Here is a 54,551-nt window from a genome sequence, read left to right on the forward strand (position 1 = left end):
CGAAGTTGAGGTTGTCGGTCGCGGCCAGCGGCTCGGCACCAGTGGCTGTGATGTTGCGCCAGCATTCTGCAACTGCCTGCTTGCCGCCTTCGAAAGGATCGGCCTCGACATAACGCGGGGTCACGTCGGAAGAAAATGCAAGCGCCTTGGTGGCATGGCCTTCGACACGCACGACGCCGGCATCGCCACCCGGATGCTGCAGCGAATTGCCCTGGATGAACGTGTCATATTGTTCGTAGACCCAGCGGCGGCTGGACTGATTGGGCGAGCCGACCAGCTTCAGCAGTGCATCATTGTAGTCGCTGGGTGCCTGGACCTCGGACGCGGGCAGGGCGGCGCGCTTGACCGATTCTACCCACGGACGATCGTATTCCGGAGCCTCGTCCCCGAGTTCCTTGATCGGCAGGTTCGCTACTTCCTCGCCCTGGTGAATGACGCGGAAACGGAGGTCGTCGGTGGTCTTGCCGACGATGGCAAAATCCAGACCCCATTTGACGAAGATCGCCTTGGCAACCTCTTCCTTGGACGGTTCGAGAACCATGAGCATGCGCTCCTGGCTTTCCGACAGCATCATTTCATAGGCCGTCATGCGGTCTTCGCGCACCGGCACGGTGTCGAGCTGAAGCTCAATGCCGAGGTCACCCTTGGCGCCCATCTCGACGGCCGAGCAGGTGAGACCGGCAGCACCCATGTCCTGGATGGCAATGACGGCGCCGGTCTGCATCAGTTCAAGGCAGGCTTCCAGCAGGCATTTTTCGGTAAAGGGGTCGCCGACCTGAACGGTGGGACGCTTTTCCTCGATCGATTCGTCGAATTCGGCCGATGCCATCGTGGCGCCGCCGACGCCGTCGCGACCGGTCTTGGCGCCAAGATAGACAACCGGCAGGCCAACCCCCTTGGCTTCGGAGAGGAAGATGCCGTCAGCCTTGGCAAGGCCCGCTGCAAAGGCGTTGACGAGGATGTTGCCGTTATAGCGTTCATCGAACTCGACTTCGCCGCCGACCGTGGGAACGCCGAAGGAGTTGCCGTAACCGCCGACACCGGCGACGACGCCGGAGACGAGATGCTTGGTCTTCGGATGATCGGGTGCACCAAAACGAAGCGCGTTCATGGCCGCGATCGGGCGGGCGCCCATGGTAAAGACGTCGCGCAGAATGCCGCCGACGCCCGTTGCCGCCCCTTGATAGGGCTCGATATAGGACGGGTGGTTGTGGCTCTCCATCTTGAAGACGACAACATCGCCGTCATCGATATCTACGACACCGGCATTTTCGCCCGGGCCCTGAACGACGCGCGGGCCCTTGGTCGGCAGCGTCCGCAGCCATTTCTTCGAGGATTTGTAGGAGCAGTGCTCGTTCCACATGGCGGAAAAGATGCCGAGCTCGGTGAAAGTAGGCTCGCGACCGATAAGGTCGAGGATCCGCTGGTATTCGTCGGCCTTAAGGCCATGGGATGCAATGAGTTCGGGCGTGATCGGGCGGCTGTTCGAAATCGTCATGGTCTTCCCTGATGGCGAGGGCTCTGAATTTGGGGTCTCTTTAGCGTAGATACGAAAAGGGCGCGACAGGAAAATACCTGTCGCGCCCGTGTATCCCATTGCCTGACGCCGTATCGGCGCGTGGCTTTAAGCGGTCAGAACTTGTAGCCGACCATAACGCCGGCGCGGGTGAGACCATTGTTCGGTTCGCCGCAGAGATTGGCATGGCTGGAATGCTCGATCTGGCCGACAATGCGCCATTTCGGATCGAGGTTCACGCCGACCGCGGCATATTCGTGAAACAACGTGTGGCAGCCAAGCTTGGGACCGCGCGTACCGTCATAGTCCAGATCGCCATTGTTGAGCGAGCCACCGAAACCGGCTTCGAGGAAGAGGAAGTCCGTTACGTTGGCAGTCCAGGAGAAGCCCGCATAGATCTGCGAGGCTTCTCCGGCCGTGGCGACGTCGGCGCCGACGTGGACACGCGGACGAACGAGCTTTTCAAAGCCCTGCGCTTCGTCATGGTTCCATGGGTCGAAGAAGACCATGCCTGTGACGAAGGCGCCTCGCTCGTCATTGTTCGTCGTCTTGTCCGAGGCAACCAACGCACCGAAACGAACTTCATCGAAGATGGGCTTCGGCGCTGCCGTTTCCATGTCTGCCGCGACCGTGGCGGATGCGGAAATCATCAGAGCGCTGGCTGCGATGAAAGAAAGAAGGGATGTCGACATCGCAGTTGTTTTCATTGTCCGCTTTGCACCTTTTGGAAGCCGACCGCCGCGGTCATGCTTTATCAGTGCGCAGACCATAGGCCGCTGAATTGCGATGACGCAACCGAAAAAATGGCAGGATTGTGCAGGCCGTGAAAATGGTGTGGCAGGTGTTGCAGGATGAGGACGCTTGAGACGCTATCAGCCGACAGAAGCAGGTAAATGCCGGAAACCTATGCGCTGCGCCAGGGCATCTGACGGACGCCGGACACGTGCCGGCTCAGCAACCCGTGCCGCCACCCGCCCACCGCAACACGTCGGATTTGATTCGCGGCGCTGCCGGTCCCTGCATCAGCGGACCGAAGGCATCGAGCCGTGCGGGATTGCCCTCCGCCTGAACGACCAGAAGCGGGCGCGATTCGGGACTGTGACGGGGTACGGCAAGAATGCGCGGACGACCGGAGAAAGAGTTCAGTTCCGGTGCCAGGCGATAGTCTCGGAAAGCCGGGTCGTTGGATTTGAACCAGCAGGTATTGGCCGCCACCGCAACCCGTTCCATCATGGGCAGCGCGGCGCGATGCGGCGAGGCGGCCGGCTGTTTGGTCGATTGGCATCCCGCAAGGGCGGCCGTCACAACGAGAAGAATGCCGCAACCGGCATGGGGGCGAAAGCGGCGCATTCTGGTTCTCCCGCCAGGATTTTCGATCAGGCTGCGATAACGTCGAGGGCGGATGCGAAAATGCCACGACCATCCTTGCCGCCGTGAGCCTGTTCGATCAGGTTTTCGGGGTGAGGCATCATGCCAAGAACATTGCCGCGGGCGTTGATGATACCAGCAATGTCGCTCAGCGAGCCGTTCGGGTTGCTGCCTTGGGCATATTTGAACACGATCTGGCCGTTGCCCTCGAGCGAGGCCAGCGTCTCGGCATCGGCGAAATAGTTGCCATCATGATGGGCGACCGGGCAGCGGATGATCTGGCCCTTCTCGTAGGTACGGGTGAAATCCGTCTCCGCATTGACGACTTCGAGCTTCACTTCCTTGGACACGAAGAGAAGCGACGAGTTGCGCATGAGCGCACCCGGCAGAAGCTGGGCTTCTACCAGGATCTGGAACCCGTTGCAGACGCCGAGAACCTTGACGCCCTTTTCGGCCTTCTCGCGGATCGCCTGCATGACCGGCATGCGGGCAGCGATTGCGCCGCAACGCAGGTAGTCGCCGTATGAAAAACCGCCCGGAATGACGATCAGGTCGATGTCATCGGCGATTTCAGTTTCCGTCTGCCAGATGGTGACAGGCTCATGACCGGAAATCTTGGTGAGTGCGGCGATCATGTCGCGGTCGCGATTGAGGCCGGGAAGCTGGACGACAGCGGACTTCATGAGTGTGGTTCAAACCTTGCCTGGGCCTCGGAGAGCTCGCGCAGCTCGAGGCGGGTTTCGATACGGTCGAGGCGATTTTCGATGTGGCCAACCGTCACGCGAAGATTATTTATGTCTCCTTGCATGACGTGGATTTGTCCGCGCAGCGTCATATGGTCCGCGCGCAATTCACTGATAGCCACATCGACCTTGTCGAAGCGCTGATGAAGCTTCTTCAGCAATTCATACATAAGCTCACTGCTGATTTCGGCCATCACCGCCTCCGCAACCGTCAGTCGATTGCGATAGTATAGTTCTCGATCACCGTGTTTGCCAGAAGCTTGTCGCACATGGCTTTGAGGTCAGCTTCAGCCTTGGCCTTGTCGCCTTCCAGTTCCAGATCAAAAACCTTGCCCTGACGGACTTGGCCGACGCCGGAAAAGCCGAGACTGCCGAGCGCGCCTTCGATGGCCTTGCCCTGCGGATCGAGAACACCGTTCTTCAATGTGACGGTTACCCGTGCCTTGATCACTTGATCGCTCCTGATTACTGGACGAGAACCGGACCCGTGCCACGGATCGGTTCGTTTTCATTGATGATGCCGAGGCGGCGGGCCACTTCGGAATAGGCTTCGACCAGACCGCCGAGATCCTGACGGAAACGGTCCTTGTCCATCTTTTCGCGGGTCTCGATATCCCACAGACGGCAGCTGTCCGGCGAGATCTCGTCGGCGAGAATGATGCGCATCATGTCGCCCTCGAACAGCCGGCCGCATTCGATCTTGAAGTCGACAAGCTGGATGCCGACGCCCAGAAAAAGACCGGAGAGGAAATCGTTGACGCGAATGGCGAGCGCCATCACGTCGTCCAGTTCGGCCGGATTTGCCCAGCCGAAAGCCGTGATGTGTTCTTCCGAGACCATCGGGTCGTTGAGCTGGTCCGACTTGTAATAGAACTCGATGATCGAGCGCGGCAGCACGGTGCCTTCCTCAATGCCGAGACGCGTCGACAGCGACCCGGCCGCCACGTTGCGTACGACGATCTCGAGCGGGATCATCTCGACTTCCTTGATCAACTGCTCGCGCATGTTGAGGCGGCGGATGAAATGGGTCGGAATGCCGATCTTGTTGAGATGCGTGAACAAGTATTCGGAAATACGGTTGTTCAGCACGCCCTTGCCGTCGATGACATCATGCTTCTTCTTGTTGAAGGCGGTGGCATCATCCTTGAAGAACTGGATCAGCGTGCCCGGTTCGGGGCCTTCATACAGGATCTTGGCCTTGCCTTCGTAAATACGGCGGCGACGGTTCATTCGATTTGTCTCGTTGTTGGCGCGCTCACGTGGGCGCGATGGAAACTCTTGAAGCGGTCCCTTAACGGAAAAGTACGGCTTTCACAATGCGGGCGGCAAACTTCTCAACCGTCGTGGAGCGCTGGCACGAATGGACGAATGCATTTGGCTTTCCCGCCGCTGATGACGCTGTCGTCCGGCTTGTCGTCAGGGCAGTTGTCTTATGTGGCGCCCGCCGCGTTGCATCGAGCGCTAGAACCGCAAATGCGACGGTCATCCGGCGGGGCGCAGGTTCACGTGTTTGGAGCTGCAGATCGCCTTGGTACAGCTCAGGCGTCCGGCGCTTTCAACTTCGCCAGAAACTGCGCAAACACCATCGTGCCTTCAGGCCATGGACCATGGCCCGACTCGGCATTGATATGACCGGATTCACCGGCATCGATCAGCAGCGACCCCCAGGCACTGGCGATGTCGTCGGCATGCTCGTAGGATCCGAAAGGGTCGTTGCGGCTGGCGATGGTCAGCGCCGGAAACGGCAGCGGGTCGCGCGGATAGGGGCCGAAGGTCATCAAGTGCTTTGGGCGGATCGTCGGATTGGCGACATCCGGGGGCGCCACGAAAAAGCCACCGACCACGGGCTTCTTGAAATGCGGGATGGCATGGATGGCGGTGGCGACACCCAGCGAATGGGCAACCAGAACGACCGGCTTGGTCGAAGCGTCGACTTCTTCAACCAGCCGCTGGACCCAATCTTCCTTTACCGGTTTTGCCCATTCCGCCTGTTCGACACGGCGCGCGGTGCCGAGCTTCTGCTCCCAGCGGCTCTGCCAGTGGGTCGGGCCGGAATTGGTGTAGCCGGGAACGATGAGAATTTCTGCGTCTGAAGCTTTCATGGCGCTTATCTGTGTTCGATCATCAGCGAGATCAACCCTCGGCCTGGCGAGGGTCGATCAGTGTTCCGGGCTCGATCACGCCTTGCCGAAGACGCGGCGGAAGATCGTGTCGACATGCTTGGTGTGGTAGCCAAGGTCGAATTTTTCGCGGATGTCACTTTCCGAAAGCGCGGCGCGCACTTCCTCATCGGCCAGCAGTTCCTCGAGAAAGTCCTTGCCCTGTTCCCAGACCTTCATCGCGTTACGCTGCACCAGACGGTAAGCGTCTTCACGCGACACGCCTGCCTGCGTCAGCGCCAGCAGCACGCGCTGCGAATGCACGAGACCGCGGAACTTGTTCATGTTCTTCATCATGTTGTCGGGATAGACGACAAGCTTCTCGATGACGCCGGCCAGGCGGTTCAGGGCGAAATCAAGCGTCACTGTCGTATCCGGGCCGATGGCACGCTCGACGCTGGAATGGCTGATGTCACGCTCGTGCCAGAGAGCAACGTTCTCCATGGCCGGCACGACCGACATGCGCACGAGGCGGGCGAGACCGGTGAGGTTTTCGGTCAGAACCGGGTTGCGCTTGTGCGGCATGGCCGACGAACCCTTCTGGCCCGGAGAGAAGAACTCTTCGGCTTCCAGAACCTCGGTGCGCTGCATGTGGCGGATTTCGATCGCGGCGTTTTCGATCGACGAGGCGATGACGCCGAGCGTTGCGAAAAACATCGCGTGACGGTCGCGCGGGATGACCTGCGTGGAAACCGGCTCGGCGATGAGGCCAAGCTGCTCGCAGACATATTCCTCTACGCGCGGATCGATATTGGCAAAAGTGCCGACGGCGCCTGAGATCGCGCCGGTTGCGATTTCAGCGCGAGCGGCGACGAGGCGGGCGCGGTTACGATCCATCTCCGCATAGAAACGGGCAAGCGTCAGGCCCATCGTGGTGGGCTCGGCATGGATGCCGTGGCTGCGGCCGATGCGGACCGTGTCCTTGTGTTCGAAGGCGCGCGCCTTCAGCGCCGCCAGAACGCGGTCGACGCCCGCGAGCAGGATGTCCGTTGCGCGCACCAGCTGGATGTTGAGCGTGGTGTCGAGAACGTCCGAAGAGGTCATGCCCTGGTGGACGAAACGGCTGTCGGGACCGATGAATTCCGCAAGATGCGTCAGGAAGGCGATGACGTCATGCTTGGTGACGGCTTCGATCTCGTCGATGCGCGCGACGTTAAAGACGGCGGCATTCCCCTTTTCCCAGATCGTCTCGGCCGCCGATTTCGGAATGACGCCAAGATCGGCCAATGCCGTGCAGGCATGCGCCTCGATTTCGAACCAGATGCGAAACTTTGTTTCGGGCGACCAGATGGCGACCATTTCGGGGCGCGAATAGCGAGGGATCATGGGCGGAGGCCTTCCTGATTTTGGAGAGTTGCGCCCCTGTAGCAAAGTGTTTCCAAAATCACAACGCGCCCGTCACCGCATGCGTCGGAGCATGATCCAGGTGCCGGCGACGAGAAAGAACGGTCCGAGCGGCAAATAGAGGCGAAGCGCCATGACCGCGAACTGGTAATAGGCGGAGGCGGAAGTGAAGGCGAACTGCAGCAGCCAGACGCGGCTGAGCGTTTCGGCATGCCACCGCGCGTAGAAGGACCTGTATTCCAATGCGAAGAGAGCGGCAGTCACGAAAAGGGTGGCCGCGGCCAAGCCGGTGCCGGCCAGGACGGCCCGCGGCCATTGTCGGCGCGATCGCCGCCGCGCGAGAGAAATTACGGACCAGCCTACCAATTCGGTCAGCAGCCATGCCAGGAAGCCTCCGGCGAAAAAGATCGTGAGGATGGTCGGGAGATGAAAGGTTTCGAGCCGTCCGCGCAGCAGAAGGCTGGCTGCCGCCGAAATCGTCATCGCCATGCCCCAGAGCAAGGCCGTCGCGGTTGAGCGAGCGATCGTCTTGGCAAGGGGCAGGGCGGCACCCATCAGGTCCGCGCGGTTTCGGCGTTGCGGCGCAGCGTGGCGATCTCGGTGCGATAAGCCGTCCTGTCGCCCATGCCAAAGATGGCCGAGCCCGCCACGAAGACATTGGCCCCCACCTTTGCCGCCGCCCCGATCGTGTCGGCCGTGATGCCGCCATCGACCTCGATCTCGATCGGGCGGTGACCGATCATCGCCTTTGTCGCTGCGATCTTGTCGAGCATGGCGGGAATGAATTTCTGTCCGCCGAAACCGGGATTGACGCTCATGATGAGGATAAGATCGATATCGTCGAGCACGTTCTCCAGGACCGAGAGCGGCGTCGCCGGATTGAGCGTGACGCCGACCTTTTTCCCGAGCGCGCGAATGGTTTGCAGCGAGCGGTGCAGGTGGGGGCCGGCCTCGGCATGCACGGTAATGCTGTCGCAACCGGCCTTGGCGAAGGCTTCGAGATAGGGATCGACCGGCGCAATCATGAGATGGCAGTCGAAAATCGCCTTGGTGTGTGGACGCAGCGCCTTGATGACGTCTGGACCGAACGAAATGTTCGGCACGAAATGGCCATCCATGATGTCGAGATGGACCCAGTCTGCGCCGGCTTCTACGACATCGCGCACTTCTTCGCCGAGGCGGGAAAAATCAGCGGCAAGAACGGAAGGAGCGATGCGGATCGGCAGCGTCATGAAGGATCTCCGGCAGGAACTGAATGTCAGCGGGCTTACCACCGCGCCGCGGATGAGACAATGATAGGACGTCAGGCTCAGTCGGTCTGCGGTCGCGGCTCGCGGAATGTGTTGTCGCGCCATTGCAGCAGCCGCAGCGGATTGGCCTGCAGTTCATGATTGCTGCCGAAGCCGATCGGCCCGACGACCGTAGAAAACAAGCGGCCGGGCAACTGGTCGATGATGTCCGCGCCTGCGGCGGCCTGATGAACGATCTCGATGGCGGCATGCGCGGGCAGGGCGTAGCCATCCGGCTCCACGCCGTTTTCGCGCATGTCAGTGACGACACTCTGGGCCTCGGGCAGGGTCGTGTAGTCCGGCAGGGTGACTGCCAGCACGCCGTCTCGCAGCGGGATGGGTCGGTTTGCGGATTTCAGGGCGTCGCCGCCGATCACCGTCAGGCCGATCTTGTCGGCTGCCGCATCCCGGGCAATGGTGGCGGTATCGTTGCGATCGCCGCCGACAAACACATGCGTTGCGCCGGCCTTGGCGAGCCGCCGTACCAGCGCCAATTGCTGCTCCTGGCCGGGACGGTAGGTATCGGTGAAAACCGGCTTGATGCCGCCAGCCTCAAGCCGCTGGCGGATGGCGCTGGCGAGATCGCGGCCATAGATCGTACCATCTTCCACCAGAGCGATCGGTCTGTTCTGCCACTGACTGAGGATGACTTCCGACAGCTTTGCCGTCTCGTCACGATCGGCCGGCGCCATGCGGAAGAACGGCCAACCGTAGCGCCGCGCATCCTCCATGAGGATTTTCGACCGCACTGACAACGTGATTGCGGCTATACGTGCCTCTTTAAGCGCCGGCAACGCTTCGGAAAGCGTTTCCACGCAGAGAAAGCCGATCGCCGCCACGGCTTCCTCCGCGCGCAAATGTTCGGCAATGGATTGCCCGGCACCCTGATCGCAGGTCTCGTTGATCTCCACGAGGCGGTCGCCATTTCTAGCCGCGGCGGCGCGCGCCCCTTCGAATACCTGTGCGCCCAGATTGGCGTAGGGGCCGCTCATGGGCGCCACCACCCCGATGGTTGCCGCCACGACCGGTCCGGTGCCTGCGAGAAGCAGGACGGCAACGGCAAGTAACGGAGCTTTCAGCATCGCGCTCATGTGGGCCTATTGTTTCATTCGGCCAGTCTGGGTCGACCGGTCGGTTGCGTCAAAGAGTTTCGCCTATAACACGAAGATGTTTGCCATGGACAACGGCCGTCATGAAATCCTATCGATAGGCGCGGTCACAGGGGTAGATCATGGATAATGTCGCGCTGGAGGAAATTTTCGAGGGGCTCGGCGCCGTGACGGTCAGACGCATGTTCGGCGGAAAGGGTATCTATCATCGCGGCCTCATCTTCGCGCTCGACCTGCGCGACACGCTGATGCTCAAAGCCGATGCCCTGAGCGCGCCGCAATTCGCTGCAGCCGGGGCAAAGCAATGGAGTTACGAGGGGCGGAAGGGCAGGCCGGTTCTGATGCCCTACTGGAGCGTGCCGGAAGAGGCGCTCGACGACCCTGACGAAATGACGAGGTGGGCGCGGCTTGCCTATGAGGCGGCCGTGCGGTCGCAGTCACAATGACGGGAGATGGACCCATGGTCGAGGTGAAGGTGAAAGCGCGCGCTGTGGGAGCGACCGCAAGGGTCGGGCGTCACGGACATCCGCGCATAGTCAGCGAAACCGGAGGCCAGCTGGATGTGGTTACCGGCGCGTCGGCGCCGGGTTTCAACCCGCTCGACCTGCTCTACTCGTCGCTGGCCGCATGTCTCGTGCTGAGTGCCCGTATCGCCGCCAGCAGGCTGGGTATTCTGGACAAGCTCGAAGATGTCTGCGTCCATGTCACAGGTCACAAGAGTTCCGGCGAGCCAGCCCGGGTCGAGGTGTTCGAAGCGACATTCGAACTCCTCGGGGACTTCGACGCGCAGGAGCGCGCCGAAATCACTCACATGGCGGAAGAGATCTGCACGGTCAGCAACACGCTTTTGACAAAACCCGTCATCCGCATCCTCTAGCTCTTACTCGTCGTCATCCGGGATATGGCTGTCGACACCTCCGGCAGTGATCCGGTTGACGACCTTACCGACGCCCTGCACACGCTGCACAGTTGCGACGATGCGGCGAATGAGCGCCTCGTCATCGACCATGCCTTCCAGCACGACGGTCGTGTCTTCCACATGCAGATCGATCATCTCCATCTGCAGATCTTCGAGATTTTCCAACGCGTCGCTGATTCGTTCCTCAAGGTCGTCGTCATTCTCGCGGCCCACGGTTTCCGGCAGGCCACGGTCCCGCAGACGGTTTTCCTGTCCGTCGGCATCGATGCCGTCGATGCGGAAGCCGCCATTGCGTTCGCGATCGAAATTGGCGGAGGTCCCGTATTCCGCGTTGCCGGCAGGCTTCGCGCCGGCGCCCGGCTTGTCGGCATAGGGCCAGCCATCCTCGATGTCGCGCTCTTCGTAATCGCGGAAATCCTCTTCGCGCGACAGTTCGTTCTCGCCTTTTTTCAATGCCATGACAGCCTCCTGATTTGCATCTCGGGAGGGATAACGTGCATGTCGGCGGATAGTTCTGCCCGGTTTCAGCGCCGAGCCGCTTTTTCCCATTTCTTGATCAGCCGCTCGCGTTTAAGTCGCGACAGCCGTTGCAGCCAGAACATTCCGTCGAGCTGGTCGATCCGCATCGTTTCGAGAAGGTCCTCGCTGAGGCGGTGCAGATCCTCATCGAAAGCCGTGACTGGTTGGCATACCTCACTCAGCCGCGGATCGGGGTAGGAGAGAATTTTCAGGCGTGTCACGCGGCACCTCGGCGACGAAGGATCGGCTCTCGCATGGGTCAAAACGTCTCTGGACCCTGCTTTGGAATTGTTCTAGCAGATATCCAGGCGGCGCGGGAACCAATCCTGGCGGGCTGCACTATCCAGTTGTTGACAATCGGTTTTTCGCTGCATCTTCGTTGCCGGTGACGGAGGGCGGCGGAAATCCCCCGATGTGAGGGCGGCCATATGACGAATATCGACGAAGATCGCCTTCGCCTTACATCGGAGGAACTTTCCGACGACATCTATTCCGAGGAAGGCGCGATCCGCGCCGACGTGCTCGCTCTGGTCGGTGCGGCGATCGCCGACCGTGATGTGCTGTTCCTGCGCCAGAATGTCGCGCGCTTGCACGAATCCGAACTGGGTGACCTTCTCGAAGCCATCCAGCCCGACCAGCGCCTCGCGCTCGTCAAATTGCTCGGAGACGATTTCGACCTGACGGCGCTGACCGAGGTTGATGAGACGATCCGCATGGAGATCGTCGATCAGATGCCGAACGCGCAGATCGCTGCGGCCATCGGTGATCTCGATTCGGACGATGCCGTCTACATTCTGGAAGACCTCGACAAGGAGGACCGCGAGGAAATCCTGGCGCAACTGCCATTCACCGAGCGTGTTCGCCTCAGCCGCGCGCTGGACTACCCGGAAAGCTCGGCCGGCCGCCGCATGCAGACCGAGTTCGTGGCCGTGCCGCCGTTCTGGACTATCGGACAGACCATCGACTACATGCGCGAAGAGGAGGATCTGCCGGAAAGCTTCACGCAGATCTTCGTCATCGATCCGACCTTCAAACTGCTCGGCGTCATCGATCTCGACCGCATCCTGCGCACCAAGCGGCAGGTCAAGATCGAGACCATCATGCGCGACACGAATTATCCTATCCATGCCGACATGGACCAGGAAGAGGCGGCGCAGCTCTTCGAACAATACGACCTTCTCTCCGCGGCCGTGGTTGACGACAACGGGCGGTTGGTCGGCGTGCTCACCATCGACGACATCGTCGACGTCATGCAGGAAGAGGCGGAAGAGGACATCATGCGCCTGGGGGGCGTCGGTGATGAAGAACTCTCCGATACCATCAAGGATACGTCGCGTTCGCGTGTGCCCTGGCTGCTGGTCAATCTGGTCACCGCCTTTATGGCGGCGTCAGTCATCGGGCTTTTCGATGCAACGATCCAGCAGATCGTGGCGCTGGCGGTGCTGATGCCGATCGTTGCCGGCATGGGCGGGAATGCCGCGTCGCAGACCATGACGGTCACGGTGCGGGCGCTTGCCACCCGCGATCTCGACATCCACAATGCCTGGCGCATCATCCGCCGTGAGGCAGGCGTCGGCCTGCTCAACGGCGTGCTTTTCGGCGTGCTGATCGGTCTTGTTGCCGGCCTGTGGTTTCAGGATCCCAATATCGGCGGCATCATCGCGACGGCAATGCTGATCAACATGATGGCTGCGGCACTGGCCGGCATCATGGTGCCGCTTCTTCTCGACAAATATGGTGCCGACCCGGCTGTAGCCTCCGCGGTCTTCGTGACCACCATTACTGACATAACAGGCTTCTTCGCATTTCTTGGCCTTGCGACCTGGTGGTTCGCGATCAGCTGAGGCGGAAAAATTGACTTGTACGTAAAGGTCAATTAGTTTCGTCGCTCTGAAAAGGGCAAGCACGTGCACAAGTATTACAGCATAACGGAACTGACCCGCGAATTCGGCGTCTCGACCCGCACCCTTCGCTTTTATGAGGACGAGGGTCTCATCCATCCCGAACGCCGGGGCCGCACGCGTCTGTTCCGCGCCGCCGACCGTCGCCTCATTCAGGAGATCCTGCGCGGCCGCCGTATCGGCTTCACCATCGCCGAAATCCGCGAGATCGTACAGGTCTACAAGGAACCGCCGGGCGAAATGGGCCAGCTGAAGCTCTTGATGAAACGCCTCGATGAAAAACGCGAGGATTTGCGCCAGAAGCGCAAGGATATCGACGAAACGCTGGTGGAGCTCGACAATGTCGAGGAAGCCTGCCTGACGCGTCTTGCCGAGATTGGCGTCGGCACCTGAGGCCTTGCGCCTCGCTCGGCCAGGCTATCGGGCACTGAACGAACATTCCAGCGCCAGCGCCTGCACCCGTTCATCCGTCTGAGGATTGACCTGTCCGCGGTTCATCGGAAGCAAAAGGGACTGCTGGGCGAGGCCTTCGGCGGTACAGGAACAGAAGCGTTGGCACATGCCCGCATTTTCGCCACTGCCGATGCAGCCGCTTTCGCAACTGCGCATATAGGACTGCATCGGATCCGGTGCAGGCGCCGGGTAGACCAGCGAAAACAGGTAGAGAAGCCCGATCAGCACAGGCTGGTGTATGAGATAGAAGGCGAGGCTGTGACGGCCGATGCGGCCAAGCCCGTTGGGTTTCATCTGCCATTCCGCAAGACGCGTCAGCCAGCCGCGGGTCAGCGCAAGTCGGGCCACCGCAATGCCCAGAAGGGGCGCCGCGAGCCACGGAAACAGCGGCACGAAGTCGTTGGACCTCGGCGGGGTCGCGGCAAAGCCGGTCCAGTTGAGATAGCGCGGATCGAAGATTGCGCTGTCGAACAGGCCGGGATGGACATAACCATCGATATAGCCTGCGGCTGCGATACCGGTCGCGACGAGCGCGGTGAGAAGGGCCGGCAGGCGCAGGAAGGCAAGACCGATCAGTCCCGACAGCGCGATATTATGCAGGATACCGAAATGGATCCATTCATCCGGCATGGCGAGAAACGTGCCGATGCTGATGACAAAGGCTGCGCCCGCCACCATGGCAAACCGTTTGCCTAAGGACGCCCAGCGGATCACCGGCAGATGCGCAAGAACAAGGCTGAAACCGGCAAGAAACAGGAACGAGCTCGCAATCATGCGGGCATAAAGTTTCCAGGCGCCCTGTGTTGCCGTTTCAGGGGCGATATAGCCGAAAAACCCGAGGTCCCAGGTGAAATGGTAGGAGGCCATGGCGAGAAGCGCGAGGCCCCGCAGGCTGTCGATCAGCAGAATGCGCGGCCTGGAGGGCGCGTGTGAACTCGTCTCAGCAATGGCCACGAAAAATCTTTCCGTCTTGGGTTCTGTTCAGGGGCGGTCGTCATCCATGACCGCCAGACGCGCCTCGGAAAAATACTGGCGGCGTGTCAGGGCGACAATGACGATGACCGTCATGGCGATGAACATATAGGGCCCTGCGAACCAGCCGAGATAGCCGATCGACAAAAAAAAGGCCCGCAGCCCCGAGTTGAAATGGCTGGCGGCGATCATGTTCATGCGGACCACCTGATCGGCGGCGCGTTCGGCCGCCTCACGGTTGTTGTTGGTCTCGTGCATCATCGGCATCGCGCCGAACAGGATGGTGCAGTAGTTGAAGAGGCGGTAGGCCCAGCCGAACTTGAAGAAGGCATAGCCGAAGATCACTGTCAGACCGGCAACCTTGAGCTCGAAGGAGGTACGCCCGCCATAGGAGGCGATCGACAGGTCGCGGAACACCGCCTCGACCTGATCAGTGGCGCCAAGAAGCGCAAAACAGCCACCAATCGCAAGGATTGATGTCGAGGCGAAGAAAGCGGTGCCGTTTTGCAGCCCGGCGAGGATCTGCGTGTCGATCATTTTCAGGTCGCGGCTCAGCGAATTGTAGATCCAGTTGCGCCGCCGCTCGGCCATCACCCGGTTGAGGCTGCGCCGCGGCAGTAACCTGCCGCCGCCGCCGGCGGAAACCCAGCTATAGGAGGCCCACAGGAAAACGAAGAGGGCAAGCGCGATGTAATCGGCAATCGACATGGCAGGGACCAGTTGCAGGGACCGCCTGTTCGGCGAACAAGCCTGTAATGCGTCAGTTCGCGATCACCGGCAAGGTCCCGCCACGATCACGATCGTCCTATCCACATTGCGCCGGCGGCATTTTGATCCTATGTCGCTGCCGTGAAACCGGATGTCGGGAAGCCGCCTTGGCCAGATCGTCGTCGGGCGTAGCCTTGCCATAGTTTCCTGCAATATGGACCGTCATGTTTCTTTCCGTCTTCGACGTCTTCAAGATCGGTATCGGACCGTCGAGTTCCCACACAATGGGTCCGATGTCGGCAGCCAATCGGTTTCTCGCGCTGATCCTGTCCAACGACTGGCCGCGGCCGGCGGGCGCCCAGGTGGCAGCGCTGAAGGTGAGCCTGCACGGTTCGCTCGCCTTTACCGGCATCGGTCACGGTACGGGCAGGGCGGTGGTTCTTGGCCTGATGGGCGAGGCGCCGCAGAGCGTCGACCCCGATCGCATGGACGAGATCATCGCCGACGTGGAGCGGACAGGCCGTGTCACGCCGCCCGGCCATCCGCCCTATGCATTCCAGCCGGCGACGGACCTTGTCTATGATCGCAGGCTGCCGCTGCCGGGTCACGCCAACGGCATGGCATTCGAGGCGCTGGACAGGGACGGTCGCCTGTTGCTGAAAAGGATCTACTATTCGATCGGCGGCGGTTTCGTCGTCACCGATACCGAACTGGAAGCCATGCGCGGCCAGAAGAAGGTGAGTTCCGACCGCGTGCCATATCCTTTCGCTTCGGCGAAGGAAATGCTCGAGATGGCGCGCGGTGCGGGTCTCAGCATTGCCGCTATGAAGCGGGCCAACGAAGAAACCCGGATGAGCCGGGCCGAGCTCGACGACGGGCTAGACCGTATCTGGGACGCGATGAGCCGCTGCATCGACCGCGGCCTCCAGGTCGAGGGGATCATGCCCGGCGGGCTGAACGTCAAGCGTCGGGCCCGCGCGATCCATCAGAAGCTCGAGGCGGAGTGGCGCTCAAACCGGCTGAACCCGCTGCTCGCCAATGACTGGCTGTCCGTCTATGCGATGGCGGTCAACGAGGAGAATGCCGGCGGCGGTCGCGTCGTCACCGCCCCCACCAATGGCGCGGCCGGCGTCATTCCAGCAACCGTGCGCTACTTCCTGCATTTCCACGAGGATGCGACCCGCGAGGACATCCATACCTTTCTGCTGACGGCGGCGGCCGTGGGCGGCATCATCAAGCACAATGCCTCGATTTCCGGCGCCGAAGTCGGCTGCCAGGGCGAGGTCGGTTCGGCGGCAGCAATGGCAGCCGCCGGACTTGCCGCCGTCATGGACGGCTCACCCGAGCAGATCGAGAACGCCGCGGAGATTGCTCTCGAACACCATCTCGGCATGACCTGCGATCCGGTCGCCGGCCTCGTGCAGGTGCCGTGTATCGAACGCAATGCGCTGGGCGCGGTGAAGGCGGTGACGGCGGCGTCGCTGGCGATCAAGGGCGACGGCACCCATTTCGTGCCGCTCGATGCGTGTATCGAGACCATGCGCCAGACCGGCAACGACATGAGCGAGAAATACAAGGAAACCTCCACGGGCGGTCTTGCCGTCAACGTGGTGGAATGCTGACCGGCGCGCGCCGTCGATGATTGCGGGCTGTGGATGCGGGCCTGCCATCCCGCAAGGATGGCTTGACGCGGCCCGCTTATGGGTCTTCAAGCATCGACATGCCCCTTCACCTCGTCAAACTCTGCGTCGGCGCCGATTCCATTCACGATCTGCAGGAATGGGTGGCGCAACGGTCCTTGAGCGCAATCGCAGCGGGGCTTGCACCGCATTCGGTGCATACGACGCGCATGGTGCCCAAGCGGGTGGAGGAACTGCTGGCGGATGGCTCGCTTTACTGGGTGATCAAGGGCCAGGTCATGGCCCGGCAGAAACTGCTCGATATCGAGACCTTTACAGGCGAGGACGGTATCGGCCGCTGCCATCTTGTGCTTGGGCCGGAAGTGATCGAGACGATGCCGCAGCCGCGACGTCCGTTTCAGGGCTGGCGCTATCTGACGCCGGAGGATGCACCGGCCGATCTCGGCACTTTGGGTGAGGATGTGATGGCGCTGCCAGAGGACCTGCGGCGCGAGCTCGCCGAGCTAGGCCTTCTATAAAACAAAACAAAGGGCGCTACCGGGCGCGCTTTGACTATTTCGGGACCAGGACGCCGATCAACGCAGACGCATGTGGATCGGGGCATTGCCGGATCGCACCGAGATATGCAGGTGAATTTTCGCCTCGGGCTGCGTGTAGCGCCAGGCACGCGCTGCGTGGGTGAGAAGCAGACCCACCAGATCGCGTGTCTTTTCGCGTGGCCGATTGACGCCGAGCGCGGCGATCCGCATGGCGGCTTCGTGCAGCGGATGCAGCGCCGGCCCGCGCATCGCGGTCTTCAACGTCGTCGGAAATTCACGTTCGATGTTGTTTTCGTTCACTGCCATGTTGACCTCGTACGCATTACAAATCGAGGGCTGAAATCGTGCCGGAATGAAACCTGTTCCGGCGCTTGCCGCCGGTTGCCCGACGGCAGTGCCACTCAAACGGCTTACTGGAGAGAAGCCCAGCACTTAATGCCTTTTTTCTTCAAGGCATTGCAGGCGTTGACCGCCGTCTTCTGATCGTCGAAACCGCCAAAGCGAGCGCGATAAAGCTGGCTGCCATTGGCATCGACGGCGACGGTGAACGGCTTTGCGCCGCGCAGCGCACTGCCGCCCTTGTCCTTGGCGGTGGACAGCAGGTCCATGGCCATGTCGCGGTTGGGAGACACGCCGATCTGGACGACCCAACCGGCAATTTCCTTCGCCGTTGCCGCCTGACGGTCGGCACGCGTCGACGCCGTGGTTACCGAATCGGTCACCGTGGCGACCTGCTGCTCAGCTGTCGGCTCCTTCAGGTAGCCAGTAGCAGGAGCCAGACCGCGCGGCGGCACGGGCGCGCTTGCAGTCATCACCGAAGACACGGCGTCACGCGCCGTCTGGGCTTTCGGTTCGGCCATATAGGCAGACGCGCCAGGAACCTTCTGTTCGTATCGCCCTTCCGGCATAGGGCCGGCATTGGGAAGATCCATCGAGGCCAGACGGCGAACATCGACAGACGGTGCGCTCGGCTTCGGCGCATCCGTGACCGGCAGCGAAGGGGCCGGAGCCGTTTGGGCGATCAGGTTGCTGTTGCCGCCGCGCGAGGCCTGCGGCAGATAGGTCGCGACCAGCTTGCGCATCTGTGCGTCACGGGCGGCGCTGCCCTTGGCGCCGAGAACGACCGCAACGATCGAGCGTCCGTCGAGCTGCGCGGACGTGGCAAGATTGCTGCCAGCAGCCTGCGTATAGCCCGTCTTGATCCCATCGACGCCCTTGACCGTACCGACCAGACGGTTGTGGTTGCCGATGACCTGACGCCCGAAGGTGAAGCTGCGGGTGTTGAAGTAGCCGTAATACTGCGGAAAATGCTGGCGAAGCGCGATGCCGAGCCGGGCCTGGTCACGCGCCGTGGTCATCTGCGCGGTGTTCGGCAGGCCGTGGGCATTGCGATAGGTGGTACGCGTCATGCCGAGCGCACGCGCCTTGTTGGTCATCATCTGGCTGAAACGCGCCTCGGAACCGCCGAGGAACTCGCCCATCGCCGTCGCCATGTCGTTGGCCGAACGGGTGACGAGAGAGAGGATCGCCTGTTCGACGGTGACGGATCCGCCGGCCCGCACGCCGAGCTTCGAGGGTGGCTCCTTGGCGGCATTCGCCGAGACCGGCACCTGATCCTTGAGCGAGATCTTACCCGATTCAAGCGCCTCGAATGTCAGGTAAAGGGTCATCATCTTTGTGAGCGAGGCAGGATAGCGCAGACCGTCAGCGTCTTCGTTGTACAGAACCTTGCCTGTCTTGGCATCGACGACGATGCCTGCATATTTGGCGGCCATGGCGGGACTGACGAAAATCGTCGATGCCACGATCGCGGCGACAAACCGTCCGGCCGCGCGACCGGTTTTCGAAGCGCCATCCTTGGGGGAAGATGAACTGAAGAAGGTTTTCAACACGCCTGCACTCGCTGCTTGCATTCGAAGGTAATGGGTCCGGTCGCGCCCCCGCAAGCGTGCCGTTATCGGCCACTTTAGATCGACAGCGTTACCAACTGGTTTATGATGAACCGGCCGCTGCCCGTTTTCATAGAATTTTAGCGGCTTTGTTTGGCCTTCTGAGGCTTCACGACATGGTTCTGCACAAAGCTGTCAATCGCGGCGTCAATATGGTCCCAATCCCGCAAAAGCGTCGGCGAGAAGCGGTAAAGCACGGTCAGGTCCTGGCCGGCACGGATGTCCCTCTGGCAACTGGCGCTGTTGGCGGCGGCAAGTGAACCAGTGCTTTCCCGTGTCTTGCCGCGGTCGTCCATCATGGCGGTGCCGCCGCCAATGTCCTTCGGCATCAGGCAGCGGACCACATAGGATGCGCCATTCGGTCGGTCTGCGTTCAGGATAACCTCGTCGCCATAGCCGCTGTCGCGGCGCAGGCGATGCGCCGTCAGTCCGTAGGGTCCCGTCATCGCCTCGCCGTCGAACAGACGGGCATAGATCGGCGCCAGACGGCCGGACATGTCCTCGGACATCGTGCTCTGCGACAATTGCAGGAATATGAGCCCGTCATTGCTGCTGGTATCGTCGAAGCGGCTCTTGAGCGCGGGGCTATAACCCTGCATTTCCGGCCATGTCAGGTAGAGATCGAGGCGCTCGCTCCGGCCTTGATGGCGCTGTTCGCGGAAACGAATCGTGTTTTCCGGGACGCGCAACTCATCCTGGCCAATGAGAACTGCGATCGTCTCGCTACTTGCCGTATGGCTGCCGATCGCTAGTCTGGGGCCGATCCAGCCGGCAGCAAGCGTGATGGCAAAGGTGGCGGCGGCCATCAGGGCCAACGCGGCCATACCAGCCAATGCCATCCGGTTGCTGATCAGCGGTTCCTGATAATTACCGTGTTCCATGCGCGACCTGCCTGCGTTGACCAGAAGCGATGGCATGCCAGGCTTGCGCGAGGCACTCCCGGGTTACAAAAAAAATCCGGCGCCGCGTTGCCGCGGGCCGGACGAGTTTCAGTGGGCATATGGAATTTACTGGCTGACGCTGCCGACGGCGATGGCACGGCCATCCTGAAGCTTGACCCAACGGCCCGGGTCTTCCGCGGACTGGCGCTTGAGGTAGGTATATTCGGTATCGGCCCAGGCCATCACCTTGTTGCGCATGTTGTCGAGAATGAAGTCGCCGCGATCGGTCCGGACGGTCAAGACGGCATGGCCTTCGCCATTCGGCTGCAGGACGACGGTGATCAGCAGGGCCGAGGCGTCGAAACCCTTCTGCATCAGCATCTTGCGCTTCAGAAGAACGAAGTCCTCGCAATCGCCGACCGTGGTTGGATAAGCCCATTTTTCCTCGACGCCATAGATTTCCTGATCGGTCATCGGCTCGATCGTGGTGTTGACGGTGTAATTGACGTCGAGCAGCGTGCGCCACTTATCCTCCGTCAGCGCCACAGGGCCGCGATCGCCCCCGGTGCGGACGCATTCGCTGCGGTAGGTCTTGCAAAATTCATAGTGGCCGATCGGCGGGTTGGCCTGACCGATAACCTTCATTTCGCCGCTGATGGCGAAGGCGGACTGAGCCTGGCTGAAGGCGAGTAAGGTGGCGATGGCAGCGATCACCAGGGCTGTGCTTTTCGTCATTCTTTGTCTTCCCCGTTGGTGAGGAGACAATCGCAGCAAGGTTTTGACCCGGTGGAAAATAGCGTCGTAAAAACAATCGCTTATTTGAATTCAATTTTACGGAAATGCGTCGTGGATCTGTAACGGTTTGGGCAGGCGCTCGAGCGGATTTGCGTAAAATCCGAGTTATATTCGAGCCGTTAACGATACGGGCGCTATGTGAGCAAGTGCCATGTCCTTGTTATGACGCTGTTTTTTTCATGATGGCTTCGCGGGCGCGCTGTGCCGGCAATACGCCGCAAAAGACCGAGTGGGACGATGAAACGATTTGTACACTGTATTGCCGCTCGAGCCGGCCAGTTTCGGGACGAAACACCGTCAAAAAAAATGTCTCGAAACGAGAAAAAAATGCGTTCTTCGATGTTTTTTCCAAAAGCGGGATAGGCCTAGGCGGCTAAAACGCGAAAAAAAGCCGGCGGGAGCGCGCCGGCTTTGGAGGATCGTCGGTTTCTGTGGCCCGTTTGGCTTACAGGAATGCCCTGAGCGACTCGCGCGACTGGACCGATGCGAATTCGATCGCCACGCCTTCGATGAAATGGCGCACGACACGGCCGCGCATGTTGCCGAGCATTACCGGCGTTCCCATGGCCGGTCGAATCTCGATATCCACCGCGGCGCCCGAAAGGGAAAGGTCGACGATCTTGCAAGGGTATTTGCGTCCGTCGTCGAGAACGATTTCCGTTCGGGTGACGCGCGGCGTCAGGCGGTCATGGCGTCGGTCTTCCGGCAGGCCGAGCTCGTGCTTGTTGGCGAGCCAGGTCAGCTGCGCGGCCAGTTTCTCGCGCTTGCGATCGGTCGCGTTGATCGACATCGAAAATCCGTCGGCCGTCACGCCGATGACATTGCCCTCGATGCGGCCGAGATTTTCGATATAGGCGATCACGCGCTCGCCGGGCGACGGCCGGGCTTCGCAGGCAAGCACCACATCGCCGGGCGACATCTCCACAGCGGTGCAAGGAAATTCTTCATGGCTTGCCAGCATCAGCCGACCGCTCATTCCCACCGTCACGCGCTGAAAGGCTCGCTCCTGCGCCGCTGGCGATGATGTCGATGGTTGAGCTGGCTGGAAAGAGTACATGCTCGTTCTCTCAAGTCGCGATGCGCAGATAATCTGTTATGGTGGCCATTATGCGCCGAGCGGCGCCGGACGTGATAATGGATATCGCATCGCGGTTAATAGAAGGTTCTGATCGGCCGGTCAGCTTCTTCCCGACAGTCGGTCGTCTACTATCTGGATCGACAGAAGACGGCGCATGAAGGCCGAAAAACCCTTTTGCGGCGCCGCAACATGGGGGCTGTCTTCGGCGATACTGCGCGATTCGCCGGCATGTAGATAGGATATCGTTTCAAGAAGAGCGTTGGCGCGTGGCTGGCACGGAAGAATGGCGCCCAGCACGCGGTCCGTCTCCGTTTCGCCTGAACGCATCGGCAGGAGCACGAGCTGGTAGTGATGGACGCGGTCGGCAGCGATACCGGTCACGTCTGTCACCATCGGTCGCCCGCGCGCCATTATCGTCTGTATCCCCAGATTGGCATGGCGTCGCTGCGATTTATGCCAGAGGCCGGCAAAGGGGCGGCCGCGCAACTCGCTGCCGAACACGGCGCAGAGCCGGGTGCCGGCAAGGCGGAAGGACACCGCGCCGACATCGTTTTTGCCCAGAATAAAAAGATCGGGCAACAGGTGGCGTACGCGCGCGGGCTTGAAGCTGCGCTGTGGCGGCACCCTGTCGTCATGCTTCAGTTCAAGCCAGTAGCTGAATAATTCGTTTCCTGCTTCGGTCTGCATCGGATCCATATGTCGTATTTCGGAACAAGATTCATTCTTCCCCGACCCCCGGCGATGTGTGTAGCGAAAAGCGTGCCAGTTGATTGAGCGGCCGTTGGATGGAGGTTCCACCTGGAGCGAGGGAACGGCGGGGCCGGCGCTTCCGTTTCTGCAGGCGCTCCTGTAAGGCTGGCGCGCAAAATGCACAGGTGACGGATGAACGACAGACCCGAAATGCCGACCGATCCGCTGAGCGGCCAGCACAACGATCTCTCAGGCGATCGGATGAACGAACTGCCGGCGGCTGATCGTGGCGAAACGGATCGGGACCGGGAAGGGGCTCAGCCGGTCTTCAACCTGCCAGCCATTCTCACAGCGACCGTCGCCCTTCTGGCAGCCATCTATCTGTTCCAGGCTTACGCGCCCCTCGATCAGGTCGAGTTCTGGATCCTGGTGCAGTTTGCCTTCAGCCCCGCGCGCTACATCTACCCGCTCTCCGAACAGGGATTGGAATGGCTGTGGACACCGGTCACCTACTCGTTTCTGCATGGCAGCTTTCAGCACCTGGCTTTCAACGTTCTCTGGCTTCTGGCATTCGGCGCACCGGTGGTTCGCCGCATAGGTACGGCCCGCTATCTGCTGTTCTGGATATTCTCCGCTGCGGCTTCGGCGTTGTTTCATGCGGTCCTCAACTGGGGGGAGCCGACCGTGCTGATCGGAGCATCCGGCGTCGTATCCGCCCTCATGGGTGCGGCCTGCCGCTTCGCTTTCCCGCCCCACGGCGGTTATGACCGGACCTTCGGTCACCTTTATCCGCGCCAGTCGATCCTCGGGGCTCTGACGAACCGCACGGTCGCCGTCTTCGTGGCCCTGTGGTTCGCCGGCAATATCCTGATTGCCGTCGGTCTGCCGCTGCTGGATGCCGGTTCTGATGCCATTGCATGGGATGCGCATATCGGCGGTTTTCTCTTCGGCTATCTCCTGTTCGGCCTGTTCGACCGGGTTCGATAGACGCGATTTTCGCGACAATATTGCTTTTGCGCCTGTGAACGGGCACCATTCTTCCCGGTTGCATCGCCTGCCGGGGAGGGTTTTGGCGTGCATAGCAAGAGGAGAAAACCATGCCCCAGACCGTGAAGAGCATATTGGATGCCAAGGGCCGCAATGTCGTGTCGGTCGGACGCGACCAGTCCCTGAGCGCCATTGCAGCGATCCTCAACGAAAAACACATCGGCGCCGTCGTCGTGACAAATCCGGAAGGGCGCATAGCAGGCATATTCACGGAGCGCGATCTGGTGCGGGCGATCGCGCAGAACGGCGCCGTCGTGCTGGAGCAGCCGGTGTCATCGTCGATGACGACCGATGTCACTCGCTGTCGGGAAGACAATACCAATGACGAACTGATGGAAATGATGACCGCCGGCCGCTTCCGCCACGTGCCGGTCGAAAGCGACGGTAAACTGGCCGGAATCATCTCTATCGGCGACGTCGTCAAGTCGCGGATCAGCGAAATCGAACACGAAGCCGAGCAGATCAAGGCCTATATCGCCGGCTGACGGCTTAGCCGTCCCTAGCGGGCGCAGATTTCCTGCATGCGTTTCAGCGCGCCGATCTGCGCCATCGCTTCCTCATAGCCGCGTCGGATGGCTTCGCCGGCGCGGTGAAATTCCGAAAGGCCGATATCGCTCAGCCGCGGATGCAGCGCCAGATCGGGCGGGTCGCCGGCAAGACGCGCCCGCGATATGCGCTCCTGGATGATGTTGAAAGCCTGAACCATTGTACCGGTCATGCTTACTCGAGTTGCTGTGCGGCTGCCGGCGTCGTCGAGGCGCGGTCGCTGTTCGATGTCCTGGACGCTGGCATTGTGGCGCACAACCGCGGCACGACCGAAAATGTCGTAGTTGAGATTGACGCCAACCACGAGCGGCTGCTCATAGGCCCGGCAGACGGAGGTCGGCACCGGATTAACGAGCGCCCCGTCGACCAGCGTGCGGTTGTTGCATTTGACCGGTTCGAAAATGCCCGGCAGCGCATAGGAGGCGCGCAGGCCCGTGATCAGCGAACCGCTGGTGATCCAGACCTCATGGCCGCTCTGCAATTCCGTGGCAACGGCGACAAAGGGGCGGCTCAGGGTCTCGATCGAAATGCCTTCCATATGCTCCTGCATGCGCTTGGTCAGGCGCATGCCGCCGAACAAGCCGCCGCCGCCGATGGTCAGGTCCAGCAGGCCAGCAATCCGGCGCATGGTGAGCGAACGGGCGAAGCTTTCCAGTTCGTCGAGTTTTCCGGCCAGATAACAGCCGCCGACGAGAGCGCCGATCGAAGTGCCGGCGATCATGCCGACCTCGATGCCTTCCTCGTCAAGCGCGCGCAGGACGCCGATATGCGCCCAGCCGCGCGCCGCGCCGCCGCCCAGTGCCAGCGCGATCTTCGCCTTGGGTTGCGGAGGTGAGGTTTCGGGAGGCTGGATTTGCGGTGGCATCGTCGGCGCATCGAGAAGGGCGGTTCCGCCGGCTTCCGTGGCGGGGGCGGGGCGCGGCTCGTTTCTGTTCCAGGACCAGTTCATGTGCTGCGCGTCTCCTCCACGCTGGATCATCGACCCAGACGCGCATTAGGCTCGCGAATGGGTTTCGAAAGTATTGATCGACGGCAAATGTGACAGGAAACGGGACGGACGGGCGGCCCGGCTGCGCGATCAGCTTGCGTAGACGGATTCGGGATCGAAATGGAGCGTATCGTCTGCGATGTCCATGACGGCTTTGTTCTCCACCTGCCGGACGGTACGATAGAAGCACGAGCGGCGGCCGGTATGGCAGCTGGCATCGTCGCCAGCGACCCGGACCTTCAGCCATACGGCATCCTGATCGCAATCCGTGCGAAGCTCTACGACCGTCTGGAGATTGCCGGAGGTTTCGCCCTTCTTCCAGATTTTCGAGCGCGAGCGGCTGTAGTAATGCGCGATACCGGTCTCTATCGTCAGCGCCAGCGCTTGCGCATTCATATGCGCAACCATCAGCAGTTCGCCATCGCCTGCGTCGGTGACGACGGCCGTGACCAGCCCGGTCGCATCGAAACGCGGCGTAAAGTCGCCGGCCGCTTCGAGTTCGTGCTTGTCGGCGGCCGGGGCAGGAAATGTGAGCGTCATGGTAGGCCTCGGGAAGCGGCTCAGCTGCGGATCAGGGTGAGGAAGCGCGCCTGCTCGGCGGCATTATCCTCGAACTCGCCGGTAAAGGTGGTGGTGAGCGTGGTCGAGCCCTGCTTCTGTACGCCGCGCATCGCCATGCACAAGTGCTCGGCATCGATCATCACGGCGACGCCGCGCGGATCCAGAACCTCCTGGATGGCATGGGCGATCTGCGCCGTCAGCGCTTCCTGCGTCTGAAGACGACGTCCGTAGATTTCGACCAGGCGGGCAACCTTCGAAAGGCCGAGCACACGCCCCTTCGGAAGATAGGCAACATGCGCCTTGCCGATGATCGGCACCATGTGGTGCTCGCAATGGGAATAGAACGGAATGTCGCGAACCAGGACCATATCCTTGTAGCCCGATACTTCTTCGAAAGTACGCCCAAGGATTTCGTCTGGCGATTGCCCATAACCGGAAAACAGTTCGCGATAGGCGGCGGCCACGCGCTTGGGCGTATCGAGCAGACCTTCACGCGACGGGTCGTCGCCGGTCCAGCGCAGCAATACGCGAACCGCTTCCTCCGCCTCCTGTTGGGTCGGGCGGGCATCGGCTTGGCCAGCGGCCGGGAAATTCTTCACAATGGCATCCATCTAAGGTCTCCTGATCCTGATGCGGTCAAGGCGCATCCGATCGTCGTGCATTGGCGCCGCGCAGGTGCCCAAACGTCGTTTTGGCGCTATCTGACGCCGCGCAAATCATTTTACAAGACACGGCATTCCGAATTCGGCGCGGACAGGGCAAAAGCGCGCGTCTTGATGCGGACTTTCACCGATAGCATATAATGGTAAAGCGAAAGGCTCGACAGATCACTGCCGAAGACGCAGTGTTCGATAAAGCCTCAATGGGCGGTGGCCCGACGATCCGGAAAATGGTGAGCATGGACGACATCTACAATAGCCGCATTCTCGAACTTGCCGGCAATATCGGGCTGTCTGGTGAATTGGAGGATGCCGATGGCGTGGCTGAAAAGCGGTCCCGGTTGTGCGGCTCCAGGGTGAAGGTTTTCGTGAAACTGCAGGACGGCGTGGTCACCGACTTTCGCCACAAGGTCCGCGCCTGCGCCCTCGGGCAGGCATCGTCCGCCGCCATGGCAAAGCATGTGATCGGCGCAAGTGCTGGGGAACTGCGCCAGGCAAAGGCCGACATGCTGGCAATGCTGCAGGATGGCGGCGAGGGCCCGTCGGGGCGGTTCGAAGAGATGCGGGTGCTGAAACCGGTCAAGGACTACAAGGCCCGACACGCATCCACCATGCTGACTTTCGACGCCGTGGTGGAGGCGATCGATCAGGCGGAAGCGCGGACGGCCTCCTTTACGGCAGCGGTCTGACCATGTGCGGCGTCTGCGGTTCCGGCGACGAAGACGATGGCGCGCAGCGTCAACGGACGGGAGCAATGGGCCGCAACTGGAGCGGTCCTTTCCGCAAGACACCCGGCCGTCTTCTTGGCATGGGCGTCGTCCGTCTTTACCAACTGACGCTGTCCGGTTTTGTCGGCAATGGTTGCCGCCACATACCGACCTGTTCGGAATACGGCTACGAAGCCTTCGCCCGTCACGGTTTCTGGTCCGGTTTCTGGCTGACGCTGTTCCGTGTCGGGCGGTGCGGGCCGGGCGGCACAGCGGGTCTCGATCCGGTGCCCGAGACGCTGGACGCGGACCTGCCGGTCACCCCGCCATGGCGGCTTTGGCGCTATGGTCAAAAGGCCTGAAACCTTTACTCCCGCGCCGTTATTGACTATCACCGCGCCGTTCGCTGCTGCGTGCAAGAGACGCGCAGCCCATTTTTGACCACCCGCATTCGTTGGCGGGACTGGACAGGAGAATCTTGATGTCCGTTTCCCTTACATTTCCCGATGGTTCCGTTCGCGCCTATGACGCGGGCACGACCGGCCTTGCCGTCGCCGAATCCATCTCCAAGTCGCTGGCAAAGAAGGCCGTGGCAATCGCGCTCGATGGCGAGCTGCGCGACCTCTCGGATGCCGTCACCGACGGCAAGATCGAGATCGTCACGCGCACCGATCCGCGCGCGCTCGAACTGATCCGCCACGATGCCGCCCATGTCATGGCCGAGGCCGTGCAGGATCTGTGGCCCGGCACGCAGGTGACGATCGGCCCGGTCATCGAAAACGGCTTTTATTACGATTTCAAGCGCGTCCACCCGGACAGCAAGGAAGACTGGCCCTTCACGCCCGAAGATCTGCCGAAGATCGAAAAGAAGATGAAGGAGATCATCCAGAAGAATGCGGCATTCACCAAAGAAATCTGGAGCCGCGATAAGGCCAAGCAGGTTTTCGCTGACAAGGGCGAGGCCTACAAGGTCGAGCTGGTCGACATGATCCCGGAAGGCCAGGAGCTTAAGATCTACAATCAGGGCGGCTGGTTCGACCTCTGCCGTGGTCCGCACATGGCCTCCACGGGCCAGATCGGCACCGCTTTCAAGCTGATGAAGGTTGCCGGCGCATACTGGCGTGGTGATTCGACCAAGCCGATGCTGACGCGTATATACGGCACGGCCTGGGCAACACAGGAAGAGCTGGACCAGTACCTGCACATTCTCGCCGAAGCCGAAAAGCGCGACCACCGCAAGCTCGGCCGCGAAATGGATCTTTTCCATTTCCAGGAAGAAGGTCCGGGCGTCGTGTTCTGGCACGGCAAGGGCTGGCGCATGTTCCAGACGCTGACGTCCTACATGCGTCGCCGTCTGGCCGGCACCTATGAAGAGGTGAACGCGCCCCAGGTGCTGGATAGCTCGCTTTGGGAAACCTCTGGCCACTGGGGTTGGTACCAAGACAATATGTTTGCGGTAAAATCGGCCTATGCATTCACCCATCCTGATGACGAGGAAGCCGACAACCGGGTCTTCGCGCTAAAGCCGATGAACTGCCCGGGTCACGTACAGATCTTCAAGCATGGGTTGAAGTCCTACCGCGAACTGCCGATACGCCTTGCGGAATTCGGTAATGTGCACCGTTACGAGGCGTCAGGCGCTTTGCATGGTCTGATGCGTGTGCGTGGCTTCACGCAGGATGATGCGCATGTGTTCTGCACCGACGAACAGCTGGCGGCGGAATGCCTGCGCATCAACAAGCTTATCCTGTCCGTCTACGAGGATTTCGGCTTCCAGGAAGTGGTCGTAAAACTGTCCACACGTCCTGAAAAGCGCGTCGGCACGGATGATTTGTGGGATCGCGCTGAAAGCGTGATGACGGACGTGTTGAAGACGATCGAGGCACAGTCGGAAGGGCGCATCAAGACGGGTATTCTGCCGGGCGAGGGCGCTTTCTATGGCCCGAAATTCGAATACACGCTGAAGGACGCCATCGGCCGTGAATGGCAGTGTGGCACGACGCAGGTCGACTTCAACCTGCCCGAACGTTTTGGCGCCTTCTATATCGACCAAAATTCGGAAAAGACTCAGCCGGTGATGATCCACCGCGCCATCTGCGGTTCGATGGAGCGCTTCCTTGGCATCCTGATCGAAAACTTTGCCGGTCACATGCCGCTGTGGTTCGCGCCGACGCAGGTCGTCGTTGCAACGATCACCTCGGATGCCGACGATTACGGCCGTGAAGTTGCCGAGGCGCTGCGCGATGCCGGTCTTCAGGTTGAAACGGACTTTCGCAACGAGAAGATCAACTACAAGGTCCGCGAACACTCTGTCACCAAGGTGCCGGTCATTATCGTCTGCGGACGCCAGGAAGCAGAAAACCGCTCGGTCAACATCCGCCGCCTAGGCTCGCAGGCGCAAACGCCGATGTCGCTGGAAGATGCAATTGCCGCCCTGACGGATGAGGCGACTCCACCGGACGTCAAGCGGAAGAACGCGGCCCGCAAGGCCAAGGTTTCTGCCTGACCTGACAAACAAACGGCGCCTGAGAAAAACTCTCAGGCGCCGTTTTGCAATTCGTGATCGCTATGCCGCGTGTCGCGGTTCGGCATGACGACGGATTACTCGATATCAGCGTTTGCCGTTTGGGCCTGCGACGACAGAAGAACATCGACGTCGGCGTTCTCACCGGACTTTACGGTAAACTCGCGCTGAAAGACCTTGTCCTTGTTACGGGCGACGGCGAGATAATCCCCCTCCGACAGAACCATGGTCGAAAAGGCGCTGACGCTTTCGTTGACGACGTCGCCGGATGCCGTCAGGACCGACCACGCGGTATCGGCAATCGCCTCGCCGCCGGGTTGCGAGACCAGTTTCAAAGTGATCTGGGCCGCGCGATGCTGCAAGGTGGCTGTTGTCAGCTTGCCGGCTTCGATCTGGATGTCGGCGCGCGCCACCGCGTTGACGCCGCCATATTCCGATACGACATGATAGGTGCCCGCATTCAGCCGCACGATGCTGTTGGCCTTGACGTCGGCAATCACCAGACCGCGTTCGCCGTCCTCGCGGGGTTCCGCCGAGTAGACAGAGAAACTCAGCTGGCTCGGCGGTATACGCACGTCCGTGCCGGTCACCGCATTGAGAACGAAGCCGCCAGCATCGAGCACCACCGTCTGTTTCGGCACTTGTCCTTCGGTGGGAACGGTGAGTTTGCGGGTTACGCCGGCGCGGCCGAAGGCGACGTTGACGAAATAGTCACCGGGTACAAGCTGGAAATCCGCAGTGCCGCCATCGGCGCTGGCCAGAAGCGGCAGCTTGCCATCATCGCCCGGAATGGGACCGAAGACGCGCCAGGCAAGCCCATCCTTCATGGTCTCGCCGTCGCTGGTCAGCTTGGCCTCGAAGGCGACATTGCGTGCGAGAATGCCGGCCGGTGCAGCAGGCGTTGCCGAGAAGGCGTTGAGCTTCGGCATTTTCGTCGAGCCGCCAAGCTGCTTGAAATTCTGGAACGCATCCTGAGCAAGCGAAGTTGATGCCGGCAGGGCGGCAATTGCCGCACCCAGCATCACATAGATGGCAGTGGAAGATCTTGTCATGGCGCCCGGATTGACTCTTGCTGTCGCAGACTTCACTTGAAAACCAACGCCAAGGCGAATTCAAGGCCTATTGCCAAAACTGGCCTGTATGCCGCGCGTAAGCATGATCGAAATTTCAGGAAAGCGAGTGTGACCATGGACAAAGATATCAAGCTGATCGACTACTTGCGCCAACGCCATTCGACGCCGGTAGCGCAGTATGGCGAGCCCGGTCCTTCGCAGGCTGAACTGGACGAGATCCTGCGTTTTTCGTCACGCGTTCCGGATCACGGCAAGATCGCGCCCTGGCGCTTCATCGTCTATCGCGGCGATTCCCGCGTCAGGCTCGGGGACGAATTCCTGCGGCTGGCGCTTGAGGCGACACCGGACATGACAGAGACCGCGAAGGACGCGGAGCGAGCGCGCTTCACCCGCGCGCCGCTGGTGGTCGCCGTTGTCAGCACCGCTTCCCCACATGCCAAGGTTCCCGAATGGGAACAGGTCCTGTCTGCTGGCGCGCTATGCCTCAACATGCTCATGGCCTGCGAGGCGCATGGCTACGTCGCCAATTGGCGCACCGAATGGATCGCTTACGACGCCCGCGCCAAGGCTGCGCTGGGAATTGCCGATCAGGAGAAAGTGGCCGGTTTTATTCACATCGGCTCCAGCGATTTCAACACGCCGGATCGCCCGCGTCCGGACCTTGCCGACATCGTCACCTGGGTCGAGTGAGGATGTTTTATTCGACTGAAGACAACGCTCACGGGCTCGCCCATGATCCGTTCAAGGCCATCGTGTCGCCGAGACCGATCGGATGGATCGGTACGAAGGGAAAGGACGGATCGCTCAATCTGTCGCCCTACTCGTTCTTCAACGCGATCTGCGACAATCCGAAACTGGTGATGTTCGCCTCGAGCGGGCTTAAGGACAGCGCGCGCAATGCGCGTGAAACCGGTGTCTTCACCGCCAGCCTTGCGAGCCGGCATCTGGCCGAGCAGATGAATGCCTCCTCGATCAGCGTCGAATACGGTGTCGACGAATTTGCCATTGCCGGCCTGACGGCACGGATGGGGACGCTTGTCGATGCACCTTTCGTTGGCGAAGCCTATGCGGCTCTGGAATGCCGGGTGACGGAGATCATCGAGCCGAAGACGATCGACGGCGGCAAGGCCGAGGCCATCGTCGTGTTCGCTCAGGTTGTCGGCATTCACCTCAGCAAGGAGATCCTGCGCGAGGGCAGGGTCGATATGGCGGTTGCCCGCCCGCTGGGGCGCATGGGCTATCGTGACTATGCAGATGGCGGCGCCGAGGTTTTCGAAATGACACGGCCGTCGACCCCAAGGGCCTGACATCTCAGGCTGGGAAAACGGACCGGATGATCGGCACCTGCGATGGCTTGCGGGTCATCTTGCCGCCGAAACCTTGCGCGTGGGCATGAAGGCAGGAGGTGCGAAAGTCTTCGGCGTCCTCTTCCGTTTCAGACGTGTCAATGGCCGTCACCCCTGCCGCCGCTGCCGCAAGCAAAAGCGTGGCGCGCGCATGGGTCGCGACGTCGCTGCCGATCCTGCCTGCTTTCCCCATTGCGGCAGCCAGCGCCGCGGCATCCCAGCCAAGCCCGACAAGCCGCTGACTTTTGCCGGAAAAACTTGCCGCCGCCAGCAGGCCATGCGGATTGTCGCCCGCCATCGCCACGATCCGGGTCACCCCTACCGTCATCGCAGCGCGCGCCTCGCTTACCTGCAGCAGAATGTCGAGATGCTGTAGCTCGGCGCCACTCTGTGCGCTGCACAGGAAAACCGTTCCGATTCGTGCGGCCGTGCACAAATCGAGCAAGGCCGACATGTCACGCGAGGAGACCGGCGGCAGGTAGGCCGCGCTTGCGAATGGGAGGCTTGCCGCCCGCAGGAATGCCGCCGGATCGACGCCATGCCGCATGTCGATAATCGCAGCGGGTACGGCTTCATCCGGTGCCAGGCAAGCAATGTCGGCAGCGGACGCGATCAGCCACGACGTGGGTAGTAAAAAGGACAGAAATACTCTCCCGGGTTCTGGTTAAATTCTATGGTGAACCAATCTTAAACGATTTTTCCCTAACCTGCATTCCATCGGGTGAATGTGGCTAACGCTCCTTTTGTATTGAGGTTTCGGGGTGATCGTACAGGCTTTTCTTCGTTGGGCGGAAACTGCAAGGCCGGCGGATCGGGCAAAGGCTGCGCATGCTTTGGTGCGTGGTTATCTGGCCGCCCCGGTGCAGGATGAGAAGCGCCAGGCCGCGGTCATGGCGCTGACCCATCTGCTCGACGACCCTTCGCCAGTGGTGCGTGGCGCACTCGCAGAAGCGGTCGCCGATTCGCCCGACGCGCCGCGCGGCATGGTCATGTCTCTGGCCGAAGACCAACCGCTGATCGCCTCGACCGTCATTACCCGTTCGCCGGTGCTGACCGAGATCGACCTGGTCGATCTCGTTGGCCGCGGCAGCGCAGTGACCCGCGCGCTGGTCGCCTCGCGGCCGCATCTGTCGCGCGGCGTCGCGGCAGCGGTCGCGGAAGTCGCCGGCGGAGCGGAAGTGCTACTTCTTCTCGAAAACCAAACGGCGTCGATCACCCGCTTCACCCTTAAGCGGATTGCCGAACGTCATGGCCATCATGCCGATGTGCGCAACATCCTGCTTGAACGCGACGAACTGGGCGCCGATGCACGCCACCTGCTCGTCGGTCACGTCAGTGATGCGCTGGCATCCAGCAGTCTGATGCGCACGACGCTCACCGCCGCACGCATCGATTACGTGACCCGCGAGGCCAGCGATGCGGCAACGGTCGCCATTGCCGGCACTGTGCGGCATCATGATATTGCCGGTCTGGTCGAGCACCTGCGTCAGCAGGGGCGCCTGACGCCGGCCTTCCTGATCCATATCCTGTGCGGCGGCAAGGTGGATTTCTTCTCCGGTGCCATCTGTAATCTCTCCGGCCTCGAGGATCAGCGCGTTCGCTCCATCCTCGCCACCGGCCGCATGCATGCCGTGCGGGCGCTGTTCGAGGCCGCCGGGCTCGATCGTTCGATTGCCATGGTCTTCGTCGAAGCGGTGCTCCTATGGCGCGAAGCCGCACGTTCGCCGGTCGGCTTCTCGCTACAAAGCATCTGCCTGCCGCTGATCGAACGGTTCAGGCACCAGGCCCAGCCGTTGTCACCGCTCGGTGAACTTCTTGAAATGATCGACAAGCTGCGGCTGATGGAAGAACGTGTGCTGGCACGCTCCTATGCCAGCGATCTCGCCTTTGCCGCATGATATGCGCCAAGGTCAGCCTCGGCATTGAACGGCTTCAATCCCGGAATTTCTTCGCCACCCAGGAATAGCTGCTTTCCACCAGCCTTGCCGGCTTGCCGACCAGCGCGCGGATGCCCTCGCTGCTTGGCAGGACTGCGGTCACGCGGCTGATGGCGTGCGCCGCCATGCCGCGTTCCTGAGCGCGCAGCTGCTCTTCGCTTTGCGGCGGCGCGGACGCCGTCCCGGGCTGCGGCTGTTGAGGGGCGGGGGCAATATTCTCCGCAGTCTCTGACGCGGCGGGATCCTGGCATACGGCGATCACAACCGGATAGGAAACATTGGCAAACGACGCCAGCTGCTCCTCAGATACGGCATTGCACATTTCGATGGACGGCCAGCGCGGCTGTAGTGTGGCGATATACTGGCAATCCTTGACGGCGTCGTCGCAGCCGAGGATGGTCATGGCGATGATGGCAGCGTTCATGTTTTCATGCCCCTTTTGCGTCCTGACCGTTATCCGCACGATCATGACGCAAGCAAGGCGATGATGGACGCAGCCCGGTCGTCCTTTACCCTGAAGCCTTTTCCCGCCTTGCCGCCGGGGTCTCGCTTGCAGGGATGCTCGTCACGTCACTATCGCGCGGTTCCGAGAGTTCCACTTCGCGGATCCATTCGCGCCACACGGCCACGAGCAGCGCCATCAGAACGGGACCTATGAACAGGCCGAGAAAACCCATTGTCTTGACACCGCCGACCAGGCCGAAAAACGTCGGCAGGAACGGAAGCTTGATCGGTCCGCCGACCAGACGCGGGCGAACGGTCTTGTCGACGATGAACAATTCGACGCTGCCCCATATCAGGAGCGCGATGCCTGCAAAAACGGAACCGCTGGCCACGAGATAGATCGATACCAGTGTGAAGGACAGCGGCGCGCCGCCCGGGATCAGCGCCATGATGCCGGTAATGACGCCAAGCGTCACCGGCGAGGGCACGCCGGCGATCCAGTAGGCGATGCCGAGGACGATGCCTTCGCCGATGGCGATCAGCGTCATACCGGTCACGGTGGAACTGATCGTCGCGGGGACGACACGCGAAATGCGCTCCCAACGAGACGGCAGGATGCGTTCACCCAGAAGGTCGATCTGGCGCGAGAAGGACGCGCCATCGCGATAGACGAAGAACAGCGCGATCAGCATGAAGAGAAGCGTCAACACCAGGTGGAACGCACCGCCGCCGGCCGCTACCACGGCCCTATAAATATTGCCGATATTGGCGCCGCTGACGAGCTGGATATATTCACCGATCGCGCCCGGCTGGCCGATATGGCCGGTCCACTGCGCGTCCAGCCAATCGCCGGCATAGGGCAGCCCGCGCAGCCACGCCGGCGTCGGCGATCCGGCCCGATTGACCTCTAGCGCCCATCCGACCCATTCGCGCACCTCGCCCGATGTATACGAAATGGCGATCCCGACAGGCACTACAATGAAGGCGACGATGCACAGAATGGCAATCGTCGCGCCGAGCGTGGTATTGCCGCCGACCCGGCGCAGCAGGCGCCGATAAAGCGGCCAGCTTGCGAAGCCAATAACCAGCGCGGCCAGAACCGGAACGATGAAGCCGTAGAAGAAATAGATGCCGGCAAACACGACCAATATCAGCAGCCAGCGCGCGGCGGTGATCGGTGGAATAAGGGCAATCGTCGCCGGCGTAACCGGACCCAGCCAGCGCGGTTCTTTTGGCGGGGTTTTATGTTCCGAGGCACTCACAGCCAGATGCTCTTCCCTATCTCGTTGACCCAGGATATGGGCCATCAGCGCTTTCCGCGCAAGGGAAGCGCGTATGGCTTGATGCCAGCCTTCGGCTTGCGATTGGCTGAGATTACGCTAGAAATGTGAAGAACGTGACAAGACGGCCGTGGCTTTCGCCCCTTTCTCGTTGCCCCCCGCTACGAAACAAGCGGTTCCATCTGGAAAGTTTGAGCCCGGTGCCCTATCTGCTGAAGCGCTTAATTTCTTATTCCCGCACCGATGCGTCGGGTGGGGCATTGAGTTTCGGCAGGATGAGCGGATGCGCCGGCCGGACTGCCGGTCGCACCTTCCGGTCCGGTCGAAATGTCTGAAGATTTGGTGTCGCTGAAGTCCCCCGAACTCGATGGGCGGACCGCATGGAGGGCAGCGCCGAAGCCTGCCCTCAGGGAAAGTTCATATGCCTGACAAGATGACGGTCGACCTGACGAATTGCGACCGCGAACCCATTCACATCCCCGGCAGTATCCAGCCTCATGGCTGCTTGCTGGCATGTGATGCCGTTGGCTCGGTCGTAGTGCGCCATTCCGCCAACGCCGCTGAAATGCTGGGTGCGCCGACGGCGATCAATGGCCTGCGTCTCGATGAGGTAATCGGTGGCGAAGCAGCCCATACGCTGCGCAACGCCCTGGCGACCTCGGACGATCCGAGCCGCGCGGCCTTGCGCATGGGCGTGCGTGTCAACGAGGCCGGCGCCTTCGATGTATCGGTTCACCGCGTTGATACATGCGTCATCATCGAGTTCCAGCCCGCCGCCGAACATTCCGACCAGCCGCTCGAAACCGCGCGCATGCTGATCAGCCGGGTGCGCAGCATTTCCAGCATTGGACAGCTGATCGAGAAGTCGACACGCCTGATGTATGCGATGCTCGGCTATGATCGCGTCATGGTCTACCGTTTCGAACAGGACGGCGCTGGACAGGTGTTGAGCGAATACAAGCGACGCGACCTGGAAAGCTTCAAGGGACAGTATTTTCCCGCAAGCGACATCCCCAAACAGGCCCGCACGCTTTACCTGCGCAACACGATCCGCATCATTTCCGATGCCGAGGGCCACCGCGTGCCGATCGTGCCGACGCTCGACGAGGCCGGCCAGCCGCTCGATCTGTCCTTCGCGCATCTGCGCAGCGTCTCGCCGATCCACTGCGAATACCTGCGAAACATGGGCGTCGGCGCCTCGATGTCGATTTCCATCGTGATCGATGGCGATCTTTGGGGGCTGATTGCCTGTCACCATTACAGCCCGAAAACGCTATCGCTAACCCAGCGAATCGCGGCGGAAATGTTCGGTGAATTCCTGTCGATGCATTTGAGCGCATTGCGCCAGAAGGAGATCCTCGATACGACCAACGATGCCCGCCGGTTTCTCGACCAGTTCCTGCAGACCGCGTCGCATCACACCGATCTCGCTGGCCTTCTGCGCCGCTCGGTCGGCGAGTTCCAGGCGATGGTTCCCTGTGACGGGATCGGCCTGTGGCTGGAGGGCCAGTGGACCCCGGTCGGCCTGACGCCGCCGCAAGAGGCAATTGCCCAGCTAGCCGATTTCGTCGGTTCGCTGGCCAATAGCCGGATATGGTCAACCCATAGCCTGACAAGCCATCTTGCCGAAGCGGAAGCCTATGCGGACCAGGTATGCGGCGTGCTCGCCATTCCGCTGTCGCAGCGGCCGCGGGACTATCTTTTCCTGTTCCGCCGCGAAGTGGTGCAGACCCTCAACTGGGCCGGAAATCCGGAAAAGTCCTACGAAACCGGGCCACTTGGCGACCGTCTGACGCCGCGCAAGAGTTTTGCCATATGGAAGGAGACCGTGCATCTCCAGTCGCAGCCCTGGACGCAGGGCGAAGAGGAGATCGCAGAGGCAATCCGTTCGGTTCTGGTCGAGATTGTGCTGCACCACAACGAGCTGCTGGAGGATGAGCGTGGCAAGGCCGATGTGCGCCAGCGCATGCTCAACGAGGAACTCAATCACCGTGTGAAGAACATCCTTGCCGTCATCAAGGCGCTGATCGGGCATCCCGTGCAGGAAGGCCGTGACCTGCAGGATTACATCGCCACGCTCAAGGGCCGCGTACAGGCACTTGCCTTCGCGCACGACCAGGTCGTGCGCGGCGGCGATGGCGGTGCGCTGCACGAATTGCTCGAGGCGGAACTGAAACCCTATCGCGACGGCGCGCGCACCGTGACGCTGCTGGGCCCCTATGTGTGGCTCGACAGCCGCGCATTTTCGGTGATGGCACTCGTGCTGCATGAACTGGCCACCAATGCGGCCAAATACGGCGCCTTGTCGGTGACGGGCGGCAGGCTGGAGATTGCCTGGCAGAAGCTCGAAAACGGCGATTGCGCGCTGACATGGATGGAAAGCGAAGGGCCGTCCGTCGTGGCGCCGTCGCGCGCCGGTTTCGGCACGGTGCTGATCAATCGCAGCGTCCCGTTCGAACTGGGCGGAAGCAGCAAGGTGGATTATTTGCCGGAGGGTGTCGAAGGCCGGTTCCGCATACCATCGCAACACATTCATATTGCCGAGACCGAGGTCCTGCCTGACCTTGCAGAAAAAGCTGCGGAACAGAAGGACGCGACGGTTTCGCTGCTGTCGGAACTGGATCTTCTTCTGGTCGAGGACCAGATGCTGGTGGCCGCCGATGTCGAGACCATGTTAGCCGATCACGGCATCGGCAATGTGACCACCGCGCCATCCGCGTCCGAAGCGCTGCGTCGCCTGCGCGATTTCAACCCGGATGTTGCCATTCTCGACGTCAATCTGGGCGCAGAGACGTCGCTGCCGATCGCCGAGGAACTGTCCCGCCGCAATGTGCCCTTCGTCTTTGCCACGGGCTATAGCGACCGCTCGATCATTCCCGCCAGTTTCGATGTGCCGGTCGTGCGAAAGCCCTATGAGGCCGCGGCGCTGATCTCGGCGGTCGTGAAGGTCGTCGAGCAAAGCCGGACGCCCCAAAAGGATTGAGGCGGCGTCGGCGGCATTCCGGTCATGGATGTTCAGATGTCGAGATTCTCGGCGAAGGCCGCGCGTTCCTGAATGAAGCGGAAACGGGCGTCGGCCTTGGTACCCATCAGGTTGTCGACCGCCTCGCGCGTGCCCTCGAAATCGATGTCGTCGACGAGAACGCGAAGCAGCGTGCGCTTCTTCGGGTCCATCGTGGTTTCCTTGAGCTGCGCCGGCAGCATTTCTCCCAGACCTTTGAAACGGCTGATCTCGATCTTGCCGCGACCCTTGAATTCGGTCTCCATCAGTTCGGCGCGGTGACGATCATCGCGTGCATAGGCGCTCTTGGCGCCCTGCGTGATCTTGTAGAGCGGCGGAACGGCTAGATAGAGGTGGTTGCCGCGGATCAGTTCCGGCATTTCCTGATAGAAGAAGGTGATCAGCAGCGAGGCGATATGTGCGCCGTCGACATCGGCATCGGTCATGATGATGACGCGCTCGTAGCGAAGATCCTCCTCACGGTACTTGGTGCGCGTTCCGCAACCGAGCGCCTGGATGAGATCGGCAATCTGCTGGTTGGCCGACAGCTTCTCGCGGCTGGCCGAACCGACATTGAGGATCTTTCCGCGCAAGGGCAGAATGGCCTGGTTGGCGCGGTTGCGCCCCTGTTTGGCAGAGCCGCCGGCGGAATCGCCTTCGACGATGAAAAGTTCGGCACCCTCGGCTGTGTTCTGCGAGCAGTCGGCCAGCTTGCCGGGCAGGCGCAGCTTGCGCACGGCAGTCTTGCGGTTGACTTCCTTTTCCTTGCGTCGGCGCAGGCGTTCCTCGGCGCGCTCGATCACCCATTCCAAAAGTTTTGCAGCTTCGGCCGGGTTGCCGGCAAGATAGTGGTCGAACGGATCGCGAAGCGTGTTTTCGACGATGCGCTGGGCTTCGACGGTGGCAAGCTTGTCCTTGGTCTGGCCGACGAATTCCGGTTCGCGGATAAAGACCGACAGCATGCCGACCGCCGAAATCATCACGTCATCGGTGGTGATGTCCTTGGCCCGCTTGTTCTGCGTCAGTTCGGCGTAGTTCTTCAGGCCCTTGGTGAGTGCAATGCGCAGCCCCGCCTCGTGCGTGCCGCCTTCCTGTGTCGGAATGGTGTTGCAGTAGGAATGAACGGCAGGGTCGCCGCCATACCAGGTGATCGCCCATTCCATGGCGCCATGGCCGCCGGTCTTTTCCGTGCGGCCGGCAAAGATTTCGCGGGTGACGGTAAAGTCCTTGCCGAGTGTCGCGGCAAGATAGTCCTTCAGGCCGCCGGGGAAATGGAAAACCGCCTTTTCGGGAATGTCGCCGCCTTCGGGCACAACGCCCGGATCGCAACTCCAGCGAATTTCGACGCCGCCGAACAGATAGGCCTTCGAGCGCGCCATGCGAAAGATGCGCCCGGCTTCGAACCTGGCATGCTCGCCAAAAATCTGTGCATCGGGATGGAAACGCACGCGGGTGCCGCGGCGGTTATGCACATCGCCGAGTTCCTGTAAGCCGCCCTGCGGCACACCACGCGAAAAGACCTGTTTGTAGAGCTTGCGGTTACGGGCGACCTCCACTTCAAGCACGTCGGACAGCGCGTTGACGACCGACACGCCGACGCCATGCAGACCGCCGGAGGTCTCGTAGGCATCGCCATCGAACTTGCCGCCGGCATGCAGCTTCGTCATGATTACTTCGAGCGTCGATTTGCCCGGAACCTGCGGGTGGTTTTCGACCGGAATGCCACGGCCATTATCGCTGACGGTCAGAAACCCTTCCGAATCGAGATGGACCTCGATGAAGTTTGCATGGCCCGCGACGGCTTCGTCCATCGAGTTGTCGATGACTTCTGCAAAGAGGTGATGGAGCGCCTTGGCATCCGTGCCGCCGATATACATGCCCGGGCGCATGCGCACCGGTTCCAGTCCTTCGAGCACGCGGATCGAAGATGCGCCGTAATCACCGCTGCCGGCAGGGGCGGGGGCTGCGGGCTGCGCGCGCACCGGTGCCGGTTCCGGCGCTGCCGGTTCGGTTCGCGCGGGTTTCGATTGCACGGGCATGCTGGCGAAGAGGTCGTTGTCATCCATGGGTGGCGTCGTTACTACCTGTCTGCATGAAAGGCCAAGGGGGTTGTAATGCCGCAACCGCGACAGTCCCGACTTGGCGCTGTTTCGAATCGCCGGCAATTCTGCCAGAAAACGGGCCTTTTCGCGATGCCGCGTGATGATGGCTGAGAACGGCAACGCAAGATGGTCATATGGCGACGTTGGGCGAAGTGATGCGGCGCCACCGGATCGAAGGCAAGATTGAAAGGGTCACACTGACGATGAAACGCCGCATGTCCACAGGTCTTTTGGTGCGTTTACCGCTGGTTCTGGCAGTTTTCCTGATGGGCACGATGCCCGGTCTTTCTGCCGATGGTCCGCTGCCGCCCTACAAGGACGAGCTGTTTTCGAAGCAGACCGTGTTGGAGACGTCAGATAACGGTGCGTTCAAGATCGTCGATTACCAGGAAATGCGCGACATCAACGGCCGCGATGCGGAACCGGAACGTCGGGTGAGGGGACAATACGTATCGCTTGGCGTGCGCCGCTCGCAGGAAAACGAGCGGCTGGTCATCGATCAACGCGGCCTCGACGTCACGCGTGTCGGCAAACGCGACGGCGCCGCCTTTACCGTGATCTTCATCCATGGCCGCGGTGGTGATCGTCGTCTTGGTGCCAATGATTACAGTTTCGGCGGCAACTTCAACCGACTCAAGAATCTTGCGGTAGAAAATGGCGGCACCTATTACGCACCGAGCGTGCGCTCCTTCGACGACCAGGGTGTTGCCGATATTGCCGCACTGATCCGCTACGCCTCGCAAAACTCGAAAGGTCGGCCGGTGCTCCTGGCCTGCGCCTCGATGGGCGGCATCATCTGCGCCGGCATTGCGCGCGACAAGGCAAGCGTTACCCTTCTCGGCGGCATGGCAATCCTCGGCGGCCCCCCGGACCCGGAGTTCCCGGCGTCGGCAGCGGCCAAGGCGCGCATTCCGGTATTCTTCACCCATGGCAGCGCCGACAAGGTCTACAAGGCCGACGACCAGATCGGAATCTACCAACGATTACGGGCGCAGAATTATCCGGTCCGTTTTACCCTTTATGCGACGGGGGGACACGGCACGCCGGTCCGCATGAGCGACTGGCGCGAGATCCTGAATTTTCTCGTCGTCAACGGCCGCAAATGACCAGTGTCGGCCGTCATCGGTGTCGTTCCTTTCGTTTTTGAATACCAATCCGTGGTCATTTTGTCTAAGTAGCAACATGCCGCCTTCCTGAAAACCACGAGGGCGGAGCCAAACGAATGGGATGAGGACCGAGCTTCCATGACGCCAGACATACGCCCGCTGATTGCCGGAAACTGGAAGATGAACGGCACGCGTGCCGAGCTCGACCAGATCAAGGCCATCGCGGATGGTGTGAAGACGCCGCTTTCGCAACAGGTAGATACGCTTCTCTGCCCGCCAATCACGCTGCTTTACGTGGCGACCGCACTCTGCGACGACAGCCCGCTTCTGGTCGGCGCCCAAGACTGCCATCACAAGGTTTGCGGCGCCCATACGGGCGATATTTCTGCCGAGATGATCGCCGACTGCTTCGGTACCCACGTTATCGTCGGTCACTCCGAGCGGCGCGGCGACCACGCCGAGACCGACCATCTGGTACGGGCCAAAGCCGAGGCAGCGCATGCCGCCGATCTGGTCGCCATCGTCTGCGTCGGAGAAACGCTGGACGAGCGCGATGCCTATCAGACGCTCGACGTGTTGAAGCGGCAGATATTCAACTCGGTGCCGGCAGATGCCAATGCCCAAAATACCGTCATCGCTTACGAGCCGGTGTGGGCGATCGGAACCGGTCTTACCCCGACGCGAGGCGATATTGAAGTGGCGCATGCGTTCATGCGCGCCGAACTGGTGGAACTGATGGGCAGGGAGGGCGCCGGCGTGCGCATTCTTTACGGCGGCTCGGTCAAGCCCGCCAACGCCAGCGAAATTCTGGGCATAGACAATGTCGATGGTGTTCTTGTGGGTGGCGCAAGCTTGAAAGCGGAGGACTTTCTCGCCATCTACGCTGCCTGTGAACCGCATGTGGTCAAGGCCGCCTGAGGGAAAGCGCGCAAAACGTGCCGCAAGGGCTTTTAAAGCGCGCGCGCCTCGGCTAAAGAGCCGCAAAGATTTGACTGGGCCTCGGCATCCGGGGCGGACTGGATTGTTATGCAGACCGTATTGATCGTCATCCATCTTCTGATCGTGCTCGCGCTTGTCGGGGTCGTGCTGGTTCAGCGTTCCGAAGGCGGCGGCCTTGGCGTCGGCGGCGGTTCCGGCTTCATGTCGGCGCGCGGCACGGCCAATGCGCTGACGCGGACCACCGCGATCCTCGCGACGCTGTTCTTCGTCACCTCGCTCGGTCTTGGCATTCTTGCCCGCTACGAATCCCGCCCGACCGATATTCTCGACCGCATTCCGGAGGCGCAGCGCGGCACCGGCGGCGGCATTCTCGATTCGCTCGGCCCGGCGCCTGCGACGCCGCCGGCCAATAACGGTGTTCCCTCGGATGCTGCTCCGGCTCCCGCCAATGGCGGTGCCGCCGCCCCGGCAACCGGCAACACCGCTCCGGCACCGGCTCCGGCCGATCCGTCGGCTGTCCCGACCGGACAGTAATCCCGGTCGACGCACGAACCCTCCGGCAGGCCAAAAGCCTGCCGGTTTTCTTTTGTCCAGATTTCACTGCCTGCTTTTTCAACAGAAGAGAATGAAAAAGGGGCTGGCGGAATCGATCGTTAAAAGGTATCCGGTGACTCCCATGGCGCGATATGTATTCATCACAGGCGGCGTGGTTTCTTCCCTCGGGAAGGGAATTGCGGCCGCGGCCCTCGGAGCATTGCTTCAGGCGAGGGGTTACCGGGTTCGGCTTCGCAAGCTCGATCCTTATCTCAACGTTGATCCGGGCACGATGAGCCCGACCCAGCACGGCGAGGTGTTTGTCACCGACGACGGCGCTGAGACGGATCTCGATCTTGGTCACTACGAACGCTTTACCGGCCGTTCAGCGACCAAGACCGACAACATCACCACCGGTCGCATCTACAAGAACATCATCGACAAGGAACGTCGCGGCGATTATCTCGGCGCAACCGTTCAGGTCATTCCGCACGTGACGAACGAGATCAAGGATTTCGTCACCGAAGGCAATGACGACTACGATTTCGTCCTGTGCGAAGTCGGCGGCACGGTCGGCGACATCGAGGCAATGCCGTTCATGGAAGCGATCCGCCAGGTCAAGAACGACCTGCCACGCGGAACCGCGATCTATCTGCATCTGACGCTGATGCCGTATATTGCAGCGGCGGGCGAACTGAAAACCAAGCCGACCCAGCATTCCGTCAAGGAATTGCAGGCGCTGGGCATTCATCCCGACATCCTGCTTGTGCGCGCCGATCGCGAAATTCCGGAAGCAGAGCGTCGCAAGCTCTCCCTGTTCTGTAATGTCCGCCCCTCGGCCGTCATTCAGGCGCTCGACGTGGCAAATATCTACGATGTCCCGGTCGCCTATCACAAGGAAGGCCTCGACAACGAGGTTCTGGCCGCCTTCGGCATTGAACCGGCTCCGAAGCCACGCCTCGACGCCTGGGAAGACGTCTCAAGCCGCATCCGCCAGCCGGAAGGCGAAGTGACGATCGCGATCGTCGGCAAGTATACTGGCCTCAAAGATGCCTACAAGTCGCTGATCGAAGCCCTTCATCACGGTGGCATTGCCAATCAGGTCAAGGTCAAGCTCGAGTGGATCGAGTCGGAAGTTTTCGAAAAGGAAGACCCGGCGCCTTACCTCGAAAAGGTTAACGGCATTCTCGTGCCGGGCGGCTTTGGCGAGCGTGGTTCGGAAGGCAAGATCAAGGCGGCCCAGTTCGCCCGCGAGCGTAACGTGCCCTATTTCGGCATCTGCTTCGGCATGCAGATGGCGGTTGTCGAGGCGGCGCGTAACCTTGCCGGCATCGAACAGGCATCCTCGACCGAGTTTGGCCCGACCAGCGAGCCGGTCGTTGGCCTGATGACCGAATGGGTGAAGGGCAATGCGCTCGAAAAGCGCGCGGCAGCCGGCGATCTCGGTGGCACGATGCGCCTCGGCGCCTACAATGCCAGCCTGAAGAAGGATACGCGGATTGCCGAGATCTACGGATCGACCGACATTTCCGAGCGTCACCGCCACCGTTACGAAGTCAATGTCGACTACAAGGACAAGCTGGAAAGCTGCGGTCTCGTCTTCTCCGGCATGTCGCCGGACGGCGTTCTGCCGGAAACGGTGGAATACCCGGATCACCCGTGGTTCATCGGCGTCCAGTATCACCCGGAACTGAAGAGCCGCCCGCTCGATCCGCACCCGCTGTTCAAAAGCTTCGTGGAAGCGGCGCTGGAACAGAACCGCCTCGTCTGAGGTGTTTCAGCAGACAAGAGATCACGGAAAACCCGGCCTTTGCGCCGGGTTTTCTGTTTGATGCCAAACTTTCCGCCGCCGATCTCGTCGTCCTCGGCCTTGTGCCGAGGATCTAACCACGTCGATCATGTCGGGCCGTTGCAGATCCTCGGCACAGGGCCGAGCATGACGGCGGAGAGGTTTGTCGAGAGCCGCAAATCCGATTCCGCGGCTGTTTGCCCTTCTCAGGATTTCAGACCCTTATACGCCTCCAGCGCCCTGTCTCTTGCCATGCCGTGGTTGACGATCGGCCGGGGATAGGTTTTGCCAAGCTCTACCCCGGCATCGGCCAGAACATGCTCCGGCGCCTCGAAGGGCTTGTGGACATACTTATTCGGCAGCTTTTCCAGTTCCGGCACCCAGCGGCGGACGTAAGCGCCGTCGGGGTCGAATTTTTCGCCCTGCAGGATCGGGTTGAAGATGCGGAAGAAGGGCGAGGCGTCTGCACCCGAACCGGCCACCCATTGCCAGTTGGCGGTGTTGCTCGCTGGATCGGCGTCGAGCAGCGTATCGCGGAACCATGCGTCGCCGCGCCTCCAGTCGATCAGAAGGTCCTTGACCAGGAAGGACGCTGTGATCATCCGCACCCGGTTTTGCATATAGCCGGTCTGCCAGAGTTCGCGCATCCCGGCATCGACGATCGGATAACCGGTACACCCCGCGGTCCAGGCGGAAAAATCATCCGTATCGAACGCCCATTCGAGAGCGTCGAATTTCGGGTCCCAGTTTCTGGTGCGCAGGTCGGGAAATTCCACCATGAGATTGTAGCAGAAATCGCGCCAAGCGAGTTCCTTGCGAAAATGGACGAGATCGTCCCTGTGTTGAGCCGCGATCCCGTTTGTGGCGTGCCAGATCCGGGCAGGGGAGATTTCGCCATGCGCCAGATGCGGCGATAGTCTCGATGTCGAATCGGTGCCCGGAAAATCGCGGCCGCGCTTGTAGTCGAGCAGATCGGCGTCAATCAGCGCTTCAAGCTTTTCCAATGCACCGGCCTCGCCCGGTGTCCAGAATTGCGAAAATCCGGAAGCCCAGTCCGGTTTGCTCGGCAGCAGGTTCCAACTGGCGAGCGTTTCGCTTTCCGGATAGCTGTCTGGCGCGATAAAGGATGCGGGCGCGTCGCAGGGCTCGCCCGGCTCGCCAAGCTTCTGCATGGCGTTCCAGAATGGTGTGTAGACCTTGAAGGACCCGCCGGAGCCGGTCCGGATGCGCTGCGGGTCATGCAGTAACTGGCCGTGAAAAGCGCGAATGGCGATACCCGCAGCTTTGAGCGCGACGGCAATGTCATGGTCCACTGCGCGGCGCTCATAGGCATGGTTGACGAAGAGTAGATCCGCGCCGGATGTGCGGGCGATATCCTGCAGCACTGTCGCGGCCGGTCCGGAGCGCAGGCAAAGATCGCTGCGGCGTGCTCTCAAGCTGTCGCGCAACGCAAGGAGCGAATGATGGAGCCACCAGTCCTGCGCGGCACCCAGCGAGCCGATGTCGGGACTTTCGGGCTCGCGGATATAAACGCAGATGACCGGTCGGCCTGTTTCCCATGCCGAATGCAGCGCATGATTGTCATCGAGCCTCAGGTCGCGGCGGAACCAGACGATGACCGGCTTGCTGTCTTTTTCTGCCACGCGGGGCCTCCTGTTTTCAATGTCGGGAACTAACGCTTGATATCGCGAAAGGCTCACGACAAAATCAGGGGCGCAAAAGGATGACCGGGCAAACGTCACCTGCCGGCAGTTCCGGTGCATGCGGCGGACGGATAATGAGGCAATCTGAACGCGCGAGGATCTTCATCATCGAGGAATCCTGCTTGCCATAGGATTCCGCCACCAGCCCGCCGCCCGCGTCCTGCGACAATCTGGCTCGAAGGAAATCCTGCCGCTGGTCATTGGCGGCAAGGGTGTGCGCGCTGACCGCCTTGGCTTCACGCCAACGCTCCGGCAGATGCGCCAGTTTCCGCAATGTCGGCTCGAGAAACAGGAGGCTGCAGACAAGGCTCGCGACCGGATTGCCGGGCAGGCCCAGCACCTGCATGTCGCCCAGCGAACCGACCATCAGCGGCTTGCCGGGGCGCATGGAGATACGCCAGAAGTCGAGTTCCATGCCGACGGACTTCAACACGCCCTGTACGAGGTCGTGGTCCCCGACGGAAGCGCCGCCAATCGTCACGAGCACGTCGGCACCCGCTACGCGGGCCGCCGAAATCGCTTTCTCGATCTGCGCCTTGTTATCGGGAACGATGCCGAGATCAAGCACTTCGCCGCCGTTGTCACGCACCAGCGCTGCCACGCCAAACGTATTGGAGGCGACGATCTGGGCCGGCCCCGGGGCCGCCCCGGGTTGAACGAGTTCGTCGCCGGTAGCAAGGATGGCCACGAGCGGCTTGCGGTAGACCTCCACCTGCGCATTGTTCGTGGCTGCAGCCAGCGTCAGCGTGGAAAAATCCAGCAACGTGCCGGCCGGCAAGACGTCCTCGCCCTCAGCAAAATCCTGGCCACGCGGGCGGATATGGCGGCCAGCGATCACTGCGAAGGTGGTGCGAATACGATCGCCCTCCAGTCGCTCGGCATCCTCCTGGATGAGGATCGTATCGGCGCCGTCCGGAACTGGCGCGCCCGTGAAGATGCGCACCGCCTGGCCGCGACCGACCGTCCCGTCAAACGCGTGACCGGCCGATGCGGTCCCGATCACCCTCAGTTCATTGCCGATCTCAGGCGCATCGACAGCGCGGATGGCATAGCCGTCCATGGCGGAGGCATCGAAAGGGGGCTGAGTGAGACGGGCGGTTACCGGCCGCGCAAGAACGCGCCCGGCAGCCTGCGCCAACGGCAACATCTCCATCTGCTTGATCGGGCTGGTCAGCGCTGCCAGACGGGCCTTGGCATCAGCGACGGGAAGAAGACCAGGCTTGCCGCTCATTGTTCGCGCTGCCAGTCGCCGGATTTGCCGCCGCTCTTTGCAAGAAGCTGGATGCCGCCGATGTCCATGCCCTTGTCGGCAGCCTTTGCCATGTCGTAGATCGTCAGGCAGGCAACGGACACAGCCGTCAGCGCCTCCATCTCGACACCGGTCTTGCCCGACAGTTTGGCGGTCGCCGTGACACGCAGGCCGGGCAGGGCGGCGTCCTCGACGATGTCGACCGACACCTTGGTCAGCATCAGCGGATGGCAAAGCGGAATAAGATCCGCAGTTTTCTTGGCAGCCATGATACCGGCCAGTCGCGCCGTGCCGATCACGTCGCCCTTTTTGGCATTTCCGTCCCGGATCAGCGCCAGTGTTTCCGGCAGCATCCGCACGAACCCTTCGGCTGTCGCGACACGGGTCGTCTCGGTCTTGTCACCCACATCGACCATATGGGCTTCACCGGCGGCATTGATATGGGTGAGACGCGGGTTTTCGCTCATCGCGAGCCTGCCCCGGTCTGCGTGTCGCCTTCCAGCAGCATGCGGGTGGCGGCAGTCACGTCGTCCTTTCGCATCAGGCTTTCGCCGACGAGGAAGGTCGAGATCTTCGATTTCTGCAGACGCAGGCAATCGGCGTGAGTGAAAATGCCGCTTTCGCCGACGAGCAGTCGATCGTCTGAAACCATCGACGCGAGACGTTCGCTCACCTCAAGGCTGACCTCGAATGTGCGCAGGTTACGGTTGTTGACACCGATCATCGGCGACGACAGCGTCAGCGCGCGCTCCATCTCCTCCTCATCATGCACCTCGACCAGAACGTCCATGCCGAGGGAAAGCGCGGTCTCCTCCAGCGCACGGGCCTCGTCGTCGGAGAGCGAGGCCATGATGATCAGAATGCAGTCGGCGCCCCAGGCGCGTGCTTCATGCACCTGATAGGGTTCGAACAGAAAATCCTTGCGCAGCGCCGGCAGCGCGCAGGCGTCGCGGGCAGCGGTCAGAAATTCCGGCGCGCCTTGAAAGCTTGGGCCATCGGTCAGGACGGACAGGCATGCGGCCCCGCCGGCTTCATAAGCCTTGGCCAGCGCCGGCGGATCGAAATCGGGACGGATCAGACCCTTTGAAGGGCTTGCCTTCTTGATCTCGGCAATAAGGCCAAACGTGCGGGCCTCCTGCCGGGCAACGAGCGCCCTGTAGAAACCACGCGGCGGGGAGACGTCCTTCGCCATCGCCTGGAGGTCTGCAAGCGGGGTCTTGGCCTTGGCGGCTTCGATTTCCACGCGCTTGTAGGCTTCAATCTTGCGCAGGATGTCCGTCATGCGCCGGTTCCTTCCCCGTCAGGCGTCTCGTTTGATATGGCGATCAGACGATCGAGCACGGCTGCCGCCTTGCCGCTGTCGAGCGCAGCGGCTGCAATCGCCATGCCATCGCGGACATTCTCGGCCTTTTCGGCGATGACCAGGGCCGCGGCAGCATTGCAGAGCGCGATATCGCGATAGGCGGTGCGCGCCCCGGCAAGAACGTCGCGAAGCGCGGCGGCATTCACTGCGCCATCGCCACCCTTCAGGTCGTCGATGACGGCACGCGACACGCCGAAATCGTCCGGCGTCAGTTCGAAGCTGCGGATCGCGCCGTTTTCCAGTGCCACGACCTGGGTCGTGCCGGTCGTGGTGATCTCGTCCATGCCGTCCCCATGCACGACCCATACACGGTCCGAGCCGAGATCGCGCAGGACTTCGGCGAGCGGTTGCAGCCATTGCGGTGAAAACACGCCGAGCAACTGCCGTTTCGCTCCGGCCGGGTTGGAGAGTGGGCCAAGAAGATTGAAGATGGTGCGGGTGCCGAGCTCGACGCGGCTTGCCGTCACGTGCCGCATGGCCGCATGATGTTTCTGGGCGAACATGAAGCCGATCCCGGCCTGTGCAATGCACCGACCGATCTGTTCCGGGCCGATCTCCAGGTTGACGCCGAGCGTGCTCAGCGCATCGGCGGTGCCGGATTTCGAGCTCTGCGCGCGATTACCGTGTTTGGCGATGGTCACACCGGCGCTGGCCACGATCAGGGAGGCGAGGGTGGAGATATTGTAAGTGCCGATCCCATCACCGCCCGTGCCGACGATATCGACCGAGTCGACGGGGGCTGATACCGGCACCATCTTGGCGCGCATGGTCGAAACCGCACCGGCGATCTCGTCGACGGTTTCGCCACGCACGCGCAATGCCATCAGAAAGCCGCCGATCTGCGCAGGCGTTGCCTCGCCCGACATCAGGATGTCAAAGGCCTCGCGCGCTTCCGTCCGGCTCAGGCTGTCGCCGCCTGCGACCTTGGCGATGAACGGTTTCAGAACCGGCATGTCGTCTCTCCCCGAACCGTCATCAGCGCAGCGTCGCCATGGCCTGCTCGGCGGCGGTCTGGTTGATCTGAACGCCGAACTCCTGCTGCAGCCGGTTCACCATCTGGTCGAGCATGTCGTCGCCGGCAGCACGGGCCATCTGCTGCATCTGCTGATCCTCGGCGCCACCGCCGCTCGCGGACTGGTGGTCGACAGCCGCGATCTTCATCAATACCCGGCTTTCGCCATCGGCGGCCAACGCGCTGGCGCTGGACGCGACCGGCCCGGCAAAGGCAGCCTGGACCGTGGCCGGACCGAAGACCGCATCGGTGCTGGAGCGCCGCAGGCCCTGCTTGTTTTCGACGGCAATGCCGATCTCGCCCGCGATCGTCGCCAAGGCCTCGCCAGCGTCGACGCGCTTGCGGTATTCTTCGGTCTTTGCGGCAAGTGCGGCTTTCTGCTGTTCGTTGGTCCAGTCGGCCACGGCCCTCTCGCGCACGTCAGAAAGCGGGCGCTCGTGCTCCTCGATAACGTCATCGACGCTGTACCAGACATAACCGGTATTGCCGAGCGTGACCGGCAGCGTATCCGCGCCGATCTCGGCACGGAAGGCTTCGGGGAGAAGACTGTCGGACTGGGGCAGTGTGGCGATGCGGTTGCCGTTTTCGTCATTGCCGCTCCGGTCGAGCGTGACCGTGACGGTCTTGAGTTTCATCTCGCTTGCAGCTTCCTGCAAGGTCGCACCAGTGCCACGCAGGTCGTCGAACTTGTCGTGGGTTTCGTTGAGGCTGCGGGATGCCGCCGCCAGAGCGAGCTGGTTTCGGATCTCCGGCCTGACCTCCTCGAAGGTCTTGGTCGTGGCCGGCTTGACGTTCGTGACGCGCAGGATGACGGCGCCGAACGTGCCCTGGATGGCCGGCGTGGTGCCTCCGGCTGCCGGCAGCGCGAAAGCGGCCGCGCCAACCTTCGGATCCGGAACCTGTTCCCTGGTAAATTCGCCGAGCAGGACGTCGCCTGCGGTCTTGCCCTGGTCAGTCACGAGCCGGTCGAACGTCACGGCGCCGGTGGCGAGCTGACCGGCGGCCGCGTCGGCCATTTCCTTGCTGGGAAAGGTCAGCTGCTCGATCGTGCGGGTCTCCGGTGTGCCGAACGTATCCTTGCGGCTTTCATATTCTGCCTGCACCTGTTCGTCGGTGATCGCGGTCGGATCGGCAACGTCTTCCGGCTGCAGCGTCACATAAGTCAGCTTGCGCAGTTCCGGTGCCCGGTAGCGGGCCTTGACGCCCTCGAACCATGCGGCAAGAACATCGTCGCCGGGCGCCTTGACCGGCGGGATGTTGGCGTAGGATAGGATCAGGTAATCGACCACGCGCGTTTCGTCAGCGTGTTGACGCATCGCGTCCACCATAACGGCCGGCGGTGTGAAGCCATCGGATACCGCATCGATGATCTGGCCGCGGACCGCGATCTTCTTGCGCTCCTTGATGTATTCGTTCTCGTCAAACCCGGCTTGCTGCAGGCGTGCGGAAAACAGCTGGCGGTCAAACTGGCCGTTGCTGTTCTTGAAGGCGGGATCCGCTGCCACCAGCAGCGCAAGCCGGTCGTCGGAAAGCCCGAGCCGCATGTCGGCGGCAAGCTGGTCCAGCGCCGCACCGGCGGCAAGTTGGCTGAATACCTGCTGATCCAGGCCAAAGGCACGTGCCTGCTCCGCAGTCAGGTTGGTACCGAACTGGCGGCTCAGTTGCGATAGCTGGCGCTGCATAGCAATGCGGAATTCCTGCGGGGTGACGCTCTGGTCCCCGACCGTCATGACCGTATTGCCTCCAGCCGGTGCCATGATCGAGGCCGAGACACCCCAGATGCCGAATGATACGCCGAGCAGCAGAAGAAGCGCTTTGGCAACCCACGAGCGGGAAGCGGTTCTGAGGGAATCGAGCATGGACTACATCACCTTGCGAATTATTGCGCGCCGCTTTTACCAGCGGCGGTCGTCATTGAGAGATTGTCTCTAGAACAAACCGCCGCGGAAATGAAGGCGTTGCGTGCAAAAGCGATGCACAGCTGTGTTATGCCGCCGATCCGCTGGATGAGGCAGGCGCATGATGACTTTTTCGGGCGCGAAAAACCGCTTCTGTGACCAGCGACAGCGGCAGGCCGATGGCGAGCGGAATGAGGAAGTAGATCACCCGGAAAGCCACGAGTGCGCCGATCGATGCCTGATCGCCCATGACATGCCGAACCGTGACCTCGAGGACGCCGAGCCCACCCGGTGCATGGGTGATGAGAATAGCCACATTGGCAAGGACGAAGGCGGTCGCGGCCTTGAGGTAGCTGACATCGGCAGATGCCGCCATGACTTCGCGCAGGCAGGCGGAAACCAGCGCGAAATTGATCGTGCCGACGACGATCTGCATGACCGCCACACGCCATGTCGGCATGCCGAAATGCCATTTCCAGATCTTCAGCGGTGTTCTCAGTGTCAGTGCAAGGACGACATAGGCAAGGCAGGCTAGCAGCAGACCCAGTCCGGTGAGGGTCACCACGGTGCCGCGGATCTTGAGAACAGCGGCCGTGTCGGCGGGATTAAGGATCATCACCGCGCCGCCCAGCGCGGCCAGCCCCAGCCCGACAGTGACGCCTGACATCAGCACGATCTTGGCCACGGCTTCCGCATCAAGCCCCCAATGGGCATAGTAGCGGTATCGGATGGCCCCGCTGCTGAGGCCCGCCAGGCCGACGCTCTGACCGATGGACAACGCCAGAAAGGATGCCAGGGCGATCTTCGGGTAAGCGAGCCGGCCGCCGACATAGAGCACGCCCGCCCAGTCGAAAAATGTCAGGCAGAGGTAGGAGGCGGCGGCAAAGAATAGACCGAGGGCCAGATTGCCGGGCGGGATCGCCCGGACCGATTCGACAATATCGGAAAACGTGTACTGTCGAAGGCCTACATAGAGCAGATAGCCGGCAAGCCCGAAGCCGATCACCATTGTCGACCAGGCAAGAATGCGCTTGGCGTTCATGGCGATACCCATCGACTGCGGGACATCCCAAAGCAAAACGCGGCCAGACGACGGATGGCGGCAACAAAAATGGATAGGCGAACGCGAGGTCGGGTGAGGGCGAAAATCATCGCCATGAAATTATCTCCGCAGTGACCCGGATGAACGGCAACTTGCCGTCTTTGTTCCACGATTGCCCTCTATCGGATTCCTGCAGGCGAGCGAACGGCCGTTGCGAAGGCTAGTGCGGCCGGACACAGTCATCGTTCAGCCTGTATTAAGGAGATTACGCGCATCTTATCGAAGAATGGCGGTTGTCGGGTTCGGCACCGCGACTGCAACAGGACATGTGCAATGAAGAAGCCCATTCGCGTCGCGCTCATTCTGGCGGTTTCTGCCGGCAGCATGCTGGCGCAGACCCTGCCCGCAACCGCCCAGTGGCGCGATGGACCGCACCGCTGGGACGACCGCCGCGGCCCGCCACCGCCGCCGCGCCGTCATCACCGTGATCACGATAACGGCAAGATCATCGCCGGCGGCCTTGCGGCCGGCGTCATCGGTGGCCTGATTGGTGGCGCGCTTGCCAACGGTAACAGCGGCGGCCCACGCTATTATGTCGAGGAGCCGCCACCGCCACGCTGCTGGTTCGAAGATCGCCGCGTGCAGAACGCCTATGATGGCGGCTGGCATTACGAGAACGTGCGCGTCTGCAACTGAGGCGCAGCTCTTGAAACAATAACGAGACAGCCGGTGAATGCCGGCTGTTTTTGCCTCTGCTCGGCCGCGGTCAGGTACTGTTGCCTATGTATTTTCGTTGAAGATTTGGCGGAAGAGGTGGGATTCGAACCCACGGTACGGTCTCCCGCACGCCGGTTTTCAAGACCGGTTCCTTAAACCACTCGGACACTCTTCCCAAGGAATGCGCAGGCCATGGGACCTTGGATCGCCGGGACGAGGCGGCCCGGCCATTCCGGCATCCGGCTTTACAGCGTTGCAGGGCCAAACGTCAACAGTAAGCGGTTAGCTGCTTTCCGTATTCCATGTGTTGCATCAGCGGATCACCCATCGTTCCGGCGGATACAGTTTCCGGTGGTGGCACTCCCGGAACCATACCGCGGCGTTCAGCCGTTCGCGGCGGCGCCCGGTGGGT

At 61.4% G+C, this 54,551-nt stretch carries 57 protein-coding genes and 1 tRNA gene (1 of these 58 only partly in view); 20 read left to right on the top strand and 38 right to left on the bottom strand.

Going from position 1 to position 54,551, the window contains the following annotated elements; all coding sequences use genetic code 11:
- From purL to ACQKKX_RS10085, 12 genes are all read right to left on the bottom strand, one after another.
- Window positions 1-1,498, bottom strand: the 5' portion of a protein-coding gene (gene purL, locus ACQKKX_RS10030; protein ID WP_427570516.1) for a phosphoribosylformylglycinamidine synthase subunit PurL. Its footprint begins 710 nt before the window's first position; the window shows 1,498 of its 2,208 coding nt (coding positions 1-1,498); its start codon is at window positions 1,496-1,498; its stop codon lies beyond the left edge, outside the window.
- Between the two features lie 134 nt (window positions 1,499-1,632).
- Entirely contained in the window at window positions 1,633-2,208 is a 576-nt protein-coding gene (locus ACQKKX_RS10035) for an acyloxyacyl hydrolase (RefSeq protein WP_427570517.1), read from the bottom strand.
- A gap of 259 nt (window positions 2,209-2,467) precedes the next feature.
- Window positions 2,468-2,866 carry a hypothetical protein gene (locus ACQKKX_RS10040; RefSeq protein ID WP_427570518.1) on the bottom strand — a complete coding sequence of 133 codons (399 nt, stop codon included), beginning with the start codon at window positions 2,864-2,866 and terminating at the stop codon, window positions 2,468-2,470.
- 26 nt (window positions 2,867-2,892) lie between these two features.
- Window positions 2,893-3,567, bottom strand: coding sequence for a phosphoribosylformylglycinamidine synthase subunit PurQ (purQ, locus tag ACQKKX_RS10045; protein WP_427570519.1), 675 nt, complete (start codon window positions 3,565-3,567; stop codon window positions 2,893-2,895).
- Window positions 3,564-3,821: a hypothetical protein gene (locus ACQKKX_RS10050; protein WP_427570521.1), complete on the bottom strand. Its 258-nt coding sequence runs from the start codon at window positions 3,819-3,821 to the stop codon at window positions 3,564-3,566. The genes purQ and ACQKKX_RS10050 overlap by 4 nt, the downstream gene beginning before the upstream one ends.
- Window positions 3,822-3,838: 17 nt before the next feature.
- Complete coding sequence (gene purS, locus ACQKKX_RS10055) at window positions 3,839-4,078, bottom strand: phosphoribosylformylglycinamidine synthase subunit PurS (RefSeq protein WP_112733336.1); 240 nt, start codon at window positions 4,076-4,078, stop codon at window positions 3,839-3,841.
- A gap of 14 nt (window positions 4,079-4,092) precedes the next feature.
- Window positions 4,093-4,857: a phosphoribosylaminoimidazolesuccinocarboxamide synthase gene (gene purC, locus ACQKKX_RS10060; RefSeq protein ID WP_427570523.1), complete on the bottom strand. Its 765-nt coding sequence runs from the start codon at window positions 4,855-4,857 to the stop codon at window positions 4,093-4,095.
- A 308-nt stretch (window positions 4,858-5,165) separates the two neighbouring features.
- Window positions 5,166-5,729, bottom strand: a complete 564-nt coding sequence (locus ACQKKX_RS10065) for an RBBP9/YdeN family alpha/beta hydrolase (protein ID WP_427570525.1) — start codon at window positions 5,727-5,729, stop codon at window positions 5,166-5,168.
- A gap of 75 nt (window positions 5,730-5,804) precedes the next feature.
- The gene (gene purB, locus ACQKKX_RS10070; RefSeq protein ID WP_427570527.1) at window positions 5,805-7,112 is read right to left on the bottom strand and encodes an adenylosuccinate lyase; all 1,308 of its coding nucleotides are present in this window, start codon (window positions 7,110-7,112) and stop codon (window positions 5,805-5,807) included.
- 72 nt (window positions 7,113-7,184) lie between these two features.
- A complete protein-coding gene (locus ACQKKX_RS10075) occupies window positions 7,185-7,685 on the bottom strand; it encodes a hypothetical protein (RefSeq protein ID WP_427570528.1) in 501 nt (166 codons plus the stop codon).
- Entirely contained in the window at window positions 7,685-8,362 is a 678-nt protein-coding gene (gene rpe / locus ACQKKX_RS10080; RefSeq protein WP_427570529.1) for a ribulose-phosphate 3-epimerase, read from the bottom strand. The genes ACQKKX_RS10075 and rpe overlap by 1 nt, the downstream gene beginning before the upstream one ends.
- A 77-nt stretch (window positions 8,363-8,439) precedes the next feature.
- Entirely contained in the window at window positions 8,440-9,510 is a 1,071-nt protein-coding gene (locus tag ACQKKX_RS10085) for a branched-chain amino acid ABC transporter substrate-binding protein (protein ID WP_427570530.1), read from the bottom strand.
- Window positions 9,511-9,650: 140 nt separating this feature from the next.
- On the opposite strand from ACQKKX_RS10085, the gene ACQKKX_RS10090 reads away from it, so the two are divergent.
- Both ACQKKX_RS10090 and ACQKKX_RS10095 read left to right on the top strand, forming a co-directional pair.
- Window positions 9,651-9,974, top strand: a complete 324-nt coding sequence (locus ACQKKX_RS10090) for a TfoX/Sxy family protein (RefSeq protein ID WP_427570532.1) — start codon at window positions 9,651-9,653, stop codon at window positions 9,972-9,974.
- Window positions 9,975-9,988: 14 nt separating this feature from the next.
- Window positions 9,989-10,405 carry an OsmC family protein gene (locus tag ACQKKX_RS10095; protein ID WP_427570533.1) on the top strand — a complete coding sequence of 139 codons (417 nt, stop codon included), beginning with the start codon at window positions 9,989-9,991 and terminating at the stop codon, window positions 10,403-10,405.
- A 3-nt stretch (window positions 10,406-10,408) separates the two neighbouring features.
- Here the strand turns inward: ACQKKX_RS10095 and ACQKKX_RS10100 are convergent, their stop codons facing one another.
- Window positions 10,409-10,906, bottom strand: coding sequence for a BON domain-containing protein (locus ACQKKX_RS10100; RefSeq protein ID WP_427570534.1), 498 nt, complete (start codon window positions 10,904-10,906; stop codon window positions 10,409-10,411).
- A gap of 65 nt (window positions 10,907-10,971) precedes the next feature.
- Entirely contained in the window at window positions 10,972-11,187 is a 216-nt protein-coding gene (locus tag ACQKKX_RS10105; RefSeq protein WP_427570535.1) for a peptide deformylase, read from the bottom strand.
- A gap of 207 nt (window positions 11,188-11,394) precedes the next feature.
- Here ACQKKX_RS10105 and mgtE point away from each other — a divergent pair, with 207 nt between their 5' ends.
- Together mgtE and ACQKKX_RS10115 are read left to right on the top strand one after the other, a co-directional pair.
- On the top strand, window positions 11,395-12,810 hold the full coding sequence (mgtE, locus tag ACQKKX_RS10110; RefSeq protein ID WP_427570536.1) for a magnesium transporter: 1,416 nt from the start codon (window positions 11,395-11,397) through the stop codon (window positions 12,808-12,810).
- Window positions 12,811-12,873: 63 nt separating this feature from the next.
- Window positions 12,874-13,260 carry a MerR family transcriptional regulator gene (locus ACQKKX_RS10115; RefSeq protein WP_427570537.1) on the top strand — a complete coding sequence of 129 codons (387 nt, stop codon included), beginning with the start codon at window positions 12,874-12,876 and terminating at the stop codon, window positions 13,258-13,260.
- 24 nt (window positions 13,261-13,284) lie between these two features.
- Here the strand turns inward: ACQKKX_RS10115 and ACQKKX_RS10120 are convergent, their stop codons facing one another.
- Complete coding sequence (locus ACQKKX_RS10120; protein ID WP_427570538.1) at window positions 13,285-14,274, bottom strand: DUF1624 domain-containing protein; 990 nt, start codon at window positions 14,272-14,274, stop codon at window positions 13,285-13,287.
- Window positions 14,275-14,301: 27 nt separating this feature from the next.
- Window positions 14,302-15,000: a DUF599 domain-containing protein gene (locus ACQKKX_RS10125; protein WP_427570539.1), complete on the bottom strand. Its 699-nt coding sequence runs from the start codon at window positions 14,998-15,000 to the stop codon at window positions 14,302-14,304.
- A 224-nt stretch (window positions 15,001-15,224) separates the two neighbouring features.
- Between ACQKKX_RS10125 and ACQKKX_RS10130 the strand changes: the two genes are divergently transcribed.
- Both ACQKKX_RS10130 and ACQKKX_RS10135 read left to right on the top strand, forming a co-directional pair.
- On the top strand, window positions 15,225-16,622 hold the full coding sequence (locus ACQKKX_RS10130) for an L-serine ammonia-lyase (protein ID WP_427570541.1): 1,398 nt from the start codon (window positions 15,225-15,227) through the stop codon (window positions 16,620-16,622).
- Between the two features lie 98 nt (window positions 16,623-16,720).
- Complete coding sequence (locus tag ACQKKX_RS10135; RefSeq protein WP_427570543.1) at window positions 16,721-17,158, top strand: DUF1489 family protein; 438 nt, start codon at window positions 16,721-16,723, stop codon at window positions 17,156-17,158.
- 57 nt (window positions 17,159-17,215) lie between these two features.
- Here ACQKKX_RS10135 and ACQKKX_RS10140 read toward each other — a convergent pair whose 3' ends face one another.
- The 6 genes from ACQKKX_RS10140 to ACQKKX_RS10165 all read right to left on the bottom strand — a co-directional run bounded on the left by ACQKKX_RS10140 (window position 17,216) and on the right by ACQKKX_RS10165 (window position 22,569).
- A complete protein-coding gene (locus tag ACQKKX_RS10140; RefSeq protein WP_427570545.1) occupies window positions 17,216-17,485 on the bottom strand; it encodes a hypothetical protein in 270 nt (89 codons plus the stop codon).
- Between the two features lie 104 nt (window positions 17,486-17,589).
- Complete coding sequence (locus tag ACQKKX_RS10145) at window positions 17,590-18,954, bottom strand: SPOR domain-containing protein (RefSeq protein WP_427570624.1); 1,365 nt, start codon at window positions 18,952-18,954, stop codon at window positions 17,590-17,592.
- Window positions 18,955-19,208: 254 nt separating this feature from the next.
- Window positions 19,209-20,009 (bottom strand): hypothetical protein, encoded by an 801-nt coding sequence (locus ACQKKX_RS10150; RefSeq protein ID WP_427570547.1) that lies wholly within the window; start codon window positions 20,007-20,009, stop codon window positions 19,209-19,211.
- Between the two features lie 126 nt (window positions 20,010-20,135).
- The gene (locus ACQKKX_RS10155) at window positions 20,136-20,744 is read right to left on the bottom strand and encodes a transglutaminase-like cysteine peptidase (RefSeq protein WP_427570549.1); all 609 of its coding nucleotides are present in this window, start codon (window positions 20,742-20,744) and stop codon (window positions 20,136-20,138) included.
- Window positions 20,745-21,249: 505 nt separating this feature from the next.
- Window positions 21,250-21,861, bottom strand: a complete 612-nt coding sequence (locus ACQKKX_RS10160; protein ID WP_427570551.1) for a PilZ domain-containing protein — start codon at window positions 21,859-21,861, stop codon at window positions 21,250-21,252.
- A gap of 120 nt (window positions 21,862-21,981) precedes the next feature.
- A complete protein-coding gene (locus tag ACQKKX_RS10165) occupies window positions 21,982-22,569 on the bottom strand; it encodes a PAS domain-containing protein (protein WP_427570553.1) in 588 nt (195 codons plus the stop codon).
- 264 nt (window positions 22,570-22,833) lie between these two features.
- Here ACQKKX_RS10165 and ACQKKX_RS10170 point away from each other — a divergent pair, with 264 nt between their 5' ends.
- Window positions 22,834-23,559, top strand: coding sequence for a rhomboid family intramembrane serine protease (locus ACQKKX_RS10170; protein ID WP_427570625.1), 726 nt, complete (start codon window positions 22,834-22,836; stop codon window positions 23,557-23,559).
- A 110-nt stretch (window positions 23,560-23,669) separates the two neighbouring features.
- Window positions 23,670-24,104, top strand: coding sequence for a CBS domain-containing protein (locus tag ACQKKX_RS10175; protein WP_427570555.1), 435 nt, complete (start codon window positions 23,670-23,672; stop codon window positions 24,102-24,104).
- Between the two features lie 14 nt (window positions 24,105-24,118).
- Here the strand turns inward: ACQKKX_RS10175 and ACQKKX_RS10180 are convergent, their stop codons facing one another.
- The 3 genes from ACQKKX_RS10180 to folE form a co-directional block, all read right to left on the bottom strand.
- On the bottom strand, window positions 24,119-25,114 hold the full coding sequence (locus ACQKKX_RS10180) for a patatin-like phospholipase family protein (protein ID WP_427570557.1): 996 nt from the start codon (window positions 25,112-25,114) through the stop codon (window positions 24,119-24,121).
- 129 nt (window positions 25,115-25,243) lie between these two features.
- Window positions 25,244-25,693: a phosphoribosyl-AMP cyclohydrolase gene (hisI, locus tag ACQKKX_RS10185; RefSeq protein ID WP_427570558.1), complete on the bottom strand. Its 450-nt coding sequence runs from the start codon at window positions 25,691-25,693 to the stop codon at window positions 25,244-25,246.
- A gap of 20 nt (window positions 25,694-25,713) precedes the next feature.
- On the bottom strand, window positions 25,714-26,325 hold the full coding sequence (folE, locus tag ACQKKX_RS10190) for a GTP cyclohydrolase I FolE (protein WP_427570559.1): 612 nt from the start codon (window positions 26,323-26,325) through the stop codon (window positions 25,714-25,716).
- Between the two features lie 287 nt (window positions 26,326-26,612).
- Between folE and ACQKKX_RS10195 the strand changes: the two genes are divergently transcribed.
- From ACQKKX_RS10195 to thrS, 3 genes are all read left to right on the top strand, one after another.
- Window positions 26,613-27,062, top strand: a complete 450-nt coding sequence (locus ACQKKX_RS10195; RefSeq protein ID WP_427570561.1) for an iron-sulfur cluster assembly scaffold protein — start codon at window positions 26,613-26,615, stop codon at window positions 27,060-27,062.
- 2 nt (window positions 27,063-27,064) lie between these two features.
- Window positions 27,065-27,442: a membrane protein insertion efficiency factor YidD gene (gene yidD, locus ACQKKX_RS10200; RefSeq protein ID WP_427570562.1), complete on the top strand. Its 378-nt coding sequence runs from the start codon at window positions 27,065-27,067 to the stop codon at window positions 27,440-27,442.
- A 119-nt stretch (window positions 27,443-27,561) separates the two neighbouring features.
- Entirely contained in the window at window positions 27,562-29,586 is a 2,025-nt protein-coding gene (gene thrS, locus ACQKKX_RS10205; RefSeq protein ID WP_427570564.1) for a threonine--tRNA ligase, read from the top strand.
- A gap of 95 nt (window positions 29,587-29,681) precedes the next feature.
- Here thrS and ACQKKX_RS10210 read toward each other — a convergent pair whose 3' ends face one another.
- Window positions 29,682-30,656, bottom strand: a complete 975-nt coding sequence (locus ACQKKX_RS10210) for a hypothetical protein (RefSeq protein WP_427570565.1) — start codon at window positions 30,654-30,656, stop codon at window positions 29,682-29,684.
- Window positions 30,657-30,791: 135 nt separating this feature from the next.
- On the opposite strand from ACQKKX_RS10210, the gene ACQKKX_RS10215 reads away from it, so the two are divergent.
- Window positions 30,792-31,367: a nitroreductase family protein gene (locus ACQKKX_RS10215; RefSeq protein WP_427570626.1), complete on the top strand. Its 576-nt coding sequence runs from the start codon at window positions 30,792-30,794 to the stop codon at window positions 31,365-31,367.
- Between the two features lie 2 nt (window positions 31,368-31,369).
- Complete coding sequence (locus ACQKKX_RS10220) at window positions 31,370-31,984, top strand: flavin reductase family protein (protein ID WP_427570567.1); 615 nt, start codon at window positions 31,370-31,372, stop codon at window positions 31,982-31,984.
- Between the two features lie 4 nt (window positions 31,985-31,988).
- Here the strand turns inward: ACQKKX_RS10220 and ACQKKX_RS10225 are convergent, their stop codons facing one another.
- Entirely contained in the window at window positions 31,989-32,570 is a 582-nt protein-coding gene (locus ACQKKX_RS10225; RefSeq protein ID WP_427570568.1) for a hypothetical protein, read from the bottom strand.
- A 214-nt stretch (window positions 32,571-32,784) separates the two neighbouring features.
- Between ACQKKX_RS10225 and ACQKKX_RS10230 the strand changes: the two genes are divergently transcribed.
- Complete coding sequence (locus ACQKKX_RS10230) at window positions 32,785-33,921, top strand: DUF2336 domain-containing protein (protein ID WP_427570569.1); 1,137 nt, start codon at window positions 32,785-32,787, stop codon at window positions 33,919-33,921.
- Window positions 33,922-33,955: 34 nt separating this feature from the next.
- Here the strand turns inward: ACQKKX_RS10230 and ACQKKX_RS10235 are convergent, their stop codons facing one another.
- Window positions 33,956-34,384, bottom strand: coding sequence for a hypothetical protein (locus tag ACQKKX_RS10235; protein WP_427570571.1), 429 nt, complete (start codon window positions 34,382-34,384; stop codon window positions 33,956-33,958).
- An 85-nt stretch (window positions 34,385-34,469) separates the two neighbouring features.
- A complete protein-coding gene (locus tag ACQKKX_RS10240) occupies window positions 34,470-35,666 on the bottom strand; it encodes an AI-2E family transporter (protein WP_427570627.1) in 1,197 nt (398 codons plus the stop codon).
- Window positions 35,667-36,105: 439 nt separating this feature from the next.
- Between ACQKKX_RS10240 and ACQKKX_RS10245 the strand changes: the two genes are divergently transcribed.
- Window positions 36,106-38,667 (top strand): HWE histidine kinase domain-containing protein, encoded by a 2,562-nt coding sequence (locus ACQKKX_RS10245; protein ID WP_427570572.1) that lies wholly within the window; start codon window positions 36,106-36,108, stop codon window positions 38,665-38,667.
- A gap of 32 nt (window positions 38,668-38,699) precedes the next feature.
- Here ACQKKX_RS10245 and parE read toward each other — a convergent pair whose 3' ends face one another.
- Window positions 38,700-40,751, bottom strand: coding sequence for a DNA topoisomerase IV subunit B (gene parE / locus ACQKKX_RS10250; RefSeq protein ID WP_427570574.1), 2,052 nt, complete (start codon window positions 40,749-40,751; stop codon window positions 38,700-38,702).
- 251 nt (window positions 40,752-41,002) lie between these two features.
- On the opposite strand from parE, the gene ACQKKX_RS10255 reads away from it, so the two are divergent.
- The 4 genes from ACQKKX_RS10255 to ACQKKX_RS10270 all read left to right on the top strand — a co-directional run bounded on the left by ACQKKX_RS10255 (window position 41,003) and on the right by ACQKKX_RS10270 (window position 45,137).
- Window positions 41,003-41,893: an alpha/beta hydrolase gene (locus ACQKKX_RS10255; RefSeq protein WP_427570628.1), complete on the top strand. Its 891-nt coding sequence runs from the start codon at window positions 41,003-41,005 to the stop codon at window positions 41,891-41,893.
- A 138-nt stretch (window positions 41,894-42,031) separates the two neighbouring features.
- Window positions 42,032-42,811, top strand: a complete 780-nt coding sequence (gene tpiA, locus ACQKKX_RS10260; RefSeq protein WP_427570576.1) for a triose-phosphate isomerase — start codon at window positions 42,032-42,034, stop codon at window positions 42,809-42,811.
- Window positions 42,812-42,919: 108 nt separating this feature from the next.
- A complete protein-coding gene (secG, locus tag ACQKKX_RS10265; RefSeq protein ID WP_427570577.1) occupies window positions 42,920-43,366 on the top strand; it encodes a preprotein translocase subunit SecG in 447 nt (148 codons plus the stop codon).
- 133 nt (window positions 43,367-43,499) lie between these two features.
- Window positions 43,500-45,137 (top strand): CTP synthase, encoded by a 1,638-nt coding sequence (locus ACQKKX_RS10270; RefSeq protein WP_427570579.1) that lies wholly within the window; start codon window positions 43,500-43,502, stop codon window positions 45,135-45,137.
- A gap of 224 nt (window positions 45,138-45,361) precedes the next feature.
- Here ACQKKX_RS10270 and ACQKKX_RS10275 read toward each other — a convergent pair whose 3' ends face one another.
- The 7 genes from ACQKKX_RS10275 to ACQKKX_RS10305 form a co-directional block, all read right to left on the bottom strand.
- Window positions 45,362-46,798: a cryptochrome/photolyase family protein gene (locus ACQKKX_RS10275; protein WP_427570580.1), complete on the bottom strand. Its 1,437-nt coding sequence runs from the start codon at window positions 46,796-46,798 to the stop codon at window positions 45,362-45,364.
- A 64-nt stretch (window positions 46,799-46,862) separates the two neighbouring features.
- The gene (locus ACQKKX_RS10280; protein WP_427570582.1) at window positions 46,863-48,089 is read right to left on the bottom strand and encodes a molybdopterin molybdotransferase MoeA; all 1,227 of its coding nucleotides are present in this window, start codon (window positions 48,087-48,089) and stop codon (window positions 46,863-46,865) included.
- Window positions 48,086-48,574, bottom strand: coding sequence for a cyclic pyranopterin monophosphate synthase MoaC (moaC, locus tag ACQKKX_RS10285; protein ID WP_427570583.1), 489 nt, complete (start codon window positions 48,572-48,574; stop codon window positions 48,086-48,088). The genes ACQKKX_RS10280 and moaC overlap by 4 nt, the downstream gene beginning before the upstream one ends.
- Window positions 48,571-49,389 carry an indole-3-glycerol phosphate synthase TrpC gene (trpC, locus tag ACQKKX_RS10290; protein ID WP_427570585.1) on the bottom strand — a complete coding sequence of 273 codons (819 nt, stop codon included), beginning with the start codon at window positions 49,387-49,389 and terminating at the stop codon, window positions 48,571-48,573. Before trpC ends, moaC begins: the two co-directional genes overlap by 4 nt.
- Window positions 49,386-50,423: an anthranilate phosphoribosyltransferase gene (gene trpD / locus ACQKKX_RS10295; protein WP_427570587.1), complete on the bottom strand. Its 1,038-nt coding sequence runs from the start codon at window positions 50,421-50,423 to the stop codon at window positions 49,386-49,388. The genes trpC and trpD overlap by 4 nt, the downstream gene beginning before the upstream one ends.
- Window positions 50,424-50,445: 22 nt before the next feature.
- The gene (locus ACQKKX_RS10300; RefSeq protein ID WP_427570588.1) at window positions 50,446-52,341 is read right to left on the bottom strand and encodes a SurA N-terminal domain-containing protein; all 1,896 of its coding nucleotides are present in this window, start codon (window positions 52,339-52,341) and stop codon (window positions 50,446-50,448) included.
- 127 nt (window positions 52,342-52,468) lie between these two features.
- Window positions 52,469-53,422 carry a lysylphosphatidylglycerol synthase transmembrane domain-containing protein gene (locus ACQKKX_RS10305; RefSeq protein WP_427570590.1) on the bottom strand — a complete coding sequence of 318 codons (954 nt, stop codon included), beginning with the start codon at window positions 53,420-53,422 and terminating at the stop codon, window positions 52,469-52,471.
- Window positions 53,423-53,755: 333 nt separating this feature from the next.
- On the opposite strand from ACQKKX_RS10305, the gene ACQKKX_RS10310 reads away from it, so the two are divergent.
- On the top strand, window positions 53,756-54,118 hold the full coding sequence (locus ACQKKX_RS10310; RefSeq protein ID WP_427570591.1) for a hypothetical protein: 363 nt from the start codon (window positions 53,756-53,758) through the stop codon (window positions 54,116-54,118).
- A 106-nt stretch (window positions 54,119-54,224) separates the two neighbouring features.
- On the opposite strand, the gene ACQKKX_RS10315 is transcribed toward ACQKKX_RS10310, so the two are convergent.
- Window positions 54,225-54,314 (bottom strand) — tRNA-Ser (locus tag ACQKKX_RS10315).
- Between the last annotated feature and the right edge of the window lie 237 nt (window positions 54,315-54,551).

Source organism: Neorhizobium sp. NPDC001467 (assembly GCF_050275975.1).
Classification (GTDB): domain Bacteria; phylum Pseudomonadota; class Alphaproteobacteria; order Rhizobiales; family Rhizobiaceae; genus Neorhizobium.

Coding starts and splice junctions, on each gene's coding strand:
- trpD (WP_427570587.1), bottom strand. CDS start 50,423: ATGCCGGTTCTGAAACCGTTCATCGCCAAGGTCGCAGGCGGCGACAGC.
- ACQKKX_RS10100 (WP_427570534.1), bottom strand. CDS start 10,906: ATGGCATTGAAAAAAGGCGAGAACGAACTGTCGCGCGAAGAGGATTTC.
- folE (WP_427570559.1), bottom strand. CDS start 26,325: ATGGATGCCATTGTGAAGAATTTCCCGGCCGCTGGCCAAGCCGATGCC.
- purQ (WP_427570519.1), bottom strand. CDS start 3,567: ATGAAGTCCGCTGTCGTCCAGCTTCCCGGCCTCAATCGCGACCGCGAC.
- ACQKKX_RS10065 (WP_427570525.1), bottom strand. CDS start 5,729: ATGAAAGCTTCAGACGCAGAAATTCTCATCGTTCCCGGCTACACCAAT.
- ACQKKX_RS10280 (WP_427570582.1), bottom strand. CDS start 48,089: ATGAGCGGCAAGCCTGGTCTTCTTCCCGTCGCTGATGCCAAGGCCCGT.
- ACQKKX_RS10035 (WP_427570517.1), bottom strand. CDS start 2,208: ATGTCGACATCCCTTCTTTCTTTCATCGCAGCCAGCGCTCTGATGATT.
- ACQKKX_RS10210 (WP_427570565.1), bottom strand. CDS start 30,656: ATGACAAGATCTTCCACTGCCATCTATGTGATGCTGGGTGCGGCAATT.
- hisI (WP_427570558.1), bottom strand. CDS start 25,693: ATGACGCTCACATTTCCTGCCCCGGCCGCCGACAAGCACGAACTCGAA.
- ACQKKX_RS10130 (WP_427570541.1), top strand. CDS start 15,225: ATGTTTCTTTCCGTCTTCGACGTCTTCAAGATCGGTATCGGACCGTCG.
- ACQKKX_RS10175 (WP_427570555.1), top strand. CDS start 23,670: ATGCCCCAGACCGTGAAGAGCATATTGGATGCCAAGGGCCGCAATGTC.
- ACQKKX_RS10300 (WP_427570588.1), bottom strand. CDS start 52,341: ATGCTCGATTCCCTCAGAACCGCTTCCCGCTCGTGGGTTGCCAAAGCG.
- ACQKKX_RS10170 (WP_427570625.1), top strand. CDS start 22,834: ATGAACGAACTGCCGGCGGCTGATCGTGGCGAAACGGATCGGGACCGG.
- ACQKKX_RS10085 (WP_427570530.1), bottom strand. CDS start 9,510: ATGAGCGCGATGCTGAAAGCTCCGTTACTTGCCGTTGCCGTCCTGCTT.
- ACQKKX_RS10075 (WP_427570528.1), bottom strand. CDS start 7,685: ATGGGTGCCGCCCTGCCCCTTGCCAAGACGATCGCTCGCTCAACCGCG.
- ACQKKX_RS10245 (WP_427570572.1), top strand. CDS start 36,106: ATGCCTGACAAGATGACGGTCGACCTGACGAATTGCGACCGCGAACCC.
- ACQKKX_RS10150 (WP_427570547.1), bottom strand. CDS start 20,009: ATGGAACACGGTAATTATCAGGAACCGCTGATCAGCAACCGGATGGCA.
- ACQKKX_RS10255 (WP_427570628.1), top strand. CDS start 41,003: ATGTCCACAGGTCTTTTGGTGCGTTTACCGCTGGTTCTGGCAGTTTTC.
- purB (WP_427570527.1), bottom strand. CDS start 7,112: ATGATCCCTCGCTATTCGCGCCCCGAAATGGTCGCCATCTGGTCGCCC.
- ACQKKX_RS10125 (WP_427570539.1), bottom strand. CDS start 15,000: ATGTCGATTGCCGATTACATCGCGCTTGCCCTCTTCGTTTTCCTGTGG.
- ACQKKX_RS10155 (WP_427570549.1), bottom strand. CDS start 20,744: ATGACGAAAAGCACAGCCCTGGTGATCGCTGCCATCGCCACCTTACTC.
- parE (WP_427570574.1), bottom strand. CDS start 40,751: ATGGATGACAACGACCTCTTCGCCAGCATGCCCGTGCAATCGAAACCC.
- ACQKKX_RS10225 (WP_427570568.1), bottom strand. CDS start 32,570: ATGCGGCATGGCGTCGATCCGGCGGCATTCCTGCGGGCGGCAAGCCTC.
- ACQKKX_RS10195 (WP_427570561.1), top strand. CDS start 26,613: ATGGACGACATCTACAATAGCCGCATTCTCGAACTTGCCGGCAATATC.
- ACQKKX_RS10215 (WP_427570626.1), top strand. CDS start 30,792: ATGGACAAAGATATCAAGCTGATCGACTACTTGCGCCAACGCCATTCG.
- thrS (WP_427570564.1), top strand. CDS start 27,562: ATGTCCGTTTCCCTTACATTTCCCGATGGTTCCGTTCGCGCCTATGAC.
- ACQKKX_RS10140 (WP_427570545.1), bottom strand. CDS start 17,485: ATGGCAGTGAACGAAAACAACATCGAACGTGAATTTCCGACGACGTTG.
- rpe (WP_427570529.1), bottom strand. CDS start 8,362: ATGACGCTGCCGATCCGCATCGCTCCTTCCGTTCTTGCCGCTGATTTT.
- trpC (WP_427570585.1), bottom strand. CDS start 49,389: ATGACGGACATCCTGCGCAAGATTGAAGCCTACAAGCGCGTGGAAATC.
- ACQKKX_RS10220 (WP_427570567.1), top strand. CDS start 31,370: ATGTTTTATTCGACTGAAGACAACGCTCACGGGCTCGCCCATGATCCG.
- moaC (WP_427570583.1), bottom strand. CDS start 48,574: ATGAGCGAAAACCCGCGTCTCACCCATATCAATGCCGCCGGTGAAGCC.
- purC (WP_427570523.1), bottom strand. CDS start 4,857: ATGAACCGTCGCCGCCGTATTTACGAAGGCAAGGCCAAGATCCTGTAT.
- tpiA (WP_427570576.1), top strand. CDS start 42,032: ATGACGCCAGACATACGCCCGCTGATTGCCGGAAACTGGAAGATGAAC.
- secG (WP_427570577.1), top strand. CDS start 42,920: ATGCAGACCGTATTGATCGTCATCCATCTTCTGATCGTGCTCGCGCTT.
- ACQKKX_RS10095 (WP_427570533.1), top strand. CDS start 9,989: ATGGTCGAGGTGAAGGTGAAAGCGCGCGCTGTGGGAGCGACCGCAAGG.
- ACQKKX_RS10310 (WP_427570591.1), top strand. CDS start 53,756: ATGAAGAAGCCCATTCGCGTCGCGCTCATTCTGGCGGTTTCTGCCGGC.
- ACQKKX_RS10040 (WP_427570518.1), bottom strand. CDS start 2,866: ATGCGCCGCTTTCGCCCCCATGCCGGTTGCGGCATTCTTCTCGTTGTG.
- ACQKKX_RS10165 (WP_427570553.1), bottom strand. CDS start 22,569: ATGCAGACCGAAGCAGGAAACGAATTATTCAGCTACTGGCTTGAACTG.
- ACQKKX_RS10135 (WP_427570543.1), top strand. CDS start 16,721: ATGCCCCTTCACCTCGTCAAACTCTGCGTCGGCGCCGATTCCATTCAC.
- ACQKKX_RS10305 (WP_427570590.1), bottom strand. CDS start 53,422: ATGAACGCCAAGCGCATTCTTGCCTGGTCGACAATGGTGATCGGCTTC.
- ACQKKX_RS10160 (WP_427570551.1), bottom strand. CDS start 21,861: ATGTACTCTTTCCAGCCAGCTCAACCATCGACATCATCGCCAGCGGCG.
- mgtE (WP_427570536.1), top strand. CDS start 11,395: ATGACGAATATCGACGAAGATCGCCTTCGCCTTACATCGGAGGAACTT.
- ACQKKX_RS10235 (WP_427570571.1), bottom strand. CDS start 34,384: ATGAACGCTGCCATCATCGCCATGACCATCCTCGGCTGCGACGACGCC.
- ACQKKX_RS10050 (WP_427570521.1), bottom strand. CDS start 3,821: ATGGCCGAAATCAGCAGTGAGCTTATGTATGAATTGCTGAAGAAGCTT.
- yidD (WP_427570562.1), top strand. CDS start 27,065: ATGTGCGGCGTCTGCGGTTCCGGCGACGAAGACGATGGCGCGCAGCGT.
- ACQKKX_RS10180 (WP_427570557.1), bottom strand. CDS start 25,114: ATGAACTGGTCCTGGAACAGAAACGAGCCGCGCCCCGCCCCCGCCACG.
- ACQKKX_RS10090 (WP_427570532.1), top strand. CDS start 9,651: ATGGATAATGTCGCGCTGGAGGAAATTTTCGAGGGGCTCGGCGCCGTG.
- ACQKKX_RS10145 (WP_427570624.1), bottom strand. CDS start 18,954: ATGGCCGCCAAATATGCAGGCATCGTCGTCGATGCCAAGACAGGCAAG.